Here is a 55,082-nt window from a genome sequence, read left to right as displayed (position 1 = left end):
CGAGGACATCGTGGAGTTCACGGGCGATCCTGGTCCGTTCGTCCAACGCGGCGGCTCGCGCGTGCCCCGCCTGGGCGCGCTGAGTCTGTTCCAGCAGCCGGTGGGCGTGCTCGGCCTGGGCGCGGTACTGCCGCCGGCTGAGTCCCGGCACCACGACGACCACCATCACCGCGGCGTTGCCGAACGCGTCACCGGCCGATCGCTCCGAGAACACGCACGACGAGGTGGCCGCCATGACCGTCGCACCCGTCATCGTAATGATCACCAGTGGGCTCGGCCGCGTGTGCATGGAGAAGGCCACCAGCCCGACACACGACATGATCATTGCGGTGCCGTCGCCGGTCGAGCCGACAGCCGACGCCGCGGTCAACGCCGAGGTGCCCAGCACGAGGAGGGCGCCGGCCCGATTGCCGACGTACGGCTCGGGGGTGCGCCGAGCGAGATCGATCCCGAGACGGTGAATCCTTTCGCGGCGTGGAGGCCTCTTATGGGATGACGGTCACGCTGGGAAGGAGATTCGGATGAGTGACGTCGTGATGCCGGCCGTGCGGCAGGCACTGTTCACGACCTCGTTCCGACGGCAAGGGCGCGGACGTGGCTGACCGCGGCCGCACGACCCCGGAGCCCACTGGCGCCTGACCCGAGCAGACCGTATTTCACAACCCGAGTTGAAGAGGATTTCCGCCATGCTTGAAACTGGATCGCCCGCGCCCGACGTCGTGCTGGAAGACACCGACGGCCAGGCCGTCCGCCTGTCCGACTACCAGGGCAATCACGCTGTGCTCGTCTACTTCATGCGGTCGACGTCGTGCCCGGTCTGCTACCGGCACGTCCAGGACCTCATCCGGCGCCGCGACGAGCTCGCCGCCGACAACGTGCGAGTGCTTGTCGCGGTCCCCGAGGACCGCCAGGCCGCGGCCGAGTGGAAGGCCAAGCGTCAGATCCCCTTCCCCGTCCTCACCGGCCGCCACGGCACCCCGCACGAGATGATCGGCCTGAGCAGGAAGGTCTTCGGCTCGATGCAGCAGTCAGGCAGCATCCTCGTCGACTCCCAGGGCGTCATCCGTCACGCCCACGGCTCCACCATGCCCACCGGCAGCTACGACAAGAAGGGAATCACCGCCGCCGTCCAGGCCCTCCGCACACGTAGGTGACCTACGTCAGGGCGGCCTTCCCAGCGAGCAGGGTCGATCAGGTGGGGGCGTACCCACGGCGTCCTGCGCGGAAGTGATCGACAAACGGAACAGGCCCGCATCAGTGCGGGTCAGGCAGGTCCGGTGGAAATCTCCCCTGGACTGCGGGAAGGCCGGGACCGGAGCGCGCCCCGGGGGAGCCGGGCTCCGGTCCCCGGCGGCCCATCGCGGTCGCCGGCCACTGCTCTACCCTTCTACCCTGGCCCGGGAAGGTTAGAGAGAGGTTTTCCGTGAAGCCTGGATCGGGTGGTCCCCCTACGGCATCCATCGACGCCGTCCTCGAACGCATCACCTACGCCAACGAGGAGACCGGCTACACCATCGCCCGGGTGGCCACCGAACGCTCGGGCAGTGACCTGCTGACCGTGGTCGGGCCGCTGCTGGGCGCCCAGCCCGGCGAGTCGCTACGGCTGACCGGGCGCTGGACCTCCCACCCGAAGTACGGCAAGCAGTTCGAGGTGTGGTCCTACACCACCGTGCTGCCCGCCACCGTCCAGGGCATCCAGCGCTATCTGGGCTCCGGACTGATCAAGGGCATCGGGCCGAAGATGGCCGAGCGGATCGTCGACCACTTCGGCGCCGACACCCTCCAGATCATCGAGACCGCTCCCGAGCGCCTGGTCGAGGTCCCCGGCCTCGGGCCCAAGCGGACCAAGATGATCGGCGTCGCCTGGGAGGAACAGAAGATCATCAAAGAAGTGATGATCTTCCTGCAGGGGGTCGGCGTGTCGACCTCCATCGCGGTACGGATCTTCAAACAGTACGGCGACGCCTCCATCACGGTCGTCAAGAGCGAGCCCTACCGGCTGGCCGACGACGTGTGGGGGATCGGCTTCAAGACCGCCGACGCCATCGCCCAGGCCGTCGGCATCCCGCACGACAGCCCCGAGCGGGTCAAGGCGGGGCTGCGCTACACCCTGTCGCAGGCCGCCGACGACGGCCACTGCTACCTGCCGGCGCCCAACCTCGTCGGCGACGCGGTGAAGATCCTGGAGGTCCCCGCCGAACTGACCGTCCGGTGCCTGGAGGAGTTGGTCACCGAGGAGGGCGTGGTCCGCGAGGAGGTCCCCGTCGGCGACGGCACCGTCCCGGCGGTCTACCTGGTCCCCTTCCACCGCGCCGAGCTGTCGCTGGCCGGTTCGCTGCGCGCCCTGCTGGCCTCCGGCCACGACCGGCTGGGCGTCTTCGGGTCGGTGGACTGGGAGGCGGCCCTGCAGTGGCTGCAGCAGCGGACCGGCGCCGACCTCGCCCCCGAGCAGGCCCACGCCGTACGGCTGGCACTGTGCGAGAAGGTCGCGGTGCTGACCGGCGGCCCCGGCTGCGGCAAGAGCTTCACCGTACGCTCCATCGTCACCCTGGCCCGCGCCAAGAAGGCCAAGGTGATCTTGGCCGCGCCCACCGGCCGGGCGGCCAAGAGGCTGGCGGAGCTGACCGGCCACGAGGCCACCACCGTGCACCGGCTGCTGCAGCTGCGCCCCGGCGGGGATGCCACCTTCGACCGCGACAACCCCCTGGACGCCGACCTGGTCGTGGTCGACGAGGCCTCGATGCTGGACCTGCTGCTGGCCAACAAGCTGGTCAAGGCCGTCGCGCCGGGCACGCACCTGTTGTTCGTGGGGGATGTGGACCAGCTGCCGTCGGTCGGCGCCGGCGAGGTGCTGCGGGACCTGCTGGCCGCCGAGGAGGAGATCCCCCGGGTCCGGCTGACCCACATCTTCCGCCAGGCGCAGGAGTCGGGCGTGGTCACCAACGCCCACCGGGTCAACACCGGCCTGCCGCCGGCACTGGAGGGCATGAACGACTTCTTCCTGTTCCCGTGCGAGGAGCCGGAGGAGATCGCGGCGCTGACGGTGGACGTGGTGGCCAACCGGATCCCGCGCAAGTTCGGCCTCAACCCGCGCCGGGACGTGCAGGTGCTGGCGCCGATGCACCGGGGCGCGGCGGGGGCGGGCAACCTCAACACCTCGCTGCAGGAGGCGCTGACCCCCTCCCGGGAGGGCATGCCCGAGCGCCGCTACGGCGGCCGGGTCTTCCGGGTCGGCGACAAGGTGACCCAGCTGCGCAACAACTACGACAAGGGCGCGGCGGGGGTGTTCAACGGGACCGTGGGCATGGTGGTCGACATCAAGCCCGACGACCACAAGCTGACCGTGCTGACCGACGAGGACGAGCACGTCGAGTACGCCTTCGACGAGCTGGACGAGCTGGCGCACGCCTACGCGGTCTCCATCCACCGCTCCCAGGGCAGCGAGTATCCGGCGGTGGTCATCCCGCTGGCCACCAGCGCGTGGATGATGCTGCAGCGCAACCTGCTCTACACCGCCATCACCCGGGCCAAGAAACTCGTCGTCATCGTCGGCTCACGCCGGGCCCTGGCCCAGGCGGTGCGGACCCGGGGCGCGGGACGGCGCCACACCAGCCTCACCCACCGGCTGCGCTCGCCGTGACCTGGGCGGCCTCACCGGTGAGCCCGTCCAGGCCCAGCAGCGCGCCCAGAGCCTCCTGTCCGGCCCCGGTGACGCGCAGCGCCCGTCCGGAGCCGATCCGGCTCACCCATCCGCGCTCCAGCGCGGTCGCGCAGAGCGCGGCCCCGGCGGAGCCGGCCAGGTGATGGCGGCGTTCGGTCCAGTCCAGGCAGGGCCGGGCCAGGGGGCGCCTGCCGGTGGGCGGCGGCAGCGGCACCCGCAGCTCCCCCTCGAACCAGGCCAGCCCCTCGTCGCTGAGCGCGAAGCCGGTGTCCTGGCGCAGCAGCCCCCGGGCGGTGAGCGCGTCGGTGATGGTCACACCGAGCCTTCCGGCCAGGTGGTCGTAGCAGGTCCGCGCGGCGGCCATCGCCTTGGCCGCGCTCGCCGCGCGCAGCGTCGGCGGCCTGGCGGCGCTCTCGGCGCGTTCGGCGTGGGCCGTCAGGTCCTCGATGAGCTGGGCCACCTGCGGCCCGGCGAGCCGTAGATACCGGTGGCGTCCCTGACGTTCCTCGGCCAGCAGGCCGCCCTCCACCAGCTGTGACAGGTGCTCGCTGGCCGTGGAGGCCGCGACCCCGGCGTGCCGGGCCAGCTCACCGGCGGTCCAGGCACGCCCGTCCAGCAGCGCCAGGCAGAAACGCGCCCGGGTGGTGTCGGCCAGCAGCCCGGCCAGTACGGCAAGAGGGATCGGCGTCGTAGATGTCATCTGTCCATCATGACCGGCCGACACTTCGGCGGGCGCCGAAGCCTCCCACCCCTAGCGTCGGGACATGACTTCACACCCGCTGGTCGTCAGCCGCTACGACGAGGTGCGCGCGCTCCTGACCGACCCCGGCCTGTCCGTCGTGCCCGCGCCCCGCCCGCCCTCCGCCCTGACCGTGGCCTGGCTGCGCGGCGCGGTCAGCCGCTTCGCCGACGGCCCCCTGCACGCCCGGCGCCGGGCCGCGGCCGAGGAGGTGCTCGCCGGGCTGCGGGCGCCGGCGCTGCGCGCCGCGGCCTTCCGGCGGGCCTCCTCGGCCCCGCGGGAGGCCGGGGCGGTCCCGATCGAGCTGATCCCGGTCGAGGTGCTGGCCGTCGCGCTCGGCGTCCGGGCGCAAGAGGGCGGGCAGGCGGCGCGGGCGGTAGCACGGTTCGCCCCGGCCTACCTGCCCGCCCCGGCCCCCGCCTCCGCAAGCGCCCAGGTCGCAGGCACCGCCCCGGCAAGCACCGAGGTCGCAGGCACCGGGCACGCCGCCACCGCGGGCGCCGCCCACCCCGCCGCAGACGCCGCCGGTGACACGGCGGCGGCCGACGCGGGCCTGGCCCGGCTGTCGAGGCTGCTGGGCGACCCCGAGCCGGAGCGGCTGGCCGTACTGGCCGGACTGCTGGCCCAGGCCTGCGACTCCACGGCCACCCTGATCCGCAACGCGCTGGCGGCCGGCACCGCGGCCTGCCCGGTGGAGGACCTGCTGGCCGAGACGCTGCGCCACGACCCACCGGTGCGGGTGCTGCGCCGCGTCGTGACAGGGCCGGGCCGGGCGGCGGGCGGCGCGGAGCCCGGCACACCCGTACTGCTGGATGTGGCGGCGGCCAACCGGGATCCGGAGGTGTTCGACGACCCCGGCCGCTTCCGGCCCGGCCGCACACAGGAGCACCTGACCTTCGGAGCGGGGCCGCGCCCCTGCCCGGGGCGGGAGATCGCGCTGGCGCTGGCGGCCGGGGTGATCGAGGCGGTGCGGCGGTGACGGCGGCCGGGCCGACGATGTCCGAGCGGTTCAGGGCGTTGCACCACGGCCACCAGCCCCTGCTGCTGCCCAACGCCTGGGACCACGCCTCGGCGGCGGCGCTGGCGGCGGCCGGGTTCGCGGCGGTGGGGACGACGAGCCTGGGAGTGGCCGCGGCCGCGGGCAAGCCGGACGCCGAGCAGGCCACCCGGGCCGAGACCGTGGCGCTGGCACGCGGGATCGCCAGGCTGCAGGTGCCGGTCACGGTCGACATCGAGGCGGGCTTCGGCGGCTCACCCGCCCAGGTGGCCGACCTGGCCGAGGAACTGGCCGACGCCGGGGTCGCCGGGATCAACATCGAGGACGGCCGCGGCCGCGGCCTGGCGGAGGTGTCGGAGCAGGTCGCGCTGATCGGCGCGATCAAGCAACGGGTGCCGCGGCTGTTCGTCAACGCCCGCACCGACCCGTTCTGGCTGGGCGCGCCCGACGCCCTGGCCACAGCCGTGCGGCGGGTCCAGGCCTACGCCGGCGCGGGGGCCGACGGGGTGTTCGTCCCGGGGGCGGCCCGGGAACGGGAGGTGCAGGCGCTGGTCGCCGCCGCCGCGGTGCCGCTGAACGTGCTCATCCAACCGCAGGTGCCGCCGGCGCGACTGGCGGCCCTGGGCGTGCGGCGGATCAGCTACGGCTCCCTGCTGTTCCGCACCGCGCTGCGGGCGGCCGTCACCACCGCGCTGGAGGTGGCCGCCGGCGGCCCGGTCGCCGACGACGTGCCCTCCTACGGGCAGGTCCAGCGGCTGTGGCGGCCGGAGCCGCGCTGAGGCCGCGGCCCCGCCCCCCCGGTGAGAGGGGTGGAGCCGGTCAGTTCCGGTCGAGCGGCAGGGCGATGTCGACGACCTGGCGGTGGCGCGGGAAGGAGCCGTAGAGGTCGGCCGCGCCGGTGAGCAGGTCCACGCCGTAGAAGCGGTAGCCGTCGCCGACCCTCAAGGTGGCGAAGGCGCTGTTGGAGACGGTGACCTCACCGCGCACCGAGCTGTAGACGTCGAAGCCCGCGCCGCCGGTCGCGGCCACGCCCAGGGCGCCGACCGGCGCCAGGGTGCCCGCGTTGGCGGGAGACTGCAGGCTCACCCGGTCGGCGCCGGTGTCGAGGTCGAACAGCGTGGTGGCGGTGGCCGGGCTGAGGTCGTTGTTGGTGTAGGCGGCCCCCGAGACGCCGAGCGCGGTGGCGCCGGTGGTGGCCGGCGGGACGGGCGGATTGGTCAGCGGGCCGTCGGCCACGGTCTGTCCCGCGGCGGGGGTGCCGGCCGGATCGTCGATGTTGTGCCGCAGGTTCTGCCCGGTGTCACTGATCACGCGCAGCCGGTTGGCGGCGGGGTTGAAGTCGACGCCGAAACCGGTGCCGCTCAGCGCCACGGTCAGCTGGGAGACCTTGGTCGCCACGGCCGAGCGGTTCAGGACGTAGACGCCGCCCTGGTCGCCGACGCCGTACAGCCTGCCGTTCTGCACGCGGTAGTCGATGCCGACCAGGGCGCTGTCGCCCTGGAGCCCGCGGACCGCGCCCAGGTCGTGGACCTTCTCGGGGGAGCTGGCCTGGAAGAGCACCAGGCGCTGGCCGTCGGTCAGCCCGACGACCGCCAGGCGGGGCCGGCTGCCGGCCAGCGCCGGCGCGGTGGTGCCCGCCGCCGCGCTCAGCACCACCAGGGCGGCGATGAGTGTCTTTCGCATGTGCCTTCTCCTCTGCGACCGGGCGCCGGCGCGCCCGGACCGGCCACGGCCACGGCATGGTGGGCGGACCGGCCTGCGCGTGATCCTGTTTTCGCAGGTTAAGCGGTAAGGATCGGCGAGATCGGCTTCTGCCGCGGTGTGTCGCCGGCAATCACCCACGCCCCCGTGCGGAGCCGGGCCGCGGCCGCCGCCCGCGGGCGGGACGGGCCCGGGCCGGGGCGCTACTGGACGGGCGGCAGGTCGAAGACCTGGTCCAGGGCGGTCACCTTGAACAGGTGGCGCAGGTAGGAGGTCAGGGCGACGATCCGCATGGTGCCGCCGTGCTCGCGGGCGGTGTTGTAGACGTTGATCAGGGCCGCCACCCCGGAGGAGTCGACGAACTCCAGGCCCGACAGGTCCAGCTCCAGACGGCGCGGCTGCCCGGCCAGCAGCTCCTGGGCCAGGGGGAAGAGCTCGGCGGCCGTGTCGTAGTCCAGATCACCGGCGAGCACCAGCAGCGTGGTGCCCGCGTCGGTGCTCTGCACCTCGGTACGGAGCGGGGTCTTCTCGAGCATCTATCGTCAGATCTCCAAATCGGCGCCGGGGTCGTGTGCCGCCTCGATCCCCTGGACCAGCATGCGGCGGGCACGGGGAAAGTCTCGCAGCTCATCGTGGAAAATACGCAATCCCACCTCTATCGCCCTGGCCGGGACCCCGCGTGCCCGCAGCACGCCGCCGGTCCAGGTGATGAAGCCGGTGAACACCGCGGCGTCGTCGACGTAGAGGGCGGCGGCCAGGAAGTCGAGGATGTGACCGAGGTCTTCGGCGGTGGAGTCGAGCTGGTGGGCGCTGTAGGCGGCCATCGGCGGGTAGGCGCCGGCCAGGGCGCTCATCGCGCCGGTGAGCAGCTCGCCGCGGCGCCGCGTCAGGTGGGTGTACTCCTCGTCGGCCAGGTGGGCCGGCGCGTGCGGCGGCGCGGGGAAGTCCGGCAGGCCGCCGGCCAGCACGTCGGCGGCGGCATCGGCGGTGGGGGCCCAGCCGTCGGCGCCCAGCAGCCGGGCCGAGCGGCCGTCGGCGCCGAAACCGGATCCGCCGGCCAGGACGGGCACGCCGACGGCCTGGCAGGCGGTGAGCGTGGCGTGGGCCCGGGGCAGGCGGGTGGGCAGGGCGCAGCCCAGCGCGACCGCGTCGGGCCCGGTCTGGTGCAGGTGGGTGATCAGGTGCGGGCCGGGCACGCTGGCGCCCAGGAAGTCGACCCGCCAGCCGCGCAGGCGCAGCACCTCGGCCAGCAGCCGGGTGGGCAGCGCGTGGTATTCGCCGTCGGTGCAGGCGACGGTGACGCGGCCGAGGGTGGGCTCGGGCCGGATGCGGGCGGTGATCGCGGCTACGGCGCGCTCGCTGACGGCCGTGGCCCCGTGCTCGCGGGCGACCGACCAGCGGTTGGCCGCCCACAGCTCGCCGACGCGCCGCTGGGCGGGCGCGATGAGCTCCAGCAGCAGGCTCTCGGCCGGCACGCCCTCGCCCAGCAGGCCGAGCACCAGGTCGACGGCGCCGAACTCGTCGGCCCGGCCGATGCGCTCCAGGTAGTGCTCCCCGGCGGTGCGCAGATCCCCGGGGGACAGGCCGGTGGCGCTCACCGCGCGGGCCTGGCCTGTACGGCCAGCAGCGCCCGGTCGTCTTGGACGTCGCCGCCCAGCCAGTCGGTGCTGAGCTGCTCCAGCCGTTCCACCACCGCCGCCACCGGCATGCCCGCGCAGGTGGACAGGGCGTCCTTGAGCCGCCGCCCGCCGTACATCTCACGGCCGCTGGGGCCGCCGAAGGCCTCGGTGATGCCGTCGCTGTAGAACAGGCACACCTCGCCGGGGGCCAGCTCGACGGTGAGGGGGGTCACGGTGACGGTCTCCAGCGCGCCCAGCAGCGGGCCGCCGGCGGCGACCTCCCGCACGGTGCCGTCGCGGCGCAGGATGAGCGGCGCCGGATGCCCGGCCACGGCCAGGTCCATGCGCACCCGGCCGTCGGCGCCGGCCCGCAGCGCGCCCAGGACGAGGGTGAGATAGGAGTTGGGGACGGGGGAGGCCAGTAGGGAGCGGTTGAGCAGTGACGCCAGCCGCCCGGGGTCGGTCTCGGTCAGCAGCAGCGCGCGCAGCGACTGGCGGACCTGCCCGGCCAGGACGGCGGCGTGCGCGCCCTTGCCGCAGATGTCGCCCAGGACCACCAGCGGCTCGCCGGGGGCGGGAAGGAAGACGTCGTAGAAGTCGCCGCCGATCAGGGCGGCCTGCTGGGCGGCGCGCAGCGAGCCCGCCAGCTCCAGGCCGGGCAGCGTCGGCAGGGCCGGCGGCAGCAGGTCCCTGGTCAAGATCGCGTTGGTGGCGCTCTGCTCCTGATACAGGGCGGCGGCCGAGATGGCCGCGCCCGCGCGGGCGGCGAAGATCCGCACCAGGGTCTCGGCCTCCTCCTCGAAGGCCGGGCCGCCCTCGCGGCGGGCCAGCACCAGCGCCCCGGCCGGGACGCCGTTGCCGGGCAGCGGGGTGACGAGCAGGTGCTGGGCCTGGCCGAACTCCTCGGGCAGCAGCCATCCGGGCACCTGGGCGGGGTCCAGCCACCGGCTGGGCACGGGCGGGAAGCCCGCCAGCGCCTCGGCCAGGCCTGGCACCTGCGCGGTGGAGGCGGTGGTGACCGTGCCCTCCTGCAGGGCCTGGCGCCCGCCGGCCGAACGCAGCCAGCTCGCCTGGCGGCGCCCGGCCGGCGGCAGCACCACCATGGCGACGTCTGCCAGGAAGGAGACGGCCAACTCGACCGTGGTGCGGGCGCAGCGGCGCGTGTTGAGCGAGGCCGACAGCCTGCGGCCGGCCTCCATCAGGAACTCGGTGCGCCGGCGCTCGGCCAGCAGCGCGCCGGTCCTGGCCGACTCGGCGGTGACGTCACGCAGGTACCAGGCGTGATGGGCGATGCCGAAGGCCTCCCGGCGCACCCGCAGGAGCCGCTGCCCGTGGCCGACCTCCCGGTCCTGGCCCTCGGGGTGGTCGTGGTCGAACAGCCCGGCGGCCGCGCCCGAGGCGGCGGGGCGGCCGGGTGAGACCTCCGGCGCCATCCGCGCCGCCGCGGCGTTGACCATGACGACGGCGCCGTCGGCGCCGCACAGCACCACACCCTCGGCCGAGGCCTCCACGATGGCGCGCAGCAGCTCCTCGCCCGGCGCCCGGGACGGGTCCTGGTGCGTGCGATCGATGTCACCGACCGGCCGTACTGCGGTCATCACCACGCCTTCCGTTCCGGGTCGATCACGTCAGCCTAGCTTTCCGGCAGCCTAGCTTTCCGGCCCCGGGACGGGGCGGGCCGGTCGGCGGCCGCCGCGGCCGGCGGCGCCACCCGCCCGGGCCCCGCCCCCGATCCCCGCCCGGCGTCCGCCGGGGCGCGGGCCCACGCCGGGGAGGCGGCATCGGCCCAGGTGAAGGCAGCGATGACCGCACCGGGCGCCCCGGTGCGGCCCCTCGTGTTCCCCGAAGTCCCGGGCGGCATGTTATTCACACCGCAAAGTGACCTAAATGTGACCGAACTCTCCTCAACCAGGTGTACTACCTGCGCATCTCCTATTAGGGTCTTTAAACGCAGTTTGCTGTAGTGGGGGAGAAAGTTGTGTTAAACGTGGAACGTCGTGGTCTGAGGACACCGCTGGCCGGACTGGCGGTGGCGGCGGCGGCCGTACTTGCCACCTCCTGCTCCGGCGGGTCGGCCCCGACGGCCCCTGCCACCGACGGCCAGCGCGCCGCGGCGGCCACCACACCGGCCGCGCCGGTGATAAAGATCAGCCCGGCCCAGGGCAGCGCGACCGTGCGACCGGACAAGAAGGTCGTCGTCACCGCCGCCAACGGGTCACTTGAGCAGGTAACCGTGGAGAGCGGCGGCAAGCCGCTGGCCGGCTCCTTCGACGCCGGCCGGACCAAATGGGTCTCCAAGGCCCCGTTGAAACCCTCCAGCGAATACACCGTCTCGGCACGCGCCGTGGGCGGAACCACCGCCAGCAGCTCCTTCACGACACTCAAACCGAAGGTCGAACTGGCGGTGGCCGATGTGACCCCGGCACTGAAGGGGGAGAAGGTCGGCGTGGGGGCGCCGATCATCGTCACCTTCAACCAGCCGGTCAGTCAGAAGGCCGCAGTGGAACAGGCATTGGAGGTGACCTCGGAGAAGCCCTCCCAGGGCGCGTGGCGGTGGATCAACGACACCACCGTGATCTACCGGACCGCCAAGTTCTGGCAGCCCCACCAGAAGGTGACCTTCACCGCCCGCCTCAACGGCGTACAGGGCGGCAAGGACATGTACGGGGTCAAGGACTTCACCAAGAGCATCCGGATCGGCGCGGCCCAGATCGCCACCATCGACACCCGCAAGCACAAGATGATCGTCAAGCGGGACGGCAAGGTCGTGCAGACCATGCTGATCAGCGCCGGCAACGCCAGCACCCGCGAATACACCACCACCAGCGGCGTGCACCTGGCGATGGGCAAGGCCAACCCCGAGCGGATGATCTCACCGGGCCGCAAGAAGGGCGACCCCGGCTACTACGACCTGATGATCAACCACGCGGTGCGTTTCTCCAACAGCGGCGAATACGTCCACGCGCTGAACAACGTCTGGGCCCAGGGCCGCCAGAACGTCAGCCACGGCTGCATCAACTCCCGCCCCGACCAGGCCCGGTGGTACTACAACCAGGTCCAGCGCGGCGACGTGATCACCATCACCGGCACCGACCGGAAGATGGAGTGGAACAACGGCTGGGGCTTCTGGCAGCTGTCGTTCAAGCAGTGGGCCAAGGGCAGCGCCCTGGCCTGACCCCCCTTCGGGGCGGCCCCACCGGCACCCGCCGGCCGGACCGCCCCCGAAGAGGCCACCCGCACCGGAGGCGGCCCCACTGGGGACGGACCCGGCGGGTGGGCCTCACAGCAAGGTGACGGGTGGGCCTCACAGCAAAGTGAGCTGCCGATGGGCCGACAGGGCCAGCGGCAGCGGCTGCTCAGGACGGGTCGGGCTCATGCCGTAACGGGCGGCCAGCTGCAGGACCTGCCCGGTGACACGGCCGACATAGCCCGGATCGGCCTCGGCCCCCCTGGCGTACAGCTCGCCGTAACGCCCGGCCAGCGCCGGATGGTGCTCATCGAGCCAGGCCAGATACCACTCCCGGGCACCGGGCGGCAGGCGCAACACCTGCGGGGTGAGACTGACGGCCCCCGCGTCGCGGCCCGGCGCACCGTGGCGGCCAGCTGGTCGGGGGAGTCGGTCAGCAACGGCAGGATGGGCGCCATCACCACCCCGCACGGCACACCACGCTCGTTGAGCTCCGCCACCAGCTCCAGACGTTTCTGCGCGCCCGGCGCGCCGGGCTCCACGGTGCGGCGGATCTGATCGTCGACGAAGGCGATCGAGACCACCACACCCGCCCCGGAGCGGCGGCCAGCAACCCGGCGTCGCGCAGGATGAGCGTGCTCTTGGTGTGCACGGTGAACGGCGCCCCGGCCTCGCGCAGGGCGGCCACCACACCGGGCATCAGCCGGTAGATCTCCTCGGCACCCTGGTAGCAGTCACCGGCCATGCCCACGCGGACGTGCTCGCCGTCCCAGGCGGAGGCCAGCTCGGCCCGCAGCCGCCGCACGATGTTGGTGCGCACCACGATCCGCGAGTCGAAGCCGGTGCCGGTGTCCAGCCCCAGTAACGGTGGCCGCGCCGGACCGCGCAGTAAACGGCAGGCCTGCGCGCACCCCCGGTAGGGGCTCAGCGCCCATCCCTCGGCGGTGCGCTCCAGCGCGCCACGGGCCTGCACCTCGTAACAGGTCAGCCCACCGTGAACCCGGGTCACCGCGGTGCGCTCGATCCGCGCCGGGCCTCCGACGGCCCGGCGAGCAGGCAGCGCCTCCCATCGCATGCCGATCAGTGGAACACGTTTTCGACACCGCCCGCAAGGGGGACCCGCTGCGGCGCTGCTCAGCGGCCCGCGCCGGCGGCCTGACGGTAGCGGGCCGGCGGCACGCCGTAGCGGTCGGTGAAAGCCTGCCGCAGCGTCTCGGCCGAGCCGAACCCGCACCGGCGCGCCACCGCCGCCACCGCAGCGAGGTCGAGGCCAGCAGCTGCGCCGCCGCCTCGGCGCGCGCGCCGCGCACGTACCGCGCCGGGCTCTGCCCCAACCGGCCGGCGAACAGCCGGCCAGATGACGGCCGCTGACCCCCGCCCGCCGGGCCAGCGCCGCCGCCGACAGGTCGGCGTCCAGATGAGCGCCGACATACCCGACCAGAGCCCGCACCAGATCGTGGTCGGGCGGCGGCGCGGCCACGAACATGCTCATCTGCCGCTGGTCGCCGGGCCGCTGCAGGTAGGTCACCAGCCCGCGCGCCGCACGGCGGGCCAGCTCCGCGCCGTGGTCGTCCTCGATCAGCGCCAGCGTCAGGTCCAGCGCGCTGGTCACCCCGGCCGCGGTGCAGAAACGCCCGTCACGGATGTAGATCGGCGCCGGATCCACCCGCACCCTCGGATACCGTCCGGCGATCGCGCCGGCGTAGGCCCAGTGCGTGGTGGCGCGGCGGCCGTCCAGCAGCCCGGTCGCCGCCAGCACACCGGCCCCGGTGCACACCGAGGCCACCCGGCGGCTCTCCCGCGCCAGCCTCCGCACATGCCCCACCAGGCGGACGTCGGCGGCGGCCGCCTCATACCCCTGGCCGCCGGCGACCAGCAGCGTGTCCAGCGGCCCGGAAAGCCGCTCCAGCGCCTGCTGCCCGCGCAGGACCAGCCCGGAGCCGCAGGCGACGTCCCGGCCGCCCGGGCTGGCCATCCGGATCAGGTACGGCGGACCGGCGCCGAGCCGGTTGGCCACGTCCAGGGCGTCGGAGACGCAGGCGATGTCCAGCAGCTCGGCGCCGGCATAGGCCACGATCACGAACAGCCGCTCCTCCACGCCCCGACCCTACCTGTCCGAAAGACAGGGACCACAGGAAAACAGACATGCCGGCGCGGGCGGCTTGGCGCCCGCGCCGGAGCGGGCGAGGGTGAATACGGCCGGACCCGGACACCGGCGCCGACACCGGCGCCGGCCCCGGCGCGGGCGCCGCACCGGTGTCCACACCGACCCGCCACAACCCGCAGCCGGAAGGACAGATGTGAAGACCGTCGCGTTCGTGCTCTACCCCGGGATCACCCCCCTTGACCTGGTCGGCCCCCTGCAGGTGATGTCGGTGCTCGCCTTCTTCGACCCCTCCTACGAGGTGGTGGTGGCCGCCGAGACCCTCCAACCCCTGCAGACCGACACCCCGCTACGGCTGGCCCCCAGCCACACCTTCGACCAGCTCGACCGCCCGTACGCGGTGATCGTCCCGGGCGGCAACGGGCCGACCTTCGCCGCGATGGCCGACGACGGGCTGCTGGAGCGCATCCGCGCCGCCGCCGCGACCGCCGAGGTGGTCGGCTCGGTGTGCACCGGGTCGCTGCTGCTGGCCGCCGCCGGCCTGCTCCAGGGCCGCCGCGCCACCAGCCACTGGGCGGCCCTGCACCTGCTGGCCAAGCTCGGCGCGGTCCCGGTCGGCGAGCGCGTCGTGCACGACGGCCCGTACGTCACCGCCGCCGGGGTCGCGGCGGGCATCGACATGGCGCTGCACCTGGTCGGGCGCCTGGCGGGGGAGGAGACCGCCCGCCAGGTCCAGCTCATGATCGAATACGATCCGCAGCCGCCGCACGGCCCCATCGACTGGGCGGCCGTGGACCGCGCCGCCTACGCGCCGCTGATCACCGACACGCTGTCGGCCGCGCTGTCGGACCATCCACGGCTGCTGGAACGCCTCACCCGGTAAACGCCGCCCGCCCGCCCGCACTCGCACTCGCTCCGGCACGGGCGGGGGCGGGCTGAGGCGGGCGGGCTAAATACGTGGCCGACCGCCTGCCGGCCGCCCTAACCTGACCGGATGCTGAAGCCCCACCACCCGATCCGCACCCAGCGGCTGACCCTGCGCCCCTTCACCCCCGCAGACCTCGACCCCCTGCACGCCTTCCAGTCACTGCCCGAGGTCGCCCGCTACCTCTACTGGGAACCCCGCGACCTCGAGCAGGTCAGACAGGCCCTGGAAACCAAGATCACCCAGTCGGCGCTGCTGGAGGAGGGCCAGGCACTGGCCCTGGCGGTGGAACTGACCGCCACCGGCGAACTGATCGGCGACGCGGTGCTGTTCTGGCACAGCCGCCTGCACCGCAGCGGAGAGATCGGCTACCTCTTCCACCCCGACCACCACGGCAGGGGATACGCCACCGAAGCGGCCCAGGCCCTGCTGGAGCTGGGCTTCGACGGCCTGGACCTGCACCGCATCACCGGCCGCCTCGACGGACGCAACACCGCCTCGGCCCGGGTGCTGGAACGCGCCGGAATGCGCCGCGAGGCGCACCTGGTGGAGAACGAGATGGTCAAGGGGGAGTGGACCGACGAAGTGATCTACGCGATCCTGCAGCGGGAGTGGCGCGCCCGCCGCTGAGCCCGCCCCTCGACCCGCGGCGGCGGGGCGGCCGCCCTGACCGGCCGGGACGACCTCAGCCGGCCAGGGCACGGCGCGGGGCCACGGCGAGCCCGGCGATCCGCCACTGCGACACCCCGGCGGACACGATCACCCACGCCCCCTGGAAGGCCCCGCCCCCGGCCACGACGGTCACCGGCGCCCCCGAACCCCTCAGCCACCACCCCACCGGCGCACCACCACCCGACGGCCGGACCCGTAAAGTACCGGACATGGACCTGGCCCAGGCGCGGACACTGTGGAACCCCGACCCCGGCTGGCTCAACACCGCCAGCTACGGCCTGCCCCCGCGCACCGCCTTCGAAGACCTGCAACACGTCCTGGCCGACTGGCAGAGCGGCCGCAGCGACTGGAAACCCTGGGACGCCGCCACCGGCCGCGCCCGCACCGCCTTCGCCACCCTCGTCGGCGCCGACCCCGGCGACATCGCCATAGGCGCCACCGTCTCCCAGATGCTCTCCCCGCTGGCCACCACCCTCCCACCCGGCGCGCACGTCCTGGCCCCCACCGAGGAGTTCACCTCCAACCTGTTCCCCTGGGCTGTCTCGGCCGACCTGCGCACCGTCCCCATGGCCCACCTGGCCGAGGCCGTCGACGACCGCACCCACCTGGTCGCCTTCAGCCTCGTGCAGTCGGCCGACGGCCGCCTGGCCCCCGCCGAGGACATCATCACCGCCGCCCGCGCCCACGACGCCCTCGTCGTGACCGACGCCAGCCAGGCCTGCGGCTGGCTGCCCGTCGAGGCCACCCGCTTCGACGTGCTCGTCTGCGCCGCCTACAAATGGCTCATGGCCCCCCGCGGCGCCACCTACGCCTACCTGTCACCCCGCGCCCGCCGGCACATGCGCCCCGTCGCCGCCAACTGGTACGCCGGCGCCGACCCCGGCGGCTCCTACTACGGGCCGCCCCTGCGCCTGGCCGACGGCGCCCACGCCTACGACCTGTCACCCGCCTGGTTCAGCCAGGTCGGCGCCGCCCCCGCCATCGACCTGCTCAACCGGATCGGCGTCCCCGCCGTCCACGCCCACAACACCGCGCTGGCCGGCCGCTTCCTCACCGCCCTCGGCCGGCCCGCCACCGGCAGCGCGATCGTCACCGTCGACGTTCCCGACGCCCACGAACGGCTGGAGGCCGCCGGGATCCGCGCCGCCGTACGCGCCGGAAAGGTCCGCGCGTCCTTCCACCTGTACACCACCGACGACGACGTCGACCGAGCCGTGGAGGCCCTCACCCGATGACCATCCTGCACCTGGCCCTGACCACCGACTGGGAGGCCGCCCAGAAGACGGGGGAGTACCGCCACTCCACCCTCGGCCGCACCCTCGAACAGGAGGGCTTCATCCACGCCTGCGCCGACCACGCCCAGCTGCACGGCGTCATCCAGCGCTTCTACCGCGACGTCACCGACCCGCTCACCCTGCTGACCATCGACCCCACCGGCCTCGACGTCCGCATGGAGGTCCCCGGCGACGCCCCGGAGGCCTTCCCCCACATCTACCAGCCGCTCCCCGTCACCGCCGTCGTCTCCGCGACCGCCTACACCCCCGCCTGACCGCGACCGCCCGCCCCGCCGCCTGTCCGGCCGCCGGGCGGTCGCCGAAGGGGACGGCCCGCCAGAACCCCGCCCCGCCGCCCGCCCCGCCGCCTGTCCGGCCGCCGCCCCGGCGGCCGGGCAACCCCCCGGACCGGCCACAACCCTTCCCGAAACCCCACCCCGGCCCCGCCAGTAGGCTCCTGCACCATGACCACCCCACCGGAACCCACCATCCGCACCCTCGACTCCACCGTCGTCTACACCAACCCCTGGATCACCCTGCGCGAAGACCGCATCCAACACCCCGACGGCACCCACGGCATCTACAGCGTCCTGGACAGACCCGACTTCGCCCTCGTCATCCCCATGGAGAACGACGGCTTCCACCTCGTGGAGGAATACCGCTACCCCATCGGCCGCCGCAGCTGGAGCTTCCCCCAGGGCAGCGTCCCCCACAGCCCCTCACCCCTCGACACCGCCCACACCGAACTCACCGAGGAGACCGGCCTCACCGCCGCCTCAATGACCCACCTCGGCCGCCTCGACACCGCCCACGGCAACACCGGCCAGCGCTTCGACGCCTTCCTGGCCACCGCCCTCACCCCCGGCACCCCCAACCGCGAACACACCGAACAAGACATGCGCCACGGCTGGTTCCCCCGCACCGACCTCGAACAGATGATCATCAACGGCGTCATCACCGACAGCTGCTCCATCGCCGCCTACACCCTGCTCCTGCTCCACACCCCGCGATGAACCGCACCCCACCCGACAACAATCCCGCCGACACCGCCCCACCCCACCCCCCGCCGGGTACGCTCACCCCATGTCGAACCTGATCGTCATCCTCCTTCTGACGGCGGTCCTCGCACTAGTGATCATCGGCCTCATCGTGCTCGCCGTACGGATCGCCCAACGCCCCCGCAACACCCTCGTCGGCGGCGGCATCGGCCCCGAACTCCTCCAGCAGGTCCTCCACCTCAAAGCCACCGGCCAATTCGACCAAGCCGTCTTCCTCGTCCGCGGCGAGACCGGAATGAGCCACCGCGCCGCCGCACGCCTCGTCAGGAAAATCCGCCCCACCCCACCACCGGCATGACCCCCGCCACCCCCGGCCCGCACCCCACGGATGGACCCGCCCCCAACGGGTAAGCGCTCACTCAACGGCACCCACACCGAGGAGTGAGACCCATGAGCGAACACGAACGCTCCCGCACCATGCCCGCACCGGCACAGACGGTCTTCGACCACGCACGCGACCTCGACCGCCTCGACCACTGGCTCCCACAGGACCTGCACGTACGGCCCGACATCCTGCCCGCCGTCACCGTCCACGAAGACAGCACCGGACAAGACGCCCACGCCCTCATGCACGCCGACCCCGACCAGCTCCGCATCGAATGGGGCACCCGCGACGACGGCCGCTACGCGGGCTGGCTCCAGGTCGCCGACAGCGGCACCGGAGCCAGCGAGGTCACCATCCACCTGTCCTTCTTCGACGACGAACACGCCCCACCCGACGACGACATCGACCACACCCTCGACGACAGCCTCCAGCGCCTGGCCGACGAAGTACGCCCGCACACCTCCACCGGCTGACCCCACCGGACCAACCTCCCCCCACCCCGCCACAGACCCCCGCGACACCGACCACAGCCACCCCCGGGCAAGACGCCGACCGGCACCCACCTGCCAATACTGGTGACCATGAGCACCGACACCCCGCCCCACCTGCCCGACACCATGCCCACCGCCCACATCAACGCCCTGGGCGGAGCAGACCTCATCACCTACGGCGAACTACCGACCCCCACACCGGGCCCCAACGACGCACTGGTCGAAGTCGAAGCCCTCACCGTCAACCCCGTCGACACCCTGATCCGATCAGGGCGCTACCCCACCCCGACCCCCTTCCCCTTCATCCTCGGACGCGACCTGGCCGGCACCGTACGCCTCACCGGCTCACCCACAGTGCCCTTCCGGCCAGGCGACAGAGTCTGGTGCAACAGCCTCGGCCACGACGGCCGACAAGGCTCCTTCGCCAGATTCGCCCTCGTCCCGGCCGACCGCCTCTACCACCTGCCGGCACAGGCGGACCCAGCCACCGCCGTCGCAGTCGCCCACCCGGCCGCCACCGCCTACCTCGGCTGGTTCGTCCACGCCCGGCTACGCCCCGGCCAGACCGTCTACATCGCCGGCGCCGCCGGCAACGTCGGCCGCGCCGCCACCCAGATCGCCGCCGCCGCAGGAGCCCGAGTCATCGCCGCCGCCCGCCCCGCCGACCACACCGACTGCCTCACCAACGGCGCCGAGGCAACCGTCGACCACCGAGACACCGACCTCGCCCGCCGACTCACCGAACTGGCCCCACAAGGCATCGACATCTTCTGGAACACCTCCGGACACCACGACCTGGACCTGGCCGTACAGGTCACCGCCCCCGGAGGGAAGATCCTGCTGACCGCGGCGGCCGACAACACACCCCGCCTACCGGCCCGCCCCTTCTACACCCGCGACCAGAGCCTGCTCGGCTTCGTCATCAGCAGAGCCCGCGCCGACGACCTCGCCGACGCCGCCAAACTGATCAACCGGATGCTCCGGACCGGCACCCTCACCCCCCGGATCGCCGGGCACCTGCCCCTGTCGGCCACGGCCGACGCCCACCGGCGGATCGAATCCGGCACAGTACGCGGACGCCTCATCCTGCACCCCTGACCCGCGACACCCCACGCCGGCGAGACCCGCTCCGACGACGCCCGGACCGCCAGGCACAGCACACGACGCCTAGACGATCTCAAGGTTGGCCATCATGCCCATGTCCTCGTGCTCGGCGTTGTGGCAGTGGAACAGATAACGGCCTCGATAACCGTCGAACCGGGAGATGATCTCCACGGATTCACCGGGACGCAACGAGACGGTGTCCTTCAGCCCCGCGTCATGGGCCAGCGGCGGCCCGCCACTGCGCGAGAGCACCCGGAAACCGACCAGATGCAGATGGACGGGATGATGGACGTCGGCGACGAACCGCCAGACCTCGACGTCGCCGAGCCGGACGGTGACATCGGTGCGGGCGGGATCGAACGGCAGACCGCCGATGAGCCAGCCGTGACCCGCACGCATCCGCCCCGCGCGGAAGGCGAACTGGCGCACCCTGACGGCCTCCGAACGCCGCCAGAGCGGCAGGTCGGCAGACAGGACGCGGGGGATACGGCTGCCGTCGGCGGCCCTGCGGACGACACGGAAGGCCATCACGTCGCGGGTACGCCCCGAACCCAACCGGTTGACGACCGTGACGCGGCCGCCGACCGGCACATGCGAGAAATCGACGACCAGGTCGTAGCGTTCGGCCGGTGCGATCGGCAGGAACCGGTGGACGACCGGCGCGGCGAGCAGTCCCTGATCGGCGCCGACCTGGACGAGGTCGAGCCGGCGCCCGTCGTCGAGAACCGCTTCCAGCTCGTAGTGCCGGGCGTTGGAGGCGTTCAGGACACGCAGCCGGTAGCGGGCCGCGTCGACCTCGTGCACCGGCCACGGGGCGCCGTTGACCAAGATGACGTCGCCGAGGACCCCGGCGAGATAAGACCCGCCGACGCCCGGCCGCTCTCGCAGCGTGGGGTCGACAGCGGGGTAGTCGAGACTGCCGTCGGCGGCGAACGCCCGGTCGGTGATCATGAGGGGCAGCTCACGCGGCCCCGCCGGCAGGCCGAGCGAGTCCTCGGCGTCGTCACGCACGAGATGCAACCCGGCCAGCCCCCGCCAGATCGCCGGAGCGGTGAAGTCCATCCGGTGATCGTGATACCACAGCAGCGCCGGCCGCTGCTCCAGCGGGAAGGTGTAGTCCCGCGTCAGCGTGGTCAGCACCGCCCGCGGATCCTGCATGCCGTGCGAGGAGCCGTGCGAGGAGCCGTGCCCCATGCCCACGGCGGCGCCGTGCCAGCCCTCGGGCACGACCAGGTCGGTCGGATATCCGTCGGAGGCCGCCGGGGTCCGCCCGCCGTGCAGATGCACGACGGTCGGCACAGGCAGGGTGTTACGGTGCGACACGGTGACCGGCCGGCCGCGACGCGACTCGATCGTCGGCCCCGGGAAGGTGCCCTCATACGTCCACAACGGCGTCTTCACCCCGGGCAGGATCTCCGCACTCGCCTCACGCTGGGTGATCTCGTAACGGTCGACGCCACCCGAGGTGCTGACCGGCCTCAGCACGGCGGGAATCGGCAACGGCACCCGGAAGGGCGCCGGCAGCGGCACGGCGCTGCGCAGCTCGGCACCGGTGACCGGCGGCCGCCGGGCCAGCGCGGCCGAGACCGACAGCCCGCCGGCCGCCACCACCCCGAGCGCCCCGCCGATGCCCAGCACCCGCCGCCTGCTCACACCACCGCCCTCACGCACCCTCGGCCCCCTCACGCAGGACAGGCCGCCGCCACACATCGATGAACTGCACCACGACCGCGACGACGGTCATCACCCCCAACGGCAGGTGCAACCACAGCGCGCCGTCCAACCCGGCGAAGTACTGCACCGTCTCGGCCGCCACCACCGCCATCGCGGTGAGGAACGGCCAGACCTGACGCAACCGGACCCAGACCGCGACCGCGACGACCGCCTGCAGGTACCCGATGGAGGTGACGGCGTCGGCGCCGACCGCATGCAGGCTCAGCGCGCCGTAGTCACCGGTCAGATACATCCCGGCGAACACCGGCTGGCCCGCGATCGCCACCACGTGCGCGCTGACGACGGCCCGCAGCATCCATCCCGTCAGAGCCGTCCGGGGCGAGGCCACGGTGAGCATGTGAATCCCTCCTCACTCCGTTCCCGATCCGTGAACGACCCCGACGATATGGCTCACAAGTTATCTTGTCTAAGATCAATATTGCTATGCTGTTATGTCCCGGGAGTCATGATGGACCTGAACACGCTCAAGCAGTTCATGGTGGTCGCACGGCTGGAACACCTCAGCCGGGCAGCCGACGAACTCCACATCGCCCAGCCCTCACTGAGCCGCACCATCGCCCGCCTGGAGAGCGAACTGGGCACACCACTGTTCAACCGCAGCGGCCGGCTCCGACTCAACGACGCCGGCAAACTCTTCCGCGATCACGTCGAACGCTCCCTCGGCGAACTCGAAGCCGGACGACGCGCCGTCGCCGAGGCCGGCAACCAGGGCCCGGGCACCGTGAGACTGGCATCGGAGACCTTCCTCACCCTCACCGGCCCACTGGCGGCCTACAAACAAGCCCACCCCTCCATCGAGATCGAACTCCACTGGTCCCTGGCCGAAGACATGACCCGCCTCCTACGAGCCCAGGACGTCGACCTGTGCGTCGCCTCACAACCGATCCACGCCGAAGGCCTGAAATCGACACCCCTGTTCGACGAAGCGGTGGGAGTGGGCACACCACTCGACCACCCCCTCGCGGACCGCACATCGGTGAGCATCGACGAACTCGCCGACCAACCCTTCGTCACCGCCCGCGAAGGCCACTGGCTACGCCGCCTGCTTGATCGGCTCTTCGCCGCCAGAGACCTCACACCGAAGATCGTCTGCGAAGTCGACGAGCTCACCGCCATCGCCGGCCTGATCGGCGCGGGACTCGGCATCGGCCTCGTCCCAAGCTTCGCCCGCCACTTCGCCTTCGCCCGCCACAGCACCACACGCGCCCCGCTCACCTGGATCGCCGTCGACAACCCCGACTGCCGCCGCAGAGTCACCCTGTACTGGGGCGCCGACAGCCACCTGCCGACCGCCGCCCGCCTGATGCGCACCACGATCACCAACTGGGACTGGAACACCGACGGACCCCAAACGCAACGACCTCGAACAACTCCGGAGCCGGCACGGCAGCCGCAGGCCTGACATCCCGGGGCGCTGCGTCGTCGTACCGGTGAGAAGCCAAGACTCCACACCGGACGGAAAGGACGGGCAGCGATGCCTACGCAACACGAGATGGACCAGGCCGAGATCCGCCGGCAGATCGACAAGATAGTCGAAGGACTCCGGACCAAGGACCTCGAGGGCCTCAAGCTGCTTTACACACCCGACGTCGTCTCCTTCGACATCGAACCGCCACTGCAGCACGTAGGGACAGAGGCGAAACTGAAGAACTGGAACAACGTCTTCACGCTCTTCCAGGACGTGAACTACGAGGTCCGCGACCTGACCCTCACCGTGGGCGACGACGTGGCGTTCGGCCACTGCTTCGGCCGGCTGAGCGGCACACTGAAGAACAGGACGGCGACGGACGGCATGTGGGTCCGGGCCACTTTCTGCTTCCGGAAGATCGACGGCAACTGGCTGATCGGGCACGACCAGGTCTCCGTACCGCTCGACATACCGAGCGGCAAAGGAGTGACCGACCTGCAGCCCTGACGAGCCGCCCACGTCCGGGACGTCACGGGCGGCGCCACCCGTCGAGCCACCGACCCGGTTGCGCAGACCGGGGGAGCGGCGGCAGCTTGACCGCGCAGGCGGCATCGACGGCCGGCCCCGGCCCGCCTGCCCCTGTCTGGCACCACAGAACCCGACACACACTGTCACATATTGGACACATAGCGTCAAATGCCCCGACACGGTATCGCGGGGGAGTAGGCCAAGTCCGGCAGCAAGAGACAGCGGCAGAGGCAGGCCACCCCGCATACCCGAAACCACACCACGGAGCGGCCCCCGGCAACCGACCCCGACGCCCGCAAGCGCCCTGCGCCTACGCCGGCGGCACGCGCCCCGGCCACGGGAACGGCGACGACCGAGCGCGGCGATCCCGCCTCAGGGAACGCGGCCACACGGCCTCCAGCCCGAAAACAGTACGAATCGGACTTGCTGCGGGAAACTTGCAGATTGCTCCGGCTTACCGTGGAAGAACGGAACAGAGGAAGACGGACCGGATCCCGCCGGGCGCGGACCGGAAGATCATCGTTCCGCCGACCACGGATCGAAGATCATTTTTCTCGCCCCGTACGGCAGGCCCGCCCGCGGCGCCCACCGGACGGATCGCGCAAGACCGTACGCGGAAACCAGGGCGGCCCTATGGGAGAGGTCAACCGGATCAGTTCGGACGGGACGGGACAGTCCATCCCGGCCCCCCTATCGGCGCCCATCAATCTCATACCAGACAGAAGGTGAATTCTGTTTGGTATAAAAATGACCATATTCGAGGCATCGCCCACCGCCCCGCCTTAGGACAGAGCGGGATCGGTGTCGGTGTCGGGCGCCGGCGCGGATCCCACGCCGGGTGGCTCGCCGGGTGGTCCGCTGCTCTGCGGGGGCGGCTGGATCAGCTGGGCCCGGCCGGATCCGTCGCCCAGGGGGTCCTCCCTCCAGCCTTCGGGCCACAGGCGTCCGGCGGCGCAGGAGGTCTGGGCCGTGGCCTCCCACAGGGCGGGTGCGTCTGCGAAGACGGCCTGCTGGAAGGAGACTCCGCCTGCGAAGGCGGCCTGCCGGAAGACGGCCTCGCCGTTGAAGGCGGCCGCGCCGAAGGACGCCTGCGCGTTGAAGGAGGCGGCCCGGAAGACCGCCCAGTCGGCGAATTCGGCCTGGCCGAACAGCGCTGCCTCGCCGAAGGTCGCGCCGGTGAAGTCCGCGCGGAGGGCGAAGACGGTTGCGCGGAAGGTCGCTGTGCCGTTGAACAGGGTCTTTTCGAATCCCGCTCTGTGGTTGGCCTCGCGTGGATCCGCGCCGCGGGTGAAGACGGCCGCGGTGAACGTCGCCTCTCCGTCGAAGGTGGCGCCGTCGAAGCGGGTGAGTCCTTCGAGGGTGGCGCCGTCGAAGGTCGCCCGGCGTATCCGGCACCGGCTGAGGTCGAGGTCGAGCAGATGCGCGCCGGTGAGGTCGAGGTCGATGCCGGGCCAGAAGGTGCCGGGCGGCAGCGGCTCGTCCCTGCTCCAGCGCAGGTGTTCGGCGAGTATCCGCTGGGCGGTGGCGCGGACCTGGAGTTCCTGGGGGTCGGCGGGGGGTGTGGCCGCCTCCCCGTGGCCGGCGGGGTCCGGGGTCCCGGTTGGAGTCCCGGACGGGGTGGCGGGCATGCGGAGGTAGGCGCAGATCACATCGGTGATCGTCTGGCGGTGCCCGGGGGTGTCGTGGGCGAGGCGTCCGAGGGCGTGCAGGCCGGCCAGCCGTACGGCGGCCTTGTCGTGCCCGAGCTGGTCGCCGGCCTTGGTGTAGAGCTCGGTGAGGCGTTTTTCGGCGGCGTCGTACTCCTGGTGGGCCTGGGCGCGCTCCCCCAGCCACTGGCGGCGCGCTCCGAGCAGCAGCGCCACCAGTCCTGCGGCTCCGGCGCCCACGGTCAGGCCGGTCTTCACCGCCTCCGCCCGCAGCTCCACGCGTCTGGCGGCCTGTGGCGCGCTGTCGGCCAGCGACAGCAGGGCGGCTGTGGTGGCCCAGATGGACACGGTGATGAGCACGGCGCCGATGAGGACCCACCACCACGGCAGGACGCGCAGCCGCGTGTGGTCGGCCGGGCCGGGGCGTTTCAGGATGAGGCCGGTGCCCAGGGCCGCGAGCACCACGGCCGTCAGGCCCAGCACGCCGGGCAGCGGCACGTAGGCCGTCAGGTCGGGGGCGGCCGCCTGCCGGGTCAGGAGCGCGGCGCCGCCGGCGGCCGCTCCTCCGATCAGTGAGATCGCGCCCGTCGTGTGTCTGGGTCTGCTCCCCCGCTGCTTCATGGTGGCAACTTCAACGTATCGGCCGCGGATCGTCCACCGTGGCCGGCGCGTCCGCTCCGCCGCGGCTCGGTTCTCTGCCTGGGGGCGGGGCCGGCGTGGTGTCGGCCGGCCGGGGTCGAGCGTTCGGGCGGCAGGGGGTGGCAGGGGGGTGCGGCCGGTCTTCGGGACGGGAGAGGGTGACCTGGCCGACTGTCTGTGGGGCGGCGGCGGTGCCGGGCCCGTCGATGTCGGATGCTCCGGGCCCGTCGATGTCGGATGCTCCGGGCGCGGTGGGAGTGCCTTCGTCAGGCCGAGTGGTTGCTGCCCCTGCCGGGGTGAGGCGTCCGCGCCGCCCGTCCGGACGCCGGCCGGCGGGGTGCGGCGTTCATGGGGTGGCCTCCAGGGCCAGCAGGACTTTCTTGGCGTCGGTGCCGCCGACGTACTGGCCGAGGGTGCCGTCGCTGCGTACGACGCGGTGGCAGGGGACGATGACCGGCAGGGGGTTGGTGGCGCAGGCGGTTCCGACGGCGCGTACGGCTTTCGGGCTGCCCGCGGCGGCGGCCACGGCTGCGTAGCTGGCGGTCGCGCCGTAGCCGATCTCGCTCAGGTGCGTCAGGACGGTACGGCGGAAGCCATGGGCCAGGCACAGGTCCAGCGGCAGGTCGAACAGGTTGCGCCGGCCGGTGAAGTACTCCTCGATCTGCCGGGTGGCGTTCTCCAGGCGGGCGGGGGCGCGCAGCAGGCGGGGGCTGAGGCTGCCGGCCAGCTGCTGCAGGACCTTGTCGTGGTCCTCGCGGGCGTAGGCGACGCGGACCAGGCCGCGTTCGGTGGCGGCCAGCAGCAGCGGCCCGACGGGGGTGTCGAGGGTGCGGTAGGCGACGTCGAGGATCCCGGCGCGTTCGGCGGCCGCGGCCAGGCGGGCGTGCAGGCGCTCCTGGGTGGCCTGGTCGGTCTCGGTCAGGCGGGCCAGCAGCTCGCCGTCGCCGGCCGGCGTCGCGGGTGTGGTCGTCATCGGTCCTCTCCTTCGAGGTAGCTCTTGCGTAGTTTGGCGATGCCGTCGGCGGCCGCTCGCCTGGCGGCCTGCGGGCTGCCGCCCAGGACGTGGGCGACTTCGGCGTACGGCAGGCCGGCCAGGTAGTGGTAGGCGATGGTCTGGCGCTGTTTGAGCGGCAGGGCGTGCAGGGCCTTCCACAGCTCCGGCTCCCCCTCGCCGGGCACGCCGTCCTTGGCGGGTGTCTCCGGCAGGTGCTCGGTGGGGACGGCCCGTCGCTTCTCGGCGCGGAGCTGGTCGATGGCTTTGCGGTGGGCGATGGTGACCAGCCACGCTTCGATGTTGCTGTCGGCCCGCAGGGTGGGGTATGCCTGCATCGCCGACAGGAACGTCTCCGACCAGGCGTCTTCGGCGGCGGTGGTGGGGCCCAGGACGGCGCGGCACACGCGTAGCACGGCCGGCCCGTGCTCGGCCACGATCGTTTCGAAGGGATGCTGTCTCACGTTGGGTAAACGTCGCGGGCGGGTCGGATGTGAGGTGGTGGTGTCAAAAGAGTTGTCCTTGTCGCCAGGGTGCGGGGCGTTCGAGGTCGAGCAGGAACTGTTTGCGGGCCAGGCCGCCGGAGAATCCGGTGAGGTTGCCGTCGGCGCCGATGACGCGGTGGCAGGGCACCACGACGGCGATGGGGTTGGCGCCGTTGGCGGCGCCCACGGCGCGGACCGCCTCGGGGCTGCCGATCTCGGCGGCGAGTTCGGCGTAGGTGACGGTGTGTCCGTAGGGGATGGTGGTGAGCGCCTGCCAGATGCGGCGCTGGAAGTGGCTGCCGGTCAGGTGGGTGCGGAGGGTGAAGGTCTTGCGCTGTCCGGCGAAGTACTGGGTGAGCTGTTCGGTGGCCTCCTCGAAGCCGGAGATGACTTTCGGGCCGAAGGTGGCGGGGTCGGGCATGTGGCGGTGGTCTTGCATGTAGGTGCCGCTGAGGACGCCGTCGGTGGCGACGAGGGTGAGGGTCCCCATCGGTGAGTCGATCGTCGTGTGTGTTCTCATGGCGCTGTCCTGCCGGTGCTGGTGTCGGTGTCGGTGGTCCGGGCGGTTTTGGTGCTCTCGGTGTTCTCGCCGGTCCGGGCCGGGTGGGTGCGGGGAACGGCCGGCCCGTTGCGGCGGGCGTCCGGCCGGTGGCGTCTGCTCATATCTGGTCAACGCGTGGGGGCGGATGAATGTGAGGTCGCCGCGGGGCTCCGGCCCTTCCACGGCTCACGGCTCCGTCCTCTTGCCCTGGCCCCCTGTCTCCGCGTCTCCGCCGTTCCGGCTCCCGGGACACAGGGCATAGGGCGAGGGCTACCGGGGCCTTGCACGGCCCGGGGGTGGCCATGGCCCGGCCCGCGCCGCGTGACCCAGCCCAGCCCAGCACGGCACGGCGCGGGGCGGATTGGGGTGCCGACGCGCCGGGGGCGACGGGCTCGCCGAGATTGTCGGTGCGGCATCCTACGATGGGCCGACTCGTGGAGGGATGCTGCCGATGCTGGATTCGCTGATAGTGCCGCTGCTGGTCACCACCGATCTGCCGCCGGATGCGGATCTGGCCGAGTTCGGGTCCCTGCTGGCTGACACGGTGCGGACGCTCGGGGATGGTGAGGCGTCCTATTCGGGCTTCCTGCACGGCGGGGTGTTCTGGCTGGATCGGCCGGGCCCGCCGGCGCATGACGGCGGGTCGGCCGTGTCGATGGCAGAGGAGCTGCGCTTCGCGGCGCTGATCGGTTACCTGTCGATCTCGGGGGTGCGGCACTCGCCCAAGGAGGTGGTCGCCGGCGTGCGCGAGGTGATCACCGAGGCGGTCGCCGGCCGCTACGGCGACCTGGGCAGTCCCCCGGCGGTGATGGCGATCAGGACCGAGGACGTGCGTGAACGCACTCCCCCGTCGGCGCTGCCGGTCAGGACCGCTGACGCCGTCGCCGAGCTGGTCGCGGTCGCCCGCCCCTACATGTAGCCGCCGGGTGCCGGGTACCCGGGTGACGGCACCGTGCCGTCCGGGTGGGCTGCTTCCCCGTCCCCCAGTCCGGCAGGGCCGCCGCGGGCGGACGGCTGTGCGGGCGCAGCGCCCCGGAGAGGCGGTCTCAGGGGTGGCCGCGCCTGGGGGCGTGCCGGGGTTCAGGCCTGGATGGACTCGACGAAGCGCCGGGCTTCGGACTCGCTCATGCCGGTCTCGCCCCGTACCAGCAGGACGGCCTGCTCGCCGCGGCCGTCGGCGCTGAGCAGGCGCACCCGGGTGGCCAGGTCGGCGCCGGGACCGGGTGGCAGCGGCGGGGCTGCGCCGTAGCGGGGCTGGGGCGGCCGGGGCGCCCGGCCGGCGCGCAGGTCGTCGACGTATCGCTTGGCGTCTTTGAGGTCGAGGCCGGTCTGCTCGCGGACGAGTTTGACCGCGGCGATGGGTTTGCCGGCGTCGATCAGCTCGCCGGCCTGCTGTTGGAGCTGCGGGGCGCTGAGCTGTTGCCGCGTTTGCGCGGTGGGGGGTCGCCCGCGCGTGGAGAGCCGTATCAGCGTGGTGATCAGTAAGGCGGCCAGGGCTGCCATGACCACCAGCAGCACCAGCAGCTCCACGGGTCCGAGATTCGGCATGGGGTGATCCTACGGTCGCGGCAAGCGGATCGGGCCCGCTCGGTCTCCCTGGATGCGTGGGAGTCCGCCGGAACCATGCCTTCCGTGATCGCCCTTGAGAGGGGTGAGGTTTCCGAGAAGGGTGAGACTTCCGTATAGGCGCTGCGGGGGCGGTCATGTGTGATCGTCTGCGTAGGGGTGGGGTGTGGTCTGGGTGCGGTTTTCCCGCGGGTGGGCGGGGGTGAGGCCGGGCAGGTTGCGGGCAGGCGGTGAGGGCCCGCTCCCCCGGCACGTCATGGGCCCCGGGGCGGGTGTTGTCGGTGCCGGCCGCTACGGTCGGCACGACGACTCGGCGCGTTGGAGGAGAAGGGTGTCGTTGAGACCATGCGGCCAGTGGATCTGAATCGCCTCACCGTGCAGGAGTCGGCCGATCGTTATGTGGAGCTGATCCGCGCCAAGACGCTGACGGGTGCGCTGTCGGCGGCGACGGCGGAGGTCTACGCGCGGGATGTGGCCACGTTCGTACGGCTGGCGGGTGAGGGGCAGGTCCTTGATGATCTGACCGGCGAGGACGTGGACGCGATTTTGCTGGCCTTCGCCCGTAAGCCCGACGGCCGGCGGGCCGAGCCGGGTGCCGGGCTGCAGTCGGCCTCCTCGCAGGCGCGCTTCCGGCGGTCGGTGTCGGCGCTGTTCAAGCATGCGATGCTGGCGGGCTGGGTGCAGGTCAATCCGATGGCGCTGGCGACGATCACGGCCCGGGAGCGTGGGGGGTTGCGTCCGGAGCGGCGGGCGCTGACGCGTGAGCAGGCCCAGGGGCTGATCGGCGCGGCCCGTGATCTCAGCGCCGGTGACGGCCGGGCGGTTGACGGCCGGGTGGTGCCGCGGGGGCAGGCGCCCGCCACCGAGGAGCCGGCCGTTGAGGGGCCGCCTATCACTGAGGGGCCGGCCGCCGACGGCCGGAGCCGTCGGCGTGACCAGCGCACCGAGTTGCGGGATGCGCTGATCGTGCTGCTGCTGTCGACGATGGGGCCGCGCGTCTCGGAGCTGGTGCGGGCGAATGTGGAGGATTTCTACACCAACGACGGGGTGCGTTACTGGCGGATCTTCGGCAAGGGCGGCAAGACGCGTGATGTGCCGCTGCCCGATGACGTCGCGCAGGTGCTGGAGGTCTACCTGGCGCGGGGCCGGGCCGAGTCGCCGGACAAGGCGCTGCTGCTGTCGTGGCGGGGCAAGCGCCTGGCGCGGGGGGACGTGCAGGCGGTGATCGACCGGGTGCAGCGGCTGGTGGATCCCGACCGGCGGCGTTCGGTGACCCCGCACGGCCTGCGCCACACCACCGCCACCCATCTGCTGGCCGACGCGGTGGACATGGACGCCGTACGCCGGGTGCTGGGCCACAGCGACCTGGCGACGCTGGGCCGTTACCGTGACGAGCTGCCCGGTGAGCTGGAGGTGGCGATGCGGTCGCATCCGCTGCTGCGGAGGCCCTCGGGCGGCCGGTGAGGTGGCCGGTGAGGCGGCCGCGCGGGTGAGGCCGTGCGGCCGCGGGCCTCGCCCGCGGCGCGGCCCTCTCCAGCGCGCTGGTCATCCCGGCCGGGGTGCGGGACGCCCGTCACGGATGTAGGCCAGTTCACCGCCGTCCGGGGGCCGCTCAGGCGGCGTGTTCGGCGGCGGCCACCTCGGCCAGGACGTCCAGGGAGATGCCCAGGGCGTGGGCGAGTGCGGCGATGGTGAAGAAGGCCGGGGTCGGCACCCGGCCGGTCTCGATCTTGCGGAGGGTCTCGGCCGACAGTCCCGCGGCGGCGGCCACCTCGGCCATGCTGCGGGGGCCGCGTGCCTGGCGCAGGATCGCGCCCAGGCGGTGGCCGCGTTCGTGGTCGAGCTGGGTCAGTGGAGGTCGCACCATGCCGACCACCCTAGCAACCGCGATAACAATACCGGTATATGTATTGGGCAACCGGGAGTGCGGCACATGGTGGAGACCAGGTCCGCGGCCGAGGTGGACGCGATGCGCGAGGCGGACCGGGGGGTGGCCCGCGCGCTGGAGGCGGTGCGCGGGCACGGGGCGCCGGGGGGCAGCCTGCTGGAGCCGGACGAGGTCGCCCGGACGGTGATCGCCCAGGCGAGTGCCCGGTCGGCGTTCCTGCGCCACAAGCCCGCCTTCGCGCCGACGCCGTTCCCCGCGGTGATCTGCGCCTCGGTCAACGAGGTGATCGTGCACGGCGTCCCTGACGGCTACCGGCCGCGCGCCGGGGACCTGCTGAGCGTCGACTGCGGCGCCTACCTGGACGGTTGGGCGGCAGACTCGGCGATCAGCTCCGTCGTCGGGCGGGTACGGCACGCCGCCAAGGGTGGTCATGACCCGCCGCCTCCGTCCGAGGGCCCCCGCCTCGGGTGAGCCGGCGCGCCGGCTCACCCGAGGCGGGTTGACCCTCCCGTAACGGGAGGGTTCATGCTGGGTCAGGGTCACCCCGGCAGGAGACGACAGCGAAGGGGCGCCGTGGACTCCATGGACTACTCGGTCGGGCAGGTGGCCCGGCTCGCCGGGGTGAGCGTGCGCACGCTGCACCACTACGACGACATCGGTTTGATGCCGCCCGGGCGGCGCACCGCCGCCGGCTACCGCCGCTACAGCCAGGCGGACCTGCAGCGGCTGCAGCACGTGCTGTTCTACCGTGAGCTCGGCTTCCCCCTGGAGGAGATCGCCGTCATCCTCGGCGAATCCGGCGCCGACACACTGACGCATCTGCGGCGCCAGCACGAGCTGCTCACCCGGCGCATCGGCCGGCTGCGGGCGATGGCCGCGGCCGTGGAACACGCCATGGAGGCGCACAGCATGGACATCTCGTTGACCCCCGAGGAACGCTTCACCGTTTTCGGGGATTTCGTCCCGGAAAAGTATGACGCTGAGGCGCGTGAGCGCTGGGGCGGCACCGAGCCCTACACGCAGTCGCGGCGGCGCATGGCCGCGATGACCAAGGACGACTGGACGCGTTTCAAGGCCGAGGCCGCCCAGACGGTGGCGGAATTCGCCGAGGCCCTCGCCGTCGGCCTGCCGGCCGACGGCGAGCGGGCGATGGAGCTGGCCGAACGGCACCGGGCGCACATCACCCGCTGGTGCTACGACTGCTCCTACGACATCCACCGCGGCCTGGCCGACATGTATGTGGCCGACCCCCGCTTCGCGGCCGGCTACGAGCAGGTGGCGGCCGGGCTGAGCGCCTACATCCGCCAGGCCGTCCACGCCAACGCCGACCGCGCCCGGAGCTGACCCCCCTCCCCTGCCCCGCCCGTGCCATGGCACGGGCGGGGCAGGACGCTCACCCCTCCGGCCGGCGGTGATCGCCGGCACCGGCGGCGGGACCTGTCCCCCCTCCCCCTAAGCTGGGGGCGTTCCCGACCTGAGGAGAGGTGTCCGCTGTGCCGACCGCACTGCGTCTGTTCCGTTATGTGGCGATCGCCGAGGCGTGTTCGTGGGCGGGGTTGCTCGTCGGCATGTTCTTCAAATACATCGTGGACTCGGGCGACCTCGGGGTGAAGATCTTCGGCCCGATCCACGGCGCGCTGTTCGTGCTGTACGTCGCCGGGGTGCTGGCCGCCGCCCGCGAGGCCCGCTGGAGTGCCGGCACGGTCGTGCTGGGCCTGGCGTGCGCGGTGCCCCCGTTCACCTCGCTGTGGTTCGAGCGGCGCATGCTGGCCGCCGCCCGCGAGCCGGTCGCCGCCTAAAGCCCCCCCTCACCCCCCTCACCGCCTTCCAGTACGGCACGCGTCACCGCCCGGCACCGCCGCGGGCACATCAGCAGATCGGTGGAGCCGCCGAACTGGTCGACCGAACCGGTCGGCGGCAGCGCCCGCACCCACGGGTCGGCGACCGAGGCGGTGAGCGCGTCGGCGAACCGCTGGGCGTCGATGACCTCGAACGGCCGCCGGTGATAGGCCCGCGTCGTGGTCTCCAGGATCTCGCCCAGGCCCAGCCGGTTGTGCATCTGGGCCACCCGCTCATAAGCGCGGCCCAGATGCCGCTGCCGGCTCCGCCAGTCCCCGGCGCCCAGCGCACCCGACAGCGCGTCACCGAGCTCGGCCGTACCCGGCAGGCGGGCGAAGGCGCTGCCGAGCCATTTGCCGTACGGCGGGTAGCGGCGGCGCATCAGCAGCACCAGCCGCATCAGGTCATCGGCCAGGCCCGCGGTCAGCACGGCCGAACCGAGATCGTCACCGACCTCCCCGCACCGGCCGGGGAAGGCCTCCCGCTGGGCCAGGCGCCGCCACTGACAGGCCAGCACATACCGCCACAGGTCACCGGGATACCAGCGCAGCGCGGCACGGGCGCCTTCCAGCACCTCCAACCCGTCGTGGAAGACCTCCCCGCAGGTGACCTCCGCCAGCCGCTGCCAGGGCGTGGCCAGCCAGTCCAGCGCCCCGACCCCCTCCAGCGGATCGAACCCCAGCCGCCCGCGCAGCCAGGCGGCGGCGCCGGTGACCTCCACGCCGTGCCCGGCGCCGAAGGCGGTGGGATAGCCGCCGAAGAGCGGCGGCAGCGCCGCGGTGACCGACTCCCGCACCGGCCCGACGACCTCGGGGGCCACGAACAGCACCACCCGCGGCCCCCAGTCATGGTCGGTGGAGCGCTCGGTGTCGAACGCCAGCACCTCCGAGCCGGGCCCGACCAACGCCGCACTGTGGGGAACGTCGGCGACCAACGGCCGCACGACCTGCGCATAGAAGGTACGCGAAAGCTCCAGACCAGGCACAAAACTGGACATCATTCCGTCCACTTTGCCGGGCGTGACCGCCCGACGCACCAGGTTTTCCCCCCCGCTCCCCCACCCCGCGGAAACCGCCGCCCCCGCGCTCCGGCTCACCCTCCCAACGTCGCCGCCGCCACCGTCCGGCCCCGCAACCCCAGCCCCTCGTACAGGCCGATCGCCGCCCGGTTGTCACTGTCGACCATCAACGCCACCCGCCCGTGCTCGGCCGCCAGCGCGGCGAAGACGAACCCGCACACCTGCCGGCCGTACCCTCGGCCGCGATGGGCGGCGGCGGTGGCCACCCCGGCGACGAACCCCACCTCAGGACAGGACCAGGCATCAGCCGCCGCGGCCACCAACGCCCCGCCGTCGGCGCGCAGCCCCGCCCAGCGGCGGACCCCCGCCAGCCCCGGCACCGCCCACGACGACGGCGACGCCTCCGCCAGCAGCGCGCCCACCTCCGCATCGGCGTCCCGCAGCCACCCCGCCGGCCCCGCCGCGGCCCGCGCAGCCGCCACCGGGCCGGCGTCCATCCACTCGAACGACCACATCTGCCCCACCCAGGGCAGCCGCTCCGACAGCTCCGCCACCAGCGCCCGCTCCCCCAGCAGCCGATACGACGGCCCCAGCTCCGGCAGCGCCAGCCGCAGCACGGCGGCCACCTCGCCCGCCCCGCCGCGCACCGTCAGACGGTCACGCCGGTTCAGATCCGGGCTCGCCACCGCCACGGCCTCCCCCAGCGCCCACGCCCGCACCCCGCCGCGCATGCCCTGCGCCGCCCACACCACCAGCGTGTCGTCATCGCAGGCCGCCGCCACCTCGGCGGCGGCCCTCAGCTCCACAGCGTTCAGAGGATCGCCCCAGGGGTGTAAGCGGCCGCCGCCGGATAACGGGCGGTGATCTCCCCGATCCGCGCCACCACCGACTCCACCTGCTCGGCCGCCGCCCCGGTGAAGGCGATCCGCTGCTCCAGCAGCCCGGCCAGCCCCGCGGCGTCCAGCGGGAAACGCTCATCGGCCGCCAGCCGGTCCAGCAGCTCGTTACCGGCGCCCCGCTCACGCATCGCCAGCGCCGAAGCGACCGCGTGCTCCTTGATCAGCTCATGGGCGCTCTCCCGGCCCACCCCCGCCCGCACCGCGGCCATCAGCATCTTCGTCGTCGCCAGGAACGGCAGATACCGGTCCAGCTCGGCGGCGATGACCGCCGGGAACGCCCCGAACTCCGAAAGCACCGTCAACATCGTCTCCACCAGCCCGTCGAAGGCGAAGAACGCATCCGGCAGCGCCACCCGCCGCACCACCGAGCAGGACACATCCCCCTCGTTCCACTGGTCACCCGCCAGCTCACCGGTCATGGAGGCATACCCGCGCAAGACCACCGTCAGGCCGTTGACCCGTTCACACGAACGGGTGTTCATCTTGTGCGGCATCGCCGAAGAGCCGACCTGACCCTCGGCGAAACCCTCGGTGACCAGCTCGTGCCCGGCCATCAACCGGACCGTCTTGGCCAGCGAGGAAGGGGCCGCGGCCAGCTGCACCAGCGCCGTGACCACCTCGTAGTCCAGCGAACGAGGATAGACCTGTCCCACACTGGTCAGCCGGTGCGCGAACCCCAGATGCGCCGCCACCCGGTCCTCCAGCTCCGCCAGCCTGCCCCGGTCACCGCCCAGCAGATCCAGCATGTCCTGAGCGGTGCCTACCGGGCCCTTCACACCCCGCAGCGGATAACGGCCGATCAACTCCTCCAACCGGGCGAAAGCCACCAGCAGCTCATCGGCCGCCGACGCGAAACGCTTGCCCAGCGTGGTCGACTGCGCCGCCACATTGTGCGAACGCCCCGCCATCACCGTGCCCGAATGCTCGGCCGCCAGCGCCCCCAGCCGCGCCAGCAACGCCACACACCGATCCCGCACCACCAGCAGGCTGTCGCGGATCTGCAGCTGCTCGACATTCTCCGTCAGATCACGCGAGGTCATCCCCTTGTGCACGTGCTCATGCCCGGCCAGGGCGTTGAACTCCTCGATACGGGCCTTCACATCATGACGGGTCACCCGCTCCCGCTCGGCGATGGAGGCCAGATCCACCTGCTCGACGACCTTCTCGTAGTCGGCCACCGCCTGAGCGGGCACCGACACCCCGAGCTCCGCCTGCGCGGCCAGCACCGCCAGCCACAGGCGGCGCTCGGCCACCACCTTGTACTCAGGAGACCACAGACGGGCCAGCTCCGCCGAGGCGTAGCGGGCGGCCAGGACATTGGGGATACGCGGCTTGGCACTCACGTTGCGTCAGTCTATTGCCGCCCCGCCACCACGCCCCGCACAGGGTCACCCCCACCCACCCGACACCACCCCGCCCCGAACCGGAAAAGCCGGTCGCCGCGCGGCGCAAAGACCACCACGCGGCGACCGGCACACCCCTTCACCGGCGCCCGGCAGAGCCCGCTACCGCGTCGCGGTCAGCTCACCGGCGTCGTAGACCTTCACCTCGGCCCCGTGCCTGCCCCCCGCCGAACGCCGGCCGAACCGCTCCTTGGTCCGCTCCACCATCACATACAGCGTCGGCACCAGCACCAGCGTCAGCAGCGTCGACGACAGCAGACCACCGATCACCACGATCGCAAGCGGCTGGGAGATGAACCCGCCCGACCCCGTCAGACCCAGCGCCATCGGGATCAACGCGAAGATCGTCGCCACCGCGGTCATCAGGATCGGCCGCAGACGCCGCCGGCCGCCCTCCATCACCGCCTCCACCACGCCCAGCCCCTGCTGCCGGTACTGGTTGATCAGGTCGATCAGCACGATGGCGTTGGTCACCACGATGCCGATCAGCATCAACATGCCGATCAGCGCCGGGACACCCATCGGAGTGCCCGTGGCCAGCAGCAGACCGATCGCACCCGTCGCCGCGAACGGCACCGACACCAGCAGCACCAACGGCTGCACGAAACTCCGGAACGTCGCCACCATGATCATGAAGACGATCGCGATGGCCGCCAGCATCGCCAGCCCCAGCTGACCGAACGCCTCCGCCTGGTCGGCGCTGACACCGCCGATGGTGAAGCTCGCCCCCGCCGGCAACGCCAGAGCCTCCAGCTTCGCCGTCAGAGCCGACGTCACACTGCCCAGGTCGCTGCCGGTGGCCGTACCCGAGACCGTCGCGCTGCGCTCACCGTCGATCCGCGTCACCTGCGTCGGACCCTCGACCTTGGCCACCTTCGCCACATCCGCCAGCTCGACCTCCCCAGCCGCGCTGGGCAGCTTCAGAGCACCGATCGCCTTCACATCCTGCGGCGCCTCACCGGTCCGCACGATCAGATCACTGGCCCGCCCGTCCACGGTCACCTGGCCCAGCGGCGCACCGCGGAAGCGCTGCGCCACCAACTGACCGATCTGCGTCTCGGTCAGCCCCTTGGCCGCGGCCTTCCTGCGATCCACCCGGACCTCGACACGCTCAGCGCTGGCCTCCAGGTTTGAGGAGACATCCCGCAGTCCGCCCAGGGCGGCCATCGCACCGCGCACCGCCTCGGCGGCGCTGCGCAGCGTCGCATCGTCCGGAGCCTGCACGATCACCTGAAGCTGGTTGGTCGAACCACCCCCCGGACCCCCCTGGGCGCCGCCCACAGTGATCTCACCGGCATCCGCCAGCCCCTTGAGCCGATCACGCAGCTCCCCCTCCAGCACAGCGGTGTCGACCCCCTCGGCCACCGTCACCGAATAAGAGGCCCGATCACCGCCACCCCCACTGGCCGCCCCCATGAACCCGCCACCGGAGCCCACGTTGACCTGGTAATCCTCCACCTCCTCGAAAGACGACAGCACCTCCTCCACCTTCTTGGCCGCCGCGTCCGTGGTCGCCAGATCCGTACCGGCCGGCATCCGCTGACTGATGGAGACCGTGTTCTGACCCGAGGAGTCCAGGAAGTTGGTCTCCAACCGCCCGGCCAGCCCCATCGTCCCCACGAAGACCACAACACCGACCAGGACCGTGACCAGCCGCCGCCGCGTCGCGAACCGCAGAACCGGCAGATAAGCCCGCTGCAACGGACTACGCAGCTCCTTGGCCTCGGCCTCCTCACGCACCACACGCGCCTGCTCCGCACCGAGCACCGGCGCCTTCAAGAACCAGTAGGCCAGCACCGGGATCACCGTCAACGACACCAGCAACGACGCCAGCAGCGCCACCGTCACCGTGATCGCGAACGGCGCGAACAGCTGCCCCACCATGCCGCCGACCACCGCGATCGGCAGGAACACCGCCACCGTCGTCAGCGTCGAGGCCGTCACCGCCCCGCTCACCTCACGCACACCCGCCACAACGGCGTCACGCTTGGCCTCGCCGTACCCCAGATGCCGCTTGATGTTCTCCAACACCACGATCGAGTCGTCCACCACCCGGCCCACCGCGATCGTCAGCGCCCCCAGCGTCAGCATGTTGAGGGAGTAATCCCCCAGCCACAGCGCCATCAACGCGATCACCACCGACAGCGGGATCGACACCGCCGTCACCAGCGTCGAACGCACCGACAACAAGAAGACCAAAATGACCAGCACCGCGAAGGCCAGCCCCAGCAGTCCCTCGGTCGTCAGATCCTCGATCGAACGCTCCACATACGGCGCCTGGTCGAAGACCACCGTCACCTCGGAGGAATCACCGATCGCCCGCACGATCTCCGGCAACTTCTCCCGCACCGCATGAGAGATCGCCACCGCGTTGCCGTCAGGCGTCATCGTCACCGAGACCCCGAGGCTCGGCTCACCATTGGTACGCGTCAACGAAGTACGCTGCGCAGGCGACCGCTCGACATCGGCCACCTCCCCCAGCTTCACCGGCTGCGGCGCCGCCGGACGCCGCACCTGCTGCGGCACCCGCGCCGCACCCTGACCCGGCGCCTGACGCCCCTGCTGAAGCTGCTGAAGCTGCGCCTGCTGCGGCACCTGCGCCTGCACCGGAGCCGCAGGCACCAGATAGAGATTGCGCAGATCCTCCACCGAGGCGATCCGCCGGCCCACCTGAACCGTCAGCGACGCCTTGTCCTCCACCAGACTCCCCGCCGGGACCGGCTGACCGTTGCCCCGCAGCGCATCGGTCACCGCCGTCGGCGCCAACCCCCGCGCCGCCAGCTTCTTGGCATCCGGAGTGACCACCACGGTCTCCTCCCGCGTACCGGTCACCGTGGCCTCACGGACACCCTCGATGCCCTGCAGCTCCGGCACCATGATCCGCTCAAGCCGATCAGCCATCGCCCGCTCGTCACCGCCGGCCTCCACCGCCAGCACCAGCACCGGGATGTCATCGGTCCCGCCCGCCAGCACCTGCGGATCCACCCCGTCCGGCAGCTGGGCGCCGATCCGCGACACCGCCTGCTGCATCTCCCCGACCGCCGCGTCGATGTCGGTGCCGTACTCGAACGCCACCTGAACCTGCGACACCCCCTCAGCCGAGGTGGACGTCACCTCCGTGACACCCTCCACCCCCTGGAAGCTGTTCTCGATCGGCTCGGTGACCTGCTCCTCCACGATCTCAGGGGAGGCACCCGGATAAGCGGCGACCACGAACGCGCCGGGGAAGGAGAGCGAGGGCAGCAACTGCTGTTTCAGCGACGGGATCGCGAAGGCGCCGAACGCGCTCAACACGACCGCGATCATTATGACGAGGCTGCGGTTGGCAAGGCTCAACCTGGCCAAGGCGGTCATGGGGGCGGACTCCTAAAGGGGACGTCACAATAAGTTTTGCCCACACTAACACTTCGCATTGCACGAATATTTAACGACCTCTAGCAATCCTGATAACCTTCTCAGGAAGCGAGAGGTGAGTGTGAACGACGAACGCGACCAGCTGATCCACCGGATCGGCGCAATCCAACGCGACCTGGGACGACTCCTCGCCCAGCACCGCCCCCCCTCACCCCTGTTCGACTCCAACCTCACCATGCGCCAACTCAAGGTCGTCATGATCCTGTCCTTCCAGGACTCCGCCTCCGGCCAGGACCTCGCCCACCACCTCGGCGTCGGCCTCGGCACCGTCACCGGCATCGTCGATCGCCTCATCGGCCACGGCCTCGTCACCCGCCGCGAGGACCCCAACGACCGCCGCATCCGCCGCGTCGAACTCACCCCCGCCGGCCACGCCCTCACCGAACAGCTCGCCGACGCCGGCCTCGCCGACTTCCGCCGCCTCCTCCAACTCCTCGACACCCCCACCCTCCACGACCTGTCCACCGTCATGGACAAGATCCAGGCTGCCGCCCTCACCCTCACCAGCAACCAAGACCACCTGAAAACAGGATGACCAAGCCCACCTGACCGAACGACCCCCTGAGCCGACCACCCCCAGGGACACCCGTGAGCGACACACCCACCCAGCAGGCCACCAACGCCCGCCGAGCCGTGTCCTACTTCTTCACCCTCCTCGGCACCGCCTCCGGCGCCTGGGCCGCCCGCATCCCCGCCGTCAAACACGACCTCGGCCTCAGCGACGGACAACTCAGCTACGGCCTCCTGGCCATCGCCGCCGGCCTCGTCATCGGCATGCGCTTCGCCGGACGCCTCACCGACCGCCTCGGCAGCGCCCGCCTCCTCACCCCCGCCGCCGTCGCCACCTCCCTCGCCCTCATCCCCCCCGGCTACGCCCCCACCCTCCCCCTCCTCATCACCGCCCTGTTCCTGTACGGCCTCATCAACGCCTCCCTCGACGTCGCCATGAACGCCCACGGCGTCGAAGTCGAACGCGCCTACCGCCGCCCCATCATGTCTTCCTTCCACGGCATGTACAGCGTCGGCGGCCTCATCGGCGCAGGCATCGGCGGACTGTTCGCCTGGCTCGACCTCAGCGCCGGCACCACCCTGGCCGCCACCGGCATCCCCCTCGCCCTCATCTCCCTCTACGCCCGACGCCACCTCCTGCCCACCCCCCACCCCACCACCCGACCCACCACACCCCCCACCCGCGCCCGCTGGTCAGGCTGGATCGTCCTCATGGGCGTCGTCGCCTTCGCCGGACTCGTCGGCGAAGGCGCAGCCGTCGACTGGACCGCCGTCTACCTCTTCGAAGACCTCCACGCCCCCCAAGGCATCGCCGCCCTCGGCTTCGCCGTCTTCTCCACCGCCATGACCGTCGGCCGCTTCGCCGGAGACCGCCTCGCCCTCCACCTCGGCCCCGTCCGCCTGGTCCGCTACTCCGGCCTCATCGCCGCCCTCGGCCTGGCCACCGCCCTGCTCATCGGCCAGATCCCCGTCGCCATCACCGGCTTCGCCCTGTTCGGCCTCGGCCTGGCCACCATCGTCCCCCAGGTCTTCTCCGCCGCCGGAAACCACGACCCCGCCCGCGCGGGAGAGGCCATCGCCCAGGTCGCCACCGTCGGCTACGCCGGACTCGTCGCCGGGCCCGCCATCATCGGCGGCGCCGCCGAGATCATCGGCCTGCCCGGCGCCCTGGCCATCCCCACCCTGCTGGCCGCCTTCATGGCCGCCTCGGCCGGTGCCCTGCGCCCCCGCACCCGCACCCTCTCCTGAGAAGGCCCGGCGGGCGCGGCCGTACGGCCCCTCACCCACCCGCCGGGCCGGACCCACCCCGCTCCCCTCAGGCCCGCGAAAGCTCCTGTTTTTCGGGGATTGAGTCTTTAGTCCGCTGTAAATGATCTTGAAACCGGCCGAGCGCCTTTACAATGTAGATCAATAATTCTGGAGTCGGAGAGGCGTTAACCGCGAGGGAAAGAACCTGCCACGCTATGGTGAAGGGCATGAGTGATCAGGCGCAGTCACGGACCCCCGGACCCGATGAGCTCAGGGCGAGGCTGTACGGCACCTTCGTCTCGGCCGTGCGCATCGCCACCCCCGGCCAGATCGCCGAGGCCGGCCGGGCGGTCGAGGAGATCCGCAGACACGACCCCTCGCTCGTTTCCCGCATGGAGCAGTTCTGGCACGGCGACGAGGACCCGGCACGGGCCAGCGCGTGAACGGCAAGATCTTCGACCATTCCGCGCTGCTGCAATACTCGGCCGCTCCCGAGGTCTACCGGCGGACGCTGCTGAACGTCGCCACGCGCGACGGTGCCACCCTGGCGGTCCCCGCCTCGGCCTACCAGGTGACCATCGCCCTGCGCCCGGCGGCCCAGCAGACACTCTTCGACCTGGTGACCTCCCCCGGGATCGCGCTCCACGCGCTCAGCGACAGGGTCGACCTCGAGAACGCCGCCTACCTGGTGGCCCCCCACCCCGAGCTGCGCCGCGACGTGTGCGCCGCGCACTGCTGCCTGATCGCCGTGCAGACCGGGTGGCCGATCGTCACCGCCGAACCCCACCTGTACGTGCCGCTGGGGCTCGCCGCCGAGAAGATGCCGTAGCCGGGGCCGGCCGGACCACAGGGGAAGAGCGCCCCCGGTAAGGCCCTCCCCCACCGCGGCCCCGGGCCCGCGGGCGCCGGCCCGGCCCGCCTCCGAGACGGAGAACGTACGCTGGGTCCCGTTCCTGCATCTCATCGCCGGCGCAGATGAGATTGCTCCCTACGTCATCGGGTGAGCTCCTCTGCGGCTGCGGATTCGGATTCGGCTGTGGGAGCCGGCCGGTTCTTCATGGTCAGGGCCAGGAGGACTGCGCCGGCGGTGAATACGGCTGCGACGGTGAAGGCCGCGGTGACTCCCTCGGTGAGGACCTGGTGGGCCGGTCCACGCGAAGCGCGCGTGGCTGCGCCGAACACCGTGACGAGGATGGCCAGCCCCAGCGCACCACCGATCTGCTGCATGACATTGAGCAGGCCCGAGGCGGCACCGGCATCCTCGGCCCGGATCCCGGAGGACAACACGGTGGTGGCTCCTACCAGCAAGGTGCCCATGCCAAGACCGGCGATCATCATGGGGCCGAGCAGCGCCGTGGCGTAGTCGGTCCGGGGCGTCAGCTGCGTCATCCACAGCAGAGCCAGGCTGATCGCCCCTGCGCCGACGGCAATCAGCGTCTTGGCACCCAGGCGCGGCAGCAGCCGGGCCGCTACACCGGAAGAGGCCAGGATCACGAGGGCCAGCGGCACGAAGGCGAATCCCGCCTGCAGCGGGCTGTACCCGCGGACCTGCTGCAGGAACTGGGTGAGAAAGAAGAACATGCCGTTGCCCGCGGCCAGAACGAACAGCAGCACGACGTAGCCACCGGCGCGGTTGCGGTCAGCGAACAGCCGCAGCGGGACGATCGGCTGCCGGGCACGGGACTCGACGGCCACGAACAGGACCAGCAGGACGGCGGCCACGCCGAGCGCGCCGAGCGTGACCACGTCGCCAAAGCCCTGCTCAGCGGCGCGGATGAAGCCGTAGACGAGCGCGGTCATGCCAAGCGTCGAGGTCAGCGAACCGGCCAGATCGAAGCGGCCCGGGTGGCGGTCGGTCTCGGTGATGAACAGCGGGGCCAGGATCAGCAGGACGATGCCGATCGGCACGTTGATGAACAGCACCCACCGCCAGGAGATCCAGTCGGTGAGCATGCCGCCGGCGATGAGGCCGATCGCGGCGCCGGAACCGGAGACTGCCGCGTATGCCCCCAGTGCCCGCGCCCTGCGCGCAGGGTCCGGAAAGCCTACGGTGATGAGGGCGAGCACGGTCGGCGCGGCAATGGCGGCGCCGATCCCCTGACCGGCACGGGCCGCCAGCAGCATCCCAGCCGATGTGGCCAGCCCTCCGGCCAGTGAGGCGACGGTGAAGATGACCACCCCGCCGATGAGCGCCCGCCGTTGGCCGACGATGTCGCCCACGCGACCGCCGAGCAGCAGCAGACCTCCGAAGGCCAGCATGTAGGCATTGAGCACCCAGGACAGGCCGGCCGCAGAGAAGCCGAGGTCGTGCTGGATGTCGGGGAGGGCGATGTTCACCACGTTGGTGTCCAGGATGAACATCGTCTGACAGATCAGCACGATGGCGAGCACCAAGCCGGGGTGGCGCTGCTGTCGGGCGGCACCGGCGGGCCCGGATCCCGCTCTCGCCACGTGCGTGCTGTGCTCGGTCATGGCACTCCTCAGAATGGTACCCAAATAAACGAGGAACCTCCTCGCTTTCGGTGAGCTAAGATATGAGGAGCTTCCTCGTTTTGGCAAATGTGTGGAGGGTTTCCGTGGTGGATCGATCAACGCAGGCCCGGCCCGTAGGGCGCAAAGATGCGCGACGCAATTACGAGCGGCTCTTGACGACCGCCCGGACGGCTTTCGCCGAGCACGGCGTTGGCGCCTCCTTGAACGACATCGCGCGCACCGCCGGCGTCGGCAACGTGACCCTCTACCGGCACTTCCCGACCCGCCAGGCACTACTGGAGGCATTGCTGGGCGAAAGCCTGCGCGGCCTGCAAGCCCGCTCAGACGAGCTGCTCGCCTCCCCCTCCCCGCGCCAGGCCCTGGCCACCTGGATGACGGCCGCGGTCGAGCACGCCATGGCCTATCGCGGCCTGGTCGACGCCCTCGTCGACAGCCTCGCCGACCCCACATCCGAACTCCACGCCACCTGCCAAGCCGTCAAGGCCGCCGGGGCGCAACTACTGGCCAGAGCCCAGCACACAGGGACGATCCGACCCGATATTGACGCTTCCGCCCTTTTTTCTCTGATCGCTTCAGTCGCCTGGGCGGCGGAGCGGACCCCCGCACATCGTGATCAGCTTCTGGCCGTCATGTTCGACGGGCTCCACCGCCGGGTGGATGAGCCGACCCAACCCTGCTGGTCCAATGAGGTGTGAACGGCGCAGCGAGCGAGCGGCGCCCATGCCCCGTTGCGGAACAGCCTTCGTTATCTGGCAAGGTAGCGGTCACCAGCGGGGTGTGAGCTGAGCGAGACCCGTCCCGCCCGGACGCGTCCGCCCTCAGGGTTGGCGCCGAACTCGATCACCTCGGTCAGCACCATCACGAGCCCCGAAGCCGTCGCGTACCACGAGGCCATCTCCGGCACCCGCCATATCGTCCGCAAGACCGAGGACGGCCTGGAGGCGGCCCGCCGCCGCGGCCGGGTCGGTGGCCGCCGACCCGTGGTCGGCGACGACGAACGCGCCGCGATCCTGGCCCGCCGCAAGCGCGGGGAATCCATCCGCACCATCGCCGCCGGCGTCAAGGTCTCCGTCGGCGTCGTCCACAGGCCCCCCGCGGACGCCCAGCTCGCCGCCACAGAGGGGGCAACCCCCGCTGACCAGCCCGACCACCCTGGAGAACGTCGTGCCGCTGCCCCGGATCCCGGCCGGCGACCCGCGCGCACCGGCTGTGTCGCACACCGATCGCTAGCGGGGCGCCCCGTCGTGCTCGCTTCTCTGGGCGAGGCGTTGGAGTTGCCCTTCGTGCACGTCGCTCACCCACTCCCAGCCAGGCTTGGCCGATGGGCCGACCCGTGAGTCGGCGGGGACTTGGCCGTTCCGCAACGCGAGTACGTACGCCCGATCCTGTTCGATCCGTGCCTGTATCTGGTCGGATCCGCCGACGGAACCGTGGCCCGGGACGACGACATCAACGCCGCCCGCCACGCCCTCCAGCAGCCGCAGGGCGGCGAGGTGGTCCTCGATCGGGTCAGCGGTGCCGTCCAGGTCGAGCATCGGGATCAAGACATCAGAAAGCATGTCGCCGGCGACGAGAACCCCGCGTTCCTCGATCAACAGCGCCGCATGGCCCGGGGCATGCGCTTGATGCTCGATGATCCGGACCCCGGGGCCGTCCCAAGGAATCTGCGCGGTTTCGGCGGGCAGGCCGGTGATGAGGCCGAGCAGGTCCAGCGGTACCTGCCCGGCGATTTCCGTCTCCAGCAGGTGGGCGGCGATGCGGGCCTTCGCACCTGCGTCCGACAGCTGATCTCGGACAGTGGCCGCGCAGCGCGCCGTACCGTAACGGGGCACCTCACCGAGCCGGGCGTGCCAGAGCAGGTGATCCCAGTCCGGATGCGTGGAAAACCCTGCCACAACGGGCTGACCCAACTCGCGAAGGTCGTTCGCGAGGCAGCCGATCTCGGAGCCGGTCACCCCGGGGTCGATGAGCAGCACACCGGCCCGGCCCAGCACCGCAACGGCGTTGCTCTGCACGAACTCGCTCTCGTGGACCCACACACCCTCCGCGACCTGCCTCAGCACGAGCTCGCCTCCTTTGCGTCCCGGATGGCGTAGCGATGCATCGTGACGCCCTGCTCGAACGATCGCTGCTCCAGCAGGTCGAGATCGATCGGCAGGTCGTAGTCGTCGAACAGCGGCCTGCCGAAGCCGAGGATCGCGGGATGGGTGAAGAGCAGCAACTCGTCAAGAAGCCCCGCCCGGAGCAGCTGCGTCGCGAGCGCCGCGCCGCCCACACTGGTGCTGCCGTCGGTCTCGGCCCGCAGGGCGGCGAGCTGCTCGATCGCGTCGTCTCCACCGATGATCCGGGTGTTGTGATCGGCGCTGCGGCGCGTGCGGGAGATGAGCACCTTGGGCTTGGCGGTCCAGATCTCGCCGTACTCACGCATGACATCCGGCAGCGACGCGTCCTCGCGCGCCCGTGGCCAGTATTCCTCCATGGCCTCGTAGTAGACCCGGCCGTGGACCATGAGGGCGAGCGCCTGCGTCTGCGCGTTGGCCTCGCGGTGCAGTTCCTTGCCGATGCGCAGCCACTCGCCGGCACCGTTGTCCCCCGGGACTTGCTCGATGCGCAGGTCGAGGGATACCTGCATCGAGTAGACGAAGCGGCCCATCAACTCCTCTTCCAAAAGTGATTGCATTCTGCAACCACTATATTGAGAGCAAAATACCTGTCAAGGAGGAATCGTGGAACCACGGTCCGGGTGTCCGATCAACGCCGCCGTCGAGGTGCTCGGAGATCGCTGGTCGTTGCTCGTGCTGCGCGACGTCATCTTCGGCGACCGCCGCCACTTTCGGGCGCTGCTCACCGGGTCGATCGAGGGCATCGCCTCGAACATCCTCGCCGACCGCCTCGTGCGGCTCGTCGAGGCCGGGATCCTCACCCGCGGCACCGCCGCGCGGGGGCAGCGCGCTCGCTACAGCCTCACTGAAGCCGGCATCCAGACTCTTCCGATCATCTACGCCCTCGGCAACTGGGGCCTCGACTGGCGCCCGGGCAGCGAGGAGCTCCGGAGCCGGCAGCAGCTCATGCGTGATGAGGGTCCGGCGTTCGTCGAGGAGCTCATGGACGAGCTTCGCGTCCGTCACCTCGGCGCCCCGCCGAAGCCGCACGACGGTCCAGGCCCGTTCGAGCGCCTCGACGCCGCCTACGCCGCGGCCGCCGAGCAAGAAAACGCCGATCAACGGTGACCGCAACGGCCCCCGCCCTGACCTTTGTCTTAACGTGACTGCCGTTCGGTTGCCGCTCAAGCCCCGCGTCCGCCGCCGCGGTCGATGAGTCAGGATGATCGGCATGTCTGATCGCGCACTGAGTTTCGGAGTGATGGCCGAAGCGTACGAACGGTTCCGGCCGGGGTATCCCGTGGAGCTTTTCGACATGGTGATGGCGTACGCGGCACAGCCGGTGCGGACTGCCCTCGAAATCGGCGCCGGGACCGGCAAAGCAACCCGCCTGTTCGCTCAACGAGGGGTCACGGTCACCGCGACCGAGCCCGATGGGGCCATGCTCGCCGAGCTGCGCAAGCACGTGCCGGCAGACGTCACAACCGTGCAAGCCGCGTTCGAGGACCTGCGACCGGGCGAGAGGTACGGGCTGGTCTATGCGGCAGCGGCGTTGCATTGGACCGACCCGCAGGATCGGTGGTCACGCATGGCCGCGCTACTTGAGCCGGGTGGCGTGTTCGCCTCGTTCGGCGGGCCGATCCAACTGGCTGACCCGGCTGTGCAGGAAGCTGTCCGCGCGGCGCGGTCGCCGTTCCTGGCGAGCGACGAGGTCCCCTCTCCCGACGGGACGCCTCCGGAGAACGACATGCAGTGGCCGGGGACGGAACTCCAGCGCTCGCGGTGGTTCACCGATGTCCAGCAGTCCGTGGTCGAGCGGCGCTTGACCCTGAGTGCCCGCGACTACATCGGCCATCTCTCGACCGTCTCGGCTTATCTCGTACTGCCGGCCTTGGAGCAGGAGCAGGTGTTCAGCCGGATCATGCAGGTCCTGCCTGAGACGGTCGAGCTTGCCGCCGACATCACCGTCCATGTCGCGCGCCGGCGCCACAAGCGGTAGCGGCTCGATGCCCGGATGCCCGCCGGCCTGGCTGGGGGCCGGCAAGAAACATGTCATGAGCCCCGAACGAGCGTGATCACGGAGGCAACGGCGTCGTGGACCGGCATTTCCCCGCCGGTCGTGATGCCCCTCCCCTCATGTGGCCGGCACTCAGCGCCTGGTCTCCTCGCGTATCCAGCTGAACCGTGACGACCTCGACGGAGCCCGCCCGTGATCCCGGAGAGCACCGGTTGAAGGTCGGCGCTTCAGCGCGGCTGGTCGGTGGAGTGTGTCTCCTCGGGCTGGGTGGCTGCCAGGCTGGCGAGGAGTGTGAGGCGGTCTTCGAAGGCGGTGCCCGGTTCGGCGGTGTAGATGGTGAGGTCGTACACCGTCCGGTTGGACACGGGCAGGTCGAGGGACTGGTAGGTCAGCTCCAGGCCGCCGACCTCTGGGTGCCATAGCCGCTTGGTGCCGTCGTGGCGGATGCGGACGTCGTGGGCGGCCCACCGGCCGCGGAACTCGGTGCTGAGTGTGGACAGTTCGCCGACGAGTTCGCGCAGGGCCCGGTCGTGGGGCTCGCGTCCGGCCTCGGCGCGCAGCAGTGCGGCAGTGGCGACGGCGGCCTCGTCCCAGTCGACGAAGAACTGCTTGGAGCCCGGGTCGAGGAAGATGTAGCGGGCGATGTTGGCACGGCCGTGCTGCGCGGTGGTGGGGCTGTCGAAGACCGGTGCGTGCAGGGCGCGGGCCAGCGCGTTGCCGGCGACGATGTCCTGGCGACCGTTGCGCACGAACGCCGAAGACATCGTCATGGAGTCCAACAGCCACTGGACACGGGGCGGGACCTGGACGTCCTTGCGCCGGGAGGGGGCGCGGCGGGTGGGCCGGGCGGCGCGGGCCAGGTCGAACAGGTAGGTGCGTTCGTCCTGGTCCAGTTGCAGTGCCTGAGCGACAGCCTCGAGCACCTCCTCGGACACGCCGCTGATGTGGCCCTTTTCCAGCCGGGTGTACCACTCGGTGCTCACTCCGGCCAGCACCGCGACCTCCTCGCGGCGCAGCCCGGGGACCCGGCGCCGACCGCTGGTGGGCAGCCCGACCTGCTCCGGTGCGAGCTTCGCGCGCCGGGTGGCGAGGAAGCCCCGGATCTGGTCGCGGTTGTCGGGTCGGCGGTCCATGCCCTCCACGGTAGCCGCAGGGTCTCCGCAGGTGGCAGCGGTAAGGGGGTTGAGCTTGTCCCCCCTGTGAACGCGCTCTGCCTCACGCGCGGCAGAACGGTTTTCCTGGGATCAGCACCTTGAACGCGATCCCGATACGGAGATGAATATGAGTACGCGCGGAGAAGTCGTCGAGCGGACCCTCAGCGCGGGTGATGCCGACGCGCTCGGCGAGCGCGGGCAGACGCCCGCGCGGCTCCCGCTGGTGGTCCATGTGCTGGCGTTGGGCACCTTCTTGATGCTCACGACCGAGTTCGTGGTCGCGGGCCTGCTGCCGGAGATCGCCGGTGACCTGCGGGTGAGCGTGCCCCAAGCGGGACTGTTGATCACGGTGTTCGCGGTCGGGATGATCATCGGTGCGCCCCTGATGGCGATGCTGACCTTGCGGATGCCCAGGCGGTTGACGCTGATACTGGCCTTGGGCGTGTTCGCGGCCGGGCACCTGGTCGTCGCGGTCGGCTCCGGCTTCGCACCGCTGCTGGCGGCACGGTCCGTGACGGCGCTGGCGACCGGGGCGTTCTGGGCGGTGGCCAATGTGGCCGCCAGCCGCGTCGCGGGTCCTGCCGCAAGCTCCCGCGCCCTGGGCCTGGTGGGTGCCGGAGGCATGCTCGCCAACGTCGTCGGGGTGCCGCTCGGCGCGTTCGCCGGGCAACTGGTGGGCTGGCGGGGCCCGTTCTGGGTGCTCGCGGTCCTGGCGATGGCGGCTGCCGGGCTGATCGCCCGCACCGTCCCGCACGACGGCGGCGAGCATCGGGCGGTGTCGGTGCGGGCGGAGGTGGCGGCTCTGCGCTCGGGGCGCCTGTGGCTGGTGCTGGCGGCCTGCGCGACCACGACCGGCGGGGTGCTGTCGGCCTACTCCTACATCGCGCCGCTGCTGACCGGCCAGGCCGGTATCGCGGCCGGGCTCGTGCCGCTGGTGCTCGTCGGCTTCGGCATCGGAGCCCTGGCGGGCTCGCTGGTCGGCGGCCGGCTCGGGGACGCCCGCCCGCACACCACGACGATCGCGGCGGCCGCAGGCGCCACGGTCCTGCTGCTGGCGCTGTGCCTGCTGTCGGGCCACGCCTGGGCCACAGTCGTTCTGGTCGCGCTGCTGGGGTTCTTCGGGCTCGGCGCCAACCCGGTGCTGATCTCCCTGTCGGTCCGCTCCGCCGGTCAGGCGCCCACCCTGGCGTCCGCCCTGAGCGTCTCGGCGTTCAATCTCGGCACCGCGGTCGGCACCTGGATCGCCGGGCGCGCCCTCGGCTCCTCCCTGGAGGCCACCGGCCCCGTCGTGGTCGGCACCGCCATCGCTGCGCTGACCCTGATCCCCACGATCACGATCGCCCTCGGAGCAAGTCCGAAGTCCGGTCAGTGGTCGTAGGCGATCGGTGACCGGGTGACGGGCCGGCCGGTGGCGCGGTTGCGGTAGGAGGGTCGCAGCAGGCGCACGCCGCGCTCGGCCAGGCAGGCGTCGAGTCCAGCGGAGATGTGGCCCTTGTCGGCCGTGATCAGCAGGCCGGGGTGCTGCCCCCTCCTCCGGTCCAGGGCTCTATGTGTGCAAGGTCGCGGCGGCGATGGCGGCGGGATCCCAGTAAAACGGCCGGCATTCGTGCATGCGCCCGTTCCGTACCCGGATCAGTTGCATGATCAGCGTATCGATCTCCTGACCAGTTGCCCGAGCACGGAACCGTACCCGGTTCCGTACCACCACCGTGTCCCCGTCGCCCCAGTGCTCCTGCTCCAGGAACTCCATGGATGTCCAGGTCCGGCTGAAAGCGGCCAGGAACCGCTCCAGCCCGTCTCGTCCTCGCCAGGTCCCCGTTCCCGTGAACGGCAAGCCGGGAGCCTGATACAGGACGACCTCAGGGTCCAGGTATGCGGCGACCTCGTCATAGCTGGCCTTGCCGAACCCGCCCGCGGCGATGTACGCGGCCTCAGCCCGGTAGAACTTCTCCATCACCGCCCAGGCGTCCTGTGATCGCTCCCCGGCAGGCGCGCCGTCAGTCTGCTTCTCGGTCACGTTCGCCATACTCATGGCCCCAGCCTCACAGACAGGTGAAGAACCGCGCTGGCGGTGATCGGACGTCCCAGTGAGCGGCATCGGCACACAGACCGCCTACTTCCTGCTTCGCGGCTCGGCACGGTTTCGGGGCAGCCCGAAGGAGTCCGGACTTGCTCGTCCAGACCTACCACCGGCCACGCTGGTCAGGTACCGCCCAACCCTTGGCCGTCAGCCAACGCTCAAGCTGCCCGTCCGCCACCAGAACCGAGGCCATGTCAGTGGCGGGGCTGGTCGGTGATCCAGCGGGCGGCGAGCAGGCCGGAGGCGGCGGTGAGCAGGGCGGCGGCGATGACGGTGGCCTCCAGGCCGAAGGCGTCGGCCAAGATGCCGGCGATCAGGGCGCCGGCGGCATAGCCGATGTCGCGCCAGAACCGGTAGGCGCCCAGCGCGCCTGCGCGCCAGGCGGGGTGGGCGTGGTCGGAGACCGAGGCGATCAGCGCCGGGTAGACCATGGCGGTGCCCAGGCCGAGCGCGGCGGCGGAGGCGATCCCGGCCAGCAGGGGGCGCTCCAGCAGCGCCAGGGCCAGGACGAACCCGGCGGCCTGCACCAGCATGCCGTACACGATGAGGGGTTTGCGGCCGATGCGGTCGGCCAGATGGCCGGTGGGGATCTGCCCGATGCCCCACAGGATCGGATACAGACCCTTGATCAGGCCGACGGCGGCCAGACCGAGGCCGTGGTCGGTGAACAGCAGCGGGAACACCCCCCAGGTCAGGCCGTCGTTGAGGTTGTTGACCAGCCCGGCCTGGCTGGCACCGCGCAGCGAACGCTCCCGCCAGGAGGTGCGGGCGAAGGTGTGAGCCAGGCCGATGTTCTCGCCGTCGGGCAGCGGCGTGGGGTGCTGGGCGAGTTCGAGGGCGACGTGGGCGGCGGTGTCGCGCACGACCAACGACAGCGCCAGGCCGGCGGCGACGAAGACCACGCCGATGAGCTCAGGAGTCGGGCGCAGCCCGTAGACGGTGGCCAGATAGCCGGTCAGCAGCGCGGTGACGCCGACCGCGGTGTAGCCGGCGGCCTCATTGAGCCCGGTCGCCAGCCCGCGGCGGGCCGGGCCGACCAGGTCGATCTTCATGTTGACGGTCATCGACCAGGCCAGGCCCTGGTTGAGGCCCAGCAGCAGGTTCGCCGCGACGATCCACCACCACGAGGGCCCCCACGCCAGCATGAACGGCACCGGCGTGCCGATCAGCCACCCGGCGACCAGGAGCCGCTTGCGGGTGAAACGCGCGGTCAGCGCGCCCGCGGCGAGATTGGTCAGCGCTTTGGTCAGGCCGAAGGCGATGATGAAGGAGAACACCGCCAGGTCGCTGGTCAGGCCGAACACCTCGGTGCCGAGCAGCGGAACGGTGGTGCGCTCCAGTCCGACCAGGCCACCGACGCAGACGTTGACGACGACCAGCAGGGTGAACTGCAGCCAGTTCTCGGCCAGGCCGAGCCGCACCGGGGGCATGGTGGCGGTGCTCACCGGTCACCGCCGTCGGCGGCGGCCTCGAGCCGCATGCCGTGGGCGGCGGCGTACTCGGCCGGGCCGCCGGCAAGGACGCTCACGCCGGTGTGCCCGGCCCGTTCCAACAGGCTCGCGGCCGTCATGGCCCGCTCGCCGTGCCCGCAGGCCACCACCACGCCGGCCGGGGCATCGGCGGCATGGCCGGCGGGCTCGGCCAGATCGCCGAGTTCGAGGTGCAGGGCGCCGGGCACGTGCCCGGCGGCGTACTCGGCCTCCTGCCGCACGTCGAGGTAGGGACCGTCCGAAGCCTGGTCGGCGGTGACGAACGCCGTGGTGGCCGCCGAGCCGCCCGCCGTCCGCCAGGCGGGCATGCCGCCGGCCAAGTGACCGGCCAGCCGCTCGTAACCGATCTTGTACGCCTGCCAGACGACCTCCTCCGCATCCTGGCCGTCACCGACCACGAAGGCCAGAGGCGTGGTGTCGGGCAGCAGCCAGCCCAGCCAGGTGGCGAACTGCTCGCGCAGCGGGATGGAGATCGCGCCGGGGATGTGACCGGCGGCGAACGCGGCCGCGGGCCGCACGTCCACCACCTGGCCGCCGTCGGCGAGCAGCGCCTTGACCTGCCCAGCCTCCAGCGCGGGCAGCGGCGGCGTGCCGGCAAGGACGGTGGGACCGCGCCGGTTGCGCTCGCTCAGCCGGGCGAAGTAGGCGGGGTAGGAGCCCAGGCTCGCCACCAGCCGCCGCACGAAGGCCTCCTCGTCCGGCGCGGCCAGCAAGGGGTTGGTGCGCTTCTGGGCGGCGATGGTGGTGGTGCGTTCGGCGCCGGGCGGGGCCGAGCAGAACGAGCCCGCGCCATGGGTGGGCCACACCGCGGTCTCCTCCGGCAGCACGGCCAGCCGCCGCAGCGAGTGGTACTGGGCGCGGGCCAGTTCCTCGGTACGCTCGGCGCCAAGCAGGTCGGTGCGGGCGGCCGAATCCACGATCAGCGACCCACCGGTGAACACGCCCACTCCCCTGCCGCCGTCCAGCAGCAGGAACGACAGGTGCTCGTCGGTGTGCCCGGGCGTGGCCAGCGCGCGCAGGTGCAGCCCGCCCAGATCCACCTCATCGCCGTCGGCCAGGCCCCGGTGGGGGAAGGCGCGTCGCCCGGCGGCGGAGGCCAGCACGGTCGCGCCTGCATCGTGGGCGAGTTGCACGGCGCCGGACAGGAAGTCGGCGTGCAGGTGCGTGTCGGCCGCGTACGCGACGGTCAGGCGGCGCCGCCGGGCGGCGGCTCGCAGGGCGCGCAGGTCACGGCCGGCGTCCACGGCCAGGGCGCGGCCATCGCCCAGGTCGAGGAGGTAGGCGCTGTTGCCCAGCCCTTCGTCGACCAGCGGTATCAGATGGTCCTCGGCGAAGCCCATGACGGTCCTCCAAGATCCAAATAGGGAGGTGTGATGTGAGGGCGAGGGAATGTGTCATCACATCCACCATCATTTACAATAATCCATGGATTTATGGAGGATGTCATGACGGAGACCGCCCAACCACAGGCCAAGGCGCGGTTGTATGAGGCGTTCGCGGCCAGCGGCAAGGCTCTGGCCAGCGGAAAACGCCTGGAACTGCTCGACCTGCTCGCCCAGGGAGAACGCACCGTCGAGGCCCTGGCCAGGGCGGCGGGCCTGAACCTGACCACCGCCTCGGCCCATCTGCAGACGCTCAAGCAGGCCGGGTTCGTCGCCACCCGCCGCGACGGCGTGCGCATCTACTACCGGCTGGCCGGTGACGACGTCGCCCGCCTGTTCGCGCTGCTGCGCAAGGTCGCCGAGCACCACCAGGCCGCCGTCCCTCCGGCGCGTCAGGCCTACCTGGGCCAGGACAGCGCGACAGAGGTCACCCGCGAGCAGTTGCGCGAGCGATTGGCGGCCGGGGACGTGGTGGTGCTGGACGTGCGGCCGGTGGAGGAGTACCTGGCCGGCCACATTCCCGGCGCGGTGTCCATCCCCGTCACCGAACTGGCCGACCGGATCAACGAGTTGCCCGAGGACTGCGAGATCGTGGTGTACTGCCGCGGCGAGTACTGCGTCCTGGCCTACGACGCGGTCCGCCTGCTGACCGACCACGGTCGGCGCGCGATCCGCCTCAGCGACGGCATGCTCGAATGGCGCCTGGCCCAGATGCCCGTCGACGCCGGGCAACAGGCATGAGCGACGCGC

General features: G+C 71.7%; 59 protein-coding genes and 1 pseudogene (1 of these 60 running past the window's edge). 29 read left to right on the top strand and 31 right to left on the bottom strand.

What is annotated here, in order from left to right; genetic code table 11:
- Positions 1-388: the 5' portion of a histidine kinase dimerization/phosphoacceptor domain-containing protein gene (locus J2S55_RS48460; protein WP_370879738.1), read on the bottom strand. It extends 230 nt beyond the left edge of the window; the window shows 388 of its 618 coding nt (coding positions 1-388); the start codon lies at positions 386-388; its stop codon lies off the left edge, out of view.
- 298 nt (positions 389-686) lie between these two features.
- On the opposite strand from J2S55_RS48460, the gene J2S55_RS38205 reads away from it, so the two are divergent.
- Entirely contained in the window at positions 687-1,154 is a 468-nt protein-coding gene (locus J2S55_RS38205; RefSeq protein WP_306871267.1) for a peroxiredoxin family protein, read from the top strand.
- A 269-nt stretch (positions 1,155-1,423) separates the two neighbouring features.
- Positions 1,424-3,640 carry an SF1B family DNA helicase RecD2 gene (gene recD2 / locus J2S55_RS38200; protein ID WP_306871265.1) on the top strand — a complete coding sequence of 739 codons (2,217 nt, stop codon included), beginning with the start codon at positions 1,424-1,426 and terminating at the stop codon, positions 3,638-3,640.
- Here the strand turns inward: recD2 and J2S55_RS38195 are convergent.
- The gene (locus tag J2S55_RS38195) at positions 3,615-4,361 is read right to left on the bottom strand and encodes an ArsR/SmtB family transcription factor (RefSeq protein WP_306871262.1); all 747 of its coding nucleotides are present in this window, start codon (positions 4,359-4,361) and stop codon (positions 3,615-3,617) included. The genes recD2 and J2S55_RS38195 overlap by 26 nt on opposite strands.
- 64 nt (positions 4,362-4,425) lie before the next feature.
- Here J2S55_RS38195 and J2S55_RS38190 point away from each other — a divergent pair, with 64 nt between their 5' ends.
- Entirely contained in the window at positions 4,426-5,379 is a 954-nt protein-coding gene (locus J2S55_RS38190) for a cytochrome P450 (RefSeq protein WP_306871259.1), read from the top strand.
- Complete coding sequence (locus tag J2S55_RS38185) at positions 5,376-6,176, top strand: isocitrate lyase/PEP mutase family protein (RefSeq protein ID WP_306871256.1); 801 nt, start codon at positions 5,376-5,378, stop codon at positions 6,174-6,176. Before J2S55_RS38190 ends, J2S55_RS38185 begins: the two co-directional genes overlap by 4 nt.
- A 40-nt stretch (positions 6,177-6,216) precedes the next feature.
- Here J2S55_RS38185 and J2S55_RS38180 read toward each other — a convergent pair whose 3' ends face one another.
- The 4 genes from J2S55_RS38180 to J2S55_RS38165 form a co-directional block, all read right to left on the bottom strand.
- A complete protein-coding gene (locus J2S55_RS38180; protein WP_306871252.1) occupies positions 6,217-7,080 on the bottom strand; it encodes a DUF4394 domain-containing protein in 864 nt (287 codons plus the stop codon).
- A 221-nt stretch (positions 7,081-7,301) separates the two neighbouring features.
- A complete protein-coding gene (locus J2S55_RS38175) occupies positions 7,302-7,634 on the bottom strand; it encodes an STAS domain-containing protein (protein ID WP_306871249.1) in 333 nt (110 codons plus the stop codon).
- A gap of 6 nt (positions 7,635-7,640) precedes the next feature.
- On the bottom strand, positions 7,641-8,696 hold the full coding sequence (locus J2S55_RS38170; protein WP_306871247.1) for a cobalamin B12-binding domain-containing protein: 1,056 nt from the start codon (positions 8,694-8,696) through the stop codon (positions 7,641-7,643).
- Positions 8,693-10,315: a PP2C family protein-serine/threonine phosphatase gene (locus tag J2S55_RS38165; RefSeq protein WP_306871243.1), complete on the bottom strand. Its 1,623-nt coding sequence runs from the start codon at positions 10,313-10,315 to the stop codon at positions 8,693-8,695. The genes J2S55_RS38170 and J2S55_RS38165 overlap by 4 nt, the downstream gene beginning before the upstream one ends.
- Before the next feature lie 389 nt (positions 10,316-10,704).
- Between J2S55_RS38165 and J2S55_RS38160 the strand changes: the two genes are divergently transcribed.
- Positions 10,705-11,892, top strand: a complete 1,188-nt coding sequence (locus tag J2S55_RS38160) for a L,D-transpeptidase (protein ID WP_306871241.1) — start codon at positions 10,705-10,707, stop codon at positions 11,890-11,892.
- Positions 11,893-12,021: 129 nt separating this feature from the next.
- On the opposite strand, the gene J2S55_RS38155 is transcribed toward J2S55_RS38160, so the two are convergent.
- Both J2S55_RS38155 and J2S55_RS38150 read right to left on the bottom strand, forming a co-directional pair.
- A complete protein-coding gene (locus tag J2S55_RS38155; protein ID WP_306871239.1) occupies positions 12,022-12,264 on the bottom strand; it encodes a radical SAM family protein in 243 nt (80 codons plus the stop codon).
- Between the two features lie 97 nt (positions 12,265-12,361).
- Positions 12,362-14,002 carry a DJ-1/PfpI family protein gene (locus tag J2S55_RS38150; RefSeq protein ID WP_306871236.1) on the bottom strand — a complete coding sequence of 547 codons (1,641 nt, stop codon included), beginning with the start codon at positions 14,000-14,002 and terminating at the stop codon, positions 12,362-12,364.
- A 202-nt stretch (positions 14,003-14,204) separates the two neighbouring features.
- On the opposite strand from J2S55_RS38150, the gene J2S55_RS38145 reads away from it, so the two are divergent.
- Together J2S55_RS38145 and J2S55_RS38140 are read left to right on the top strand one after the other, a co-directional pair.
- Complete coding sequence (locus J2S55_RS38145) at positions 14,205-14,891, top strand: DJ-1/PfpI family protein (protein ID WP_306871234.1); 687 nt, start codon at positions 14,205-14,207, stop codon at positions 14,889-14,891.
- 111 nt (positions 14,892-15,002) lie between these two features.
- Positions 15,003-15,563 carry a GNAT family N-acetyltransferase gene (locus J2S55_RS38140; protein ID WP_306871231.1) on the top strand — a complete coding sequence of 187 codons (561 nt, stop codon included), beginning with the start codon at positions 15,003-15,005 and terminating at the stop codon, positions 15,561-15,563.
- Between the two features lie 55 nt (positions 15,564-15,618).
- Here J2S55_RS38140 and J2S55_RS38135 read toward each other — a convergent pair whose 3' ends face one another.
- Complete coding sequence (locus J2S55_RS38135; RefSeq protein ID WP_306871228.1) at positions 15,619-15,771, bottom strand: hypothetical protein; 153 nt, start codon at positions 15,769-15,771, stop codon at positions 15,619-15,621.
- Positions 15,772-15,814: 43 nt separating this feature from the next.
- Here J2S55_RS38135 and J2S55_RS38130 point away from each other — a divergent pair, with 43 nt between their 5' ends.
- The 6 genes from J2S55_RS38130 to J2S55_RS38105 all read left to right on the top strand — a co-directional run bounded on the left by J2S55_RS38130 (position 15,815) and on the right by J2S55_RS38105 (position 19,851).
- Positions 15,815-16,840, top strand: coding sequence for an aminotransferase class V-fold PLP-dependent enzyme (locus tag J2S55_RS38130; RefSeq protein ID WP_306871227.1), 1,026 nt, complete (start codon positions 15,815-15,817; stop codon positions 16,838-16,840).
- A complete protein-coding gene (locus J2S55_RS38125; protein ID WP_306871225.1) occupies positions 16,837-17,154 on the top strand; it encodes a DUF952 domain-containing protein in 318 nt (105 codons plus the stop codon). Before J2S55_RS38130 ends, J2S55_RS38125 begins: the two co-directional genes overlap by 4 nt.
- A gap of 189 nt (positions 17,155-17,343) precedes the next feature.
- Positions 17,344-17,892, top strand: coding sequence for an NUDIX domain-containing protein (locus J2S55_RS38120; protein WP_306871223.1), 549 nt, complete (start codon positions 17,344-17,346; stop codon positions 17,890-17,892).
- Between the two features lie 70 nt (positions 17,893-17,962).
- Positions 17,963-18,235 carry a hypothetical protein gene (locus tag J2S55_RS38115; protein WP_306871220.1) on the top strand — a complete coding sequence of 91 codons (273 nt, stop codon included), beginning with the start codon at positions 17,963-17,965 and terminating at the stop codon, positions 18,233-18,235.
- Between the two features lie 92 nt (positions 18,236-18,327).
- Positions 18,328-18,735, top strand: coding sequence for an SRPBCC family protein (locus J2S55_RS38110; protein WP_306871217.1), 408 nt, complete (start codon positions 18,328-18,330; stop codon positions 18,733-18,735).
- 108 nt (positions 18,736-18,843) lie between these two features.
- Positions 18,844-19,851: an NADPH:quinone reductase gene (locus J2S55_RS38105; RefSeq protein WP_306871216.1), complete on the top strand. Its 1,008-nt coding sequence runs from the start codon at positions 18,844-18,846 to the stop codon at positions 19,849-19,851.
- A 69-nt stretch (positions 19,852-19,920) separates the two neighbouring features.
- Here the strand turns inward: J2S55_RS38105 and J2S55_RS38100 are convergent, their stop codons facing one another.
- Positions 19,921-21,510, bottom strand: coding sequence for a multicopper oxidase family protein (locus J2S55_RS38100; protein ID WP_306871214.1), 1,590 nt, complete (start codon positions 21,508-21,510; stop codon positions 19,921-19,923).
- 10 nt (positions 21,511-21,520) lie between these two features.
- Positions 21,521-21,928: a hypothetical protein gene (locus J2S55_RS38095; RefSeq protein ID WP_306871212.1), complete on the bottom strand. Its 408-nt coding sequence runs from the start codon at positions 21,926-21,928 to the stop codon at positions 21,521-21,523.
- A 108-nt stretch (positions 21,929-22,036) separates the two neighbouring features.
- Between J2S55_RS38095 and J2S55_RS38090 the strand changes: the two genes are divergently transcribed.
- Positions 22,037-22,993: a LysR substrate-binding domain-containing protein gene (locus J2S55_RS38090; protein WP_306871210.1), complete on the top strand. Its 957-nt coding sequence runs from the start codon at positions 22,037-22,039 to the stop codon at positions 22,991-22,993.
- A gap of 72 nt (positions 22,994-23,065) precedes the next feature.
- A complete protein-coding gene (locus J2S55_RS38085) occupies positions 23,066-23,506 on the top strand; it encodes a YybH family protein (protein WP_306871207.1) in 441 nt (146 codons plus the stop codon).
- A gap of 803 nt (positions 23,507-24,309) precedes the next feature.
- Here J2S55_RS38085 and J2S55_RS38080 read toward each other — a convergent pair.
- From J2S55_RS38080 to J2S55_RS38060, 5 genes are all read right to left on the bottom strand, one after another.
- Positions 24,310-25,794, bottom strand: coding sequence for a pentapeptide repeat-containing protein (locus J2S55_RS38080; RefSeq protein ID WP_306871203.1), 1,485 nt, complete (start codon positions 25,792-25,794; stop codon positions 24,310-24,312).
- A gap of 364 nt (positions 25,795-26,158) precedes the next feature.
- Positions 26,159-26,785 carry a methylated-DNA--[protein]-cysteine S-methyltransferase gene (locus J2S55_RS38075; RefSeq protein WP_306871200.1) on the bottom strand — a complete coding sequence of 209 codons (627 nt, stop codon included), beginning with the start codon at positions 26,783-26,785 and terminating at the stop codon, positions 26,159-26,161.
- On the bottom strand, positions 26,782-27,267 hold the full coding sequence (locus J2S55_RS38070; RefSeq protein ID WP_306871198.1) for an RNA polymerase sigma factor: 486 nt from the start codon (positions 27,265-27,267) through the stop codon (positions 26,782-26,784). Before J2S55_RS38070 ends, J2S55_RS38075 begins: the two co-directional genes overlap by 4 nt.
- Before the next feature lie 43 nt (positions 27,268-27,310).
- Complete coding sequence (locus J2S55_RS38065; RefSeq protein ID WP_306871195.1) at positions 27,311-27,808, bottom strand: methylated-DNA--[protein]-cysteine S-methyltransferase; 498 nt, start codon at positions 27,806-27,808, stop codon at positions 27,311-27,313.
- Complete coding sequence (locus tag J2S55_RS38060) at positions 27,805-27,951, bottom strand: hypothetical protein (RefSeq protein ID WP_306871193.1); 147 nt, start codon at positions 27,949-27,951, stop codon at positions 27,805-27,807. The genes J2S55_RS38065 and J2S55_RS38060 overlap by 4 nt, the downstream gene beginning before the upstream one ends.
- A 329-nt stretch (positions 27,952-28,280) precedes the next feature.
- On the opposite strand from J2S55_RS38060, the gene J2S55_RS38055 reads away from it, so the two are divergent.
- Entirely contained in the window at positions 28,281-28,748 is a 468-nt protein-coding gene (locus tag J2S55_RS38055; RefSeq protein ID WP_306871191.1) for a hypothetical protein, read from the top strand.
- Positions 28,749-28,909: 161 nt separating this feature from the next.
- On the opposite strand, the gene J2S55_RS38050 is transcribed toward J2S55_RS38055, so the two are convergent.
- Positions 28,910-29,377 (bottom strand): hypothetical protein, encoded by a 468-nt coding sequence (locus tag J2S55_RS38050; RefSeq protein ID WP_306871188.1) that lies wholly within the window; start codon positions 29,375-29,377, stop codon positions 28,910-28,912.
- A 363-nt stretch (positions 29,378-29,740) separates the two neighbouring features.
- Between J2S55_RS38050 and J2S55_RS38045 the strand changes: the two genes are divergently transcribed.
- Entirely contained in the window at positions 29,741-30,859 is a 1,119-nt protein-coding gene (locus tag J2S55_RS38045) for a tyrosine-type recombinase/integrase (RefSeq protein WP_306871186.1), read from the top strand.
- A gap of 148 nt (positions 30,860-31,007) precedes the next feature.
- Here J2S55_RS38045 and J2S55_RS38040 read toward each other — a convergent pair whose 3' ends face one another.
- On the bottom strand, positions 31,008-31,262 hold the full coding sequence (locus J2S55_RS38040; protein ID WP_306871184.1) for a helix-turn-helix domain-containing protein: 255 nt from the start codon (positions 31,260-31,262) through the stop codon (positions 31,008-31,010).
- Positions 31,263-31,328: 66 nt separating this feature from the next.
- Here J2S55_RS38040 and J2S55_RS38035 point away from each other — a divergent pair, with 66 nt between their 5' ends.
- The 3 genes from J2S55_RS38035 to J2S55_RS38025 all read left to right on the top strand — a co-directional run bounded on the left by J2S55_RS38035 (position 31,329) and on the right by J2S55_RS38025 (position 33,082).
- A complete protein-coding gene (locus J2S55_RS38035; RefSeq protein WP_306871182.1) occupies positions 31,329-31,754 on the top strand; it encodes a M24 family metallopeptidase in 426 nt (141 codons plus the stop codon).
- Between the two features lie 111 nt (positions 31,755-31,865).
- Positions 31,866-32,627 carry a MerR family transcriptional regulator gene (locus tag J2S55_RS38030; RefSeq protein ID WP_306875733.1) on the top strand — a complete coding sequence of 254 codons (762 nt, stop codon included), beginning with the start codon at positions 31,866-31,868 and terminating at the stop codon, positions 32,625-32,627.
- A 149-nt stretch (positions 32,628-32,776) separates the two neighbouring features.
- On the top strand, positions 32,777-33,082 hold the full coding sequence (locus tag J2S55_RS38025; protein WP_306871179.1) for a DUF3817 domain-containing protein: 306 nt from the start codon (positions 32,777-32,779) through the stop codon (positions 33,080-33,082).
- Here J2S55_RS38025 and J2S55_RS38020 read toward each other — a convergent pair.
- From J2S55_RS38020 to J2S55_RS38005, 4 genes are all read right to left on the bottom strand, one after another.
- On the bottom strand, positions 33,079-34,065 hold the full coding sequence (locus J2S55_RS38020) for a DUF4037 domain-containing protein (RefSeq protein ID WP_306871176.1): 987 nt from the start codon (positions 34,063-34,065) through the stop codon (positions 33,079-33,081). The genes J2S55_RS38025 and J2S55_RS38020 overlap by 4 nt on opposite strands.
- Before the next feature lie 149 nt (positions 34,066-34,214).
- Complete coding sequence (locus J2S55_RS38015; RefSeq protein WP_306871174.1) at positions 34,215-34,946, bottom strand: GNAT family N-acetyltransferase; 732 nt, start codon at positions 34,944-34,946, stop codon at positions 34,215-34,217.
- 5 nt (positions 34,947-34,951) lie between these two features.
- The gene (gene purB / locus J2S55_RS38010; protein ID WP_306871172.1) at positions 34,952-36,382 is read right to left on the bottom strand and encodes an adenylosuccinate lyase; all 1,431 of its coding nucleotides are present in this window, start codon (positions 36,380-36,382) and stop codon (positions 34,952-34,954) included.
- A gap of 162 nt (positions 36,383-36,544) precedes the next feature.
- Positions 36,545-39,796 carry an efflux RND transporter permease subunit gene (locus J2S55_RS38005; protein WP_306871170.1) on the bottom strand — a complete coding sequence of 1,084 codons (3,252 nt, stop codon included), beginning with the start codon at positions 39,794-39,796 and terminating at the stop codon, positions 36,545-36,547.
- A 115-nt stretch (positions 39,797-39,911) separates the two neighbouring features.
- On the opposite strand from J2S55_RS38005, the gene J2S55_RS38000 reads away from it, so the two are divergent.
- From J2S55_RS38000 to J2S55_RS37985, 4 genes are all read left to right on the top strand, one after another.
- Positions 39,912-40,391: a MarR family winged helix-turn-helix transcriptional regulator gene (locus J2S55_RS38000; protein ID WP_306871168.1), complete on the top strand. Its 480-nt coding sequence runs from the start codon at positions 39,912-39,914 to the stop codon at positions 40,389-40,391.
- Positions 40,392-40,444: 53 nt separating this feature from the next.
- Positions 40,445-41,614: an MFS transporter gene (locus J2S55_RS37995; protein ID WP_306871167.1), complete on the top strand. Its 1,170-nt coding sequence runs from the start codon at positions 40,445-40,447 to the stop codon at positions 41,612-41,614.
- A gap of 227 nt (positions 41,615-41,841) precedes the next feature.
- The gene (locus J2S55_RS37990) at positions 41,842-42,057 is read left to right on the top strand and encodes a hypothetical protein (protein WP_306871164.1); all 216 of its coding nucleotides are present in this window, start codon (positions 41,842-41,844) and stop codon (positions 42,055-42,057) included.
- The gene (locus J2S55_RS37985; protein ID WP_306871162.1) at positions 42,054-42,443 is read left to right on the top strand and encodes a hypothetical protein; all 390 of its coding nucleotides are present in this window, start codon (positions 42,054-42,056) and stop codon (positions 42,441-42,443) included. Before J2S55_RS37990 ends, J2S55_RS37985 begins: the two co-directional genes overlap by 4 nt.
- 164 nt (positions 42,444-42,607) lie before the next feature.
- On the opposite strand, the gene J2S55_RS37980 is transcribed toward J2S55_RS37985, so the two are convergent.
- Positions 42,608-44,086 (bottom strand): MFS transporter, encoded by a 1,479-nt coding sequence (locus J2S55_RS37980; protein WP_306871159.1) that lies wholly within the window; start codon positions 44,084-44,086, stop codon positions 42,608-42,610.
- Between the two features lie 104 nt (positions 44,087-44,190).
- Here J2S55_RS37980 and J2S55_RS37975 point away from each other — a divergent pair, with 104 nt between their 5' ends.
- Entirely contained in the window at positions 44,191-44,802 is a 612-nt protein-coding gene (locus J2S55_RS37975; RefSeq protein ID WP_306871157.1) for a TetR/AcrR family transcriptional regulator, read from the top strand.
- A gap of 50 nt (positions 44,803-44,852) precedes the next feature.
- Here the strand turns inward: J2S55_RS37975 and J2S55_RS37970 are convergent, their stop codons facing one another.
- The 3 genes from J2S55_RS37970 to J2S55_RS37960 all read right to left on the bottom strand — a co-directional run bounded on the left by J2S55_RS37970 (position 44,853) and on the right by J2S55_RS37960 (position 46,787).
- Positions 44,853-45,011, bottom strand: coding sequence for a hypothetical protein (locus J2S55_RS37970; protein WP_306871155.1), 159 nt, complete (start codon positions 45,009-45,011; stop codon positions 44,853-44,855).
- Positions 45,012-45,333: 322 nt separating this feature from the next.
- On the bottom strand, positions 45,334-46,170 hold the full coding sequence (locus J2S55_RS37965) for an MBL fold metallo-hydrolase (RefSeq protein WP_306871152.1): 837 nt from the start codon (positions 46,168-46,170) through the stop codon (positions 45,334-45,336).
- The gene (locus tag J2S55_RS37960; RefSeq protein ID WP_306871151.1) at positions 46,164-46,787 is read right to left on the bottom strand and encodes a dihydrofolate reductase family protein; all 624 of its coding nucleotides are present in this window, start codon (positions 46,785-46,787) and stop codon (positions 46,164-46,166) included. Before J2S55_RS37960 ends, J2S55_RS37965 begins: the two co-directional genes overlap by 7 nt.
- A gap of 46 nt (positions 46,788-46,833) precedes the next feature.
- On the opposite strand from J2S55_RS37960, the gene J2S55_RS37955 reads away from it, so the two are divergent.
- Positions 46,834-47,337, top strand: coding sequence for a winged helix-turn-helix transcriptional regulator (locus J2S55_RS37955; RefSeq protein WP_306871149.1), 504 nt, complete (start codon positions 46,834-46,836; stop codon positions 47,335-47,337).
- Between the two features lie 94 nt (positions 47,338-47,431).
- Positions 47,432-48,208, top strand: coding sequence for a class I SAM-dependent methyltransferase (locus J2S55_RS37950; RefSeq protein ID WP_306871146.1), 777 nt, complete (start codon positions 47,432-47,434; stop codon positions 48,206-48,208).
- A gap of 245 nt (positions 48,209-48,453) precedes the next feature.
- On the opposite strand, the gene J2S55_RS37945 is transcribed toward J2S55_RS37950, so the two are convergent.
- Positions 48,454-49,359, bottom strand: a complete 906-nt coding sequence (locus J2S55_RS37945) for a helix-turn-helix transcriptional regulator (RefSeq protein ID WP_306871144.1) — start codon at positions 49,357-49,359, stop codon at positions 48,454-48,456.
- 148 nt (positions 49,360-49,507) lie between these two features.
- Between J2S55_RS37945 and J2S55_RS37940 the strand changes: the two genes are divergently transcribed.
- Complete coding sequence (locus tag J2S55_RS37940) at positions 49,508-50,758, top strand: MFS transporter (protein WP_306871142.1); 1,251 nt, start codon at positions 49,508-49,510, stop codon at positions 50,756-50,758.
- Positions 50,759-50,790: 32 nt separating this feature from the next.
- Here the strand turns inward: J2S55_RS37940 and J2S55_RS48660 are convergent.
- From J2S55_RS48660 to J2S55_RS37925, 4 genes and pseudogenes are all read right to left on the bottom strand, one after another.
- Positions 50,791-50,898 (bottom strand): annotated as a pseudogene (locus J2S55_RS48660) (IS982 family transposase); the annotation flags it as partial.
- Between the two features lie 28 nt (positions 50,899-50,926).
- On the bottom strand, positions 50,927-51,397 hold the full coding sequence (locus J2S55_RS37935; protein WP_306871140.1) for a nuclear transport factor 2 family protein: 471 nt from the start codon (positions 51,395-51,397) through the stop codon (positions 50,927-50,929).
- A gap of 257 nt (positions 51,398-51,654) precedes the next feature.
- Positions 51,655-52,905 carry an MFS transporter gene (locus J2S55_RS37930; protein ID WP_306871138.1) on the bottom strand — a complete coding sequence of 417 codons (1,251 nt, stop codon included), beginning with the start codon at positions 52,903-52,905 and terminating at the stop codon, positions 51,655-51,657.
- Entirely contained in the window at positions 52,902-54,290 is a 1,389-nt protein-coding gene (locus J2S55_RS37925) for an MBL fold metallo-hydrolase (RefSeq protein ID WP_306871137.1), read from the bottom strand. The genes J2S55_RS37930 and J2S55_RS37925 overlap by 4 nt, the downstream gene beginning before the upstream one ends.
- A 105-nt stretch (positions 54,291-54,395) precedes the next feature.
- Here J2S55_RS37925 and J2S55_RS37920 point away from each other — a divergent pair, with 105 nt between their 5' ends.
- Entirely contained in the window at positions 54,396-55,073 is a 678-nt protein-coding gene (locus tag J2S55_RS37920; protein WP_306871134.1) for an ArsR/SmtB family transcription factor, read from the top strand.
- Positions 55,074-55,082: the final 9 nt, after the last annotated feature.

Origin of the sequence: Streptosporangium brasiliense (assembly GCF_030811595.1) — a bacterium.
In the GTDB taxonomy this organism is placed as follows: Bacteria; Actinomycetota; Actinomycetes; order Streptosporangiales; family Streptosporangiaceae; genus Streptosporangium; species Streptosporangium brasiliense.
This window is presented reverse-complemented; position numbering and strand designations above follow the sequence as displayed.

Bases quoted from the DNA above. Each gene is read 5' to 3' on its own strand.
- J2S55_RS38205 (WP_306871267.1), top strand. From the start codon at position 687: ATGCTTGAAACTGGATCGCCCGCGCCCGACGTCGTGCTGGAAGACACC.
- J2S55_RS38195 (WP_306871262.1), bottom strand. From the start codon at position 4,361: ATGACATCTACGACGCCGATCCCTCTTGCCGTACTGGCCGGGCTGCTG.
- J2S55_RS38190 (WP_306871259.1), top strand. From the start codon at position 4,426: ATGACTTCACACCCGCTGGTCGTCAGCCGCTACGACGAGGTGCGCGCG.
- J2S55_RS38180 (WP_306871252.1), bottom strand. From the start codon at position 7,080: ATGCGAAAGACACTCATCGCCGCCCTGGTGGTGCTGAGCGCGGCGGCG.
- J2S55_RS38175 (WP_306871249.1), bottom strand. From the start codon at position 7,634: ATGCTCGAGAAGACCCCGCTCCGTACCGAGGTGCAGAGCACCGACGCG.
- J2S55_RS38165 (WP_306871243.1), bottom strand. From the start codon at position 10,315: ATGACCGCAGTACGGCCGGTCGGTGACATCGATCGCACGCACCAGGAC.
- J2S55_RS38140 (WP_306871231.1), top strand. From the start codon at position 15,003: ATGCTGAAGCCCCACCACCCGATCCGCACCCAGCGGCTGACCCTGCGC.
- J2S55_RS38130 (WP_306871227.1), top strand. From the start codon at position 15,815: ATGGACCTGGCCCAGGCGCGGACACTGTGGAACCCCGACCCCGGCTGG.
- J2S55_RS38125 (WP_306871225.1), top strand. From the start codon at position 16,837: ATGACCATCCTGCACCTGGCCCTGACCACCGACTGGGAGGCCGCCCAG.
- J2S55_RS38120 (WP_306871223.1), top strand. From the start codon at position 17,344: ATGACCACCCCACCGGAACCCACCATCCGCACCCTCGACTCCACCGTC.
- J2S55_RS38115 (WP_306871220.1), top strand. From the start codon at position 17,963: ATGTCGAACCTGATCGTCATCCTCCTTCTGACGGCGGTCCTCGCACTA.
- J2S55_RS38110 (WP_306871217.1), top strand. From the start codon at position 18,328: ATGAGCGAACACGAACGCTCCCGCACCATGCCCGCACCGGCACAGACG.
- J2S55_RS38105 (WP_306871216.1), top strand. From the start codon at position 18,844: ATGAGCACCGACACCCCGCCCCACCTGCCCGACACCATGCCCACCGCC.
- J2S55_RS38095 (WP_306871212.1), bottom strand. From the start codon at position 21,928: ATGCTCACCGTGGCCTCGCCCCGGACGGCTCTGACGGGATGGATGCTG.
- J2S55_RS38090 (WP_306871210.1), top strand. From the start codon at position 22,037: ATGATGGACCTGAACACGCTCAAGCAGTTCATGGTGGTCGCACGGCTG.
- J2S55_RS38085 (WP_306871207.1), top strand. From the start codon at position 23,066: ATGCCTACGCAACACGAGATGGACCAGGCCGAGATCCGCCGGCAGATC.
- J2S55_RS38080 (WP_306871203.1), bottom strand. From the start codon at position 25,794: ATGAAGCAGCGGGGGAGCAGACCCAGACACACGACGGGCGCGATCTCA.
- J2S55_RS38075 (WP_306871200.1), bottom strand. From the start codon at position 26,785: ATGACGACCACACCCGCGACGCCGGCCGGCGACGGCGAGCTGCTGGCC.
- J2S55_RS38065 (WP_306871195.1), bottom strand. From the start codon at position 27,808: ATGAGAACACACACGACGATCGACTCACCGATGGGGACCCTCACCCTC.
- J2S55_RS38060 (WP_306871193.1), bottom strand. From the start codon at position 27,951: ATGAGCAGACGCCACCGGCCGGACGCCCGCCGCAACGGGCCGGCCGTT.
- J2S55_RS38055 (WP_306871191.1), top strand. From the start codon at position 28,281: ATGCTGGATTCGCTGATAGTGCCGCTGCTGGTCACCACCGATCTGCCG.
- J2S55_RS38050 (WP_306871188.1), bottom strand. From the start codon at position 29,377: ATGCCGAATCTCGGACCCGTGGAGCTGCTGGTGCTGCTGGTGGTCATG.
- J2S55_RS38045 (WP_306871186.1), top strand. From the start codon at position 29,741: ATGCGGCCAGTGGATCTGAATCGCCTCACCGTGCAGGAGTCGGCCGAT.
- J2S55_RS38040 (WP_306871184.1), bottom strand. From the start codon at position 31,262: ATGGTGCGACCTCCACTGACCCAGCTCGACCACGAACGCGGCCACCGC.
- J2S55_RS38035 (WP_306871182.1), top strand. From the start codon at position 31,329: ATGGTGGAGACCAGGTCCGCGGCCGAGGTGGACGCGATGCGCGAGGCG.
- J2S55_RS38030 (WP_306875733.1), top strand. From the start codon at position 31,866: ATGGACTACTCGGTCGGGCAGGTGGCCCGGCTCGCCGGGGTGAGCGTG.
- J2S55_RS38005 (WP_306871170.1), bottom strand. From the start codon at position 39,796: ATGACCGCCTTGGCCAGGTTGAGCCTTGCCAACCGCAGCCTCGTCATA.
- J2S55_RS37990 (WP_306871164.1), top strand. From the start codon at position 41,842: ATGAGTGATCAGGCGCAGTCACGGACCCCCGGACCCGATGAGCTCAGG.
- J2S55_RS37980 (WP_306871159.1), bottom strand. From the start codon at position 44,086: ATGACCGAGCACAGCACGCACGTGGCGAGAGCGGGATCCGGGCCCGCC.
- J2S55_RS37960 (WP_306871151.1), bottom strand. From the start codon at position 46,787: ATGCAATCACTTTTGGAAGAGGAGTTGATGGGCCGCTTCGTCTACTCG.
- J2S55_RS37950 (WP_306871146.1), top strand. From the start codon at position 47,432: ATGATCGGCATGTCTGATCGCGCACTGAGTTTCGGAGTGATGGCCGAA.
- J2S55_RS37945 (WP_306871144.1), bottom strand. From the start codon at position 49,359: ATGGACCGCCGACCCGACAACCGCGACCAGATCCGGGGCTTCCTCGCC.
- J2S55_RS37940 (WP_306871142.1), top strand. From the start codon at position 49,508: ATGAGTACGCGCGGAGAAGTCGTCGAGCGGACCCTCAGCGCGGGTGAT.
- J2S55_RS37925 (WP_306871137.1), bottom strand. From the start codon at position 54,290: ATGGGCTTCGCCGAGGACCATCTGATACCGCTGGTCGACGAAGGGCTG.
- J2S55_RS37920 (WP_306871134.1), top strand. From the start codon at position 54,396: ATGACGGAGACCGCCCAACCACAGGCCAAGGCGCGGTTGTATGAGGCG.